This window comes from Marispirochaeta aestuarii (assembly GCF_002087085.1).
GTDB lineage: Bacteria > Spirochaetota > Spirochaetia > JC444 > Marispirochaetaceae > Marispirochaeta > Marispirochaeta aestuarii.
Window position 1 is genome coordinate 57,672 of the sequence record NZ_MWQY01000003.1, and the last position, 55,998, is coordinate 113,669.

Consider the following 55,998-nt stretch of genomic DNA (forward strand, 5'->3'; position numbering starts at 1 on the left):
CGGAGGCCCGCACATTCTGTCCAAGGGAGGTATCGTCATAAAGATCCCGCAAGAATTGAATATCCCCGGGATCCCCCAGTCTGCCGATCCCCTCCACGGCCTTCATTGCAACGGCAGTCTGTTGAGAACTGGTAAAATCCTTGAGTATCTCCACACCTTCCCTGTGATCAAGTTCAATAAAGTACTCAATTCCTGCAATTATGAGTTCTTCCTTGTCAGGATAGTCGAGGAGTATTTTCTCTACCTGCTCAAGAGCGGGCCTGTATTCCACGGAACTGAAAATTCTGACAGCCGCTGCCTTCAGCTCCTGATTTCGTGAATTGACAAGAAGATCCATGATTTCTTCGGTGAAATCATCAATATCTTCATCATCTTCGAGATCCTTCAACAGAGAGATAACCTCGCTGTCGATACCGTATCGCAGGATATCCCTGCGCTGATCATCATCCCGGTTTTCTTCCGGATTCCCGGTCGTCTGCCCCTCCATCGGCAAAGTGAAAAAGGGTTGAGAAAGAAGGAGGAAAACAAGGATTCCCATCCGCATCATTTTATTCAATCCGAACCCTCCGTCTTCGAAACAGGATATCGATGGCTTCTACTTTGAGAATCTTGTACATACCGAGGCTGATTAAGGTAAAAATGATCGCCGGTAGAATAAGCCGCAGCAGATTGATTACAGTAGCGCCCTGTTGCCACCAGTTCCCAGTGTAATGCCTGAACAGGACAAAAACAATGATCCCGGGAAACATGGAAAAAACAATCTTTCCAAGGGTTTTCAGGTTACGCTGAAGCAGGCCGTACTCGCTGTGCCAAAGACACGGCATATACAGTACCAGAAGCCCGAGACTGAAAGCAGCAGTATTCGCATACGCCAGACCTGCAACCCCCAGGCTCGTCTCCTTCCACCACAGGGACAATGCTATGTCCGCCAGGGCCACGATACAGGCTGTAAGTGTAACCCGGCGGTAGTTTCCCGCGGAAAAATAATACCTCTGGAGAAAGTTGAAAGCCCCGACCGGAAAAAGTCCCCAGGTGTAGGCTTTCAGAATCTGATATGTGTATATCGTATCTTCTGCAGCGAATTTATTTCTCTGATATGCAACCGCAATAATCTCCTTTCCAAGGAAAAGAAGTACCAGCATTGAAGGAACGAGCAGTATTAGAAGCAGGTCGATCCCAAGCCGAATGGAATCATCCAGGGCCTCATTATTACCCTCTGCAAACTGTCTGCTCATGCGGGGAAACATGACCGTTGTTACGGAGGCGGAGAAAATCCCCATGGGCAGCTGCCAGAAGATAATCGCATTCTGGAGCCCCGCTACTCCTTTGTCATCTATTCCGGATGCAAAGCGGATTGCTATTATCTGAATTATCGAAAAAATGGATGAGGCAGCGACAACGGGTCCCCATCTGTGCATAACACGCTTGAAACCCGGACTCCTGAACCTGAAGGAGGGCTTCATGCTGTAGCCCTGTTTAAGGAAAAAAGGCAGCTGAAACAGTATCTGTCCCAGTCCGCCGAGAAGGACTCCCACCGCCATGGCAAATACTCCGAGGCGGGTATAAAAGAGGATAAGACTGCTTATTACGGCAATGGAAAAAAGAACCGGAGTGAAGGCCGGGACAAAAAAGCGACCATGGCTGTTGAGAACGGCCATGATGGTGGCATTGATACTGATGAGGAGTATATAGAATATGAACCAGCGGAACAGGTCTACCGCGAGCTTTATCTGCGCTGGATCGGACAGCTCCGAAAGAACATAACGAATCAGCACTTCAGCGAAAATAACAGCCAGAATACAGAATGGAACCAGTACCGTTATCTGGAACCCCATCAGAAGACTCGTAAGCTGCCGGGCCTTTCCTCCCGCGGGTTCATCTACGAGGGATGCCGATATTTCGGGAATAAACGCCGAAGACAGGGCTCCTTCGGCCATAAGTTTACGCAGGTTGTTGGGAACGGCAAAGGTAAGATGCAGAACGCTGGCCTCACCTCCGGCACCGAAAAGCGATGCAATCAGGGCATTGCGTACAAAGCCCAGCAGCCGGGAGAGAAAGGTACACCCCATGACGATGAAGGCAGCCAGGGTGCTTCGCGTATTGCTCTTATGTGTGTTTTCCTCGGTACTCATCAAGAAAAGCCTCTTTATATTCTCGGAATGCGGAGTTTCGAATTGCAGTTCTAATATTCCGGGTCATTCTCATAAGAAAATGTATGTTGTGTTCAGTTGCGAGCATTGGTCCAAGGATCTCTTTGGCTTTGAAAAGATGCCGAATATAAGCACGACTGTATCGCCGGCAGGCAGTGCAGTCGCATTCGGAATCGATCGGGCCTGTATCCTTTTCAAATCTGGCATTCTTTAAGGCCATAACACCCCGGGGAGTAAAAACAGAACCGTTTCTGGCGATGCGTGTAGGAAAAACGCAGTCAAAAAGATCAATACCGTTCTCGACAGCGGCCAGTATATACTCGGGGGTGCCGATTCCCATAAGGTAATGGGGTTTTTCGGGGGGAAGCAGTTCTCCTGTATGGTGCAGCATCTCAAGAAAAAGAGGAAAAGGTTCTCCCACGGACAGCCCCCCTACGGCCACCCCTGGAAAATCCAGCGGCAGCAGCTCCTCAGCGCTCCGTTGTCTCAGATCCTTGTAGAAATTCCCCTGAAGAATCGGAAAAAGGGCTCTGCCCGGGGCGGGATCATGGAGTTGCCACTCCTTCAGGCTCCTTTTGGCCCAGGCCGTTGTAATCTCCAGAGCCTTCAGGGCCTCCCGGTATTCAATATCCGGCGGCGTACAGACATCGAGAACCATGGCTATATCGCTGTTCAGAGAATTCTGTATGCCCACAACCTTCTCCGGGGTCAGTTCATGATAACTTCCGTCGATGTGGCTTCGAAAACGTACACCTTCCTCCGTGATTTTTCGAAAAGTCGCGAGAGAAAAAACCTGAAAGCCTCCCGAATCGGTCAGGATATTACCCTTCCAGCTGGAAAACTGATGCAGACCGCCATAGGCGTCGATAACCTCTGTCCCCGGACGCAGATAGAGATGATAGGTGTTTCCCAGAATCAGGGGCACTCCCATCTCTTCAAGCTTCTGATGAGAGATAGCTTTAACGCTTCCATTGGTCCCCACCGGCATGAAAGCAGGGGTTTCCATACTCCCATGGGCAAGTTCCAGAATGCCGTTTCGGGCCAGGCTGGTTCCGTCCCTTTCGGTAACAGTAAATTTAATGCTCATAGAACCTCATGTCCGGATAAATTTTAACATTGCAGTCCCGATGGTCAGAAAAATAATAACCGGGATAAATGAACCGGCCACCGGAGAAAGATAACCGATTACTGCAAATAGACTTGTCAACATCTGAAAAACATAGAAAACAACAGATAAAGACAGACTTAACAGCAGACTCATAAGAAGCACATTTTTCTTGAATCTGCTTCCTATTGCAGAAGAAAGCATGGCGACGATTATTGGCGTAAAAGCAAAGGCTATCCTTTTATAATAATCCGTCCGCTCCGCGCGGCTCTCCTGGCCGGATCGTCTGAGTTCCTCGATATAGACCTGAGCTTCCGACAGGGTCATTTCTTCAATATCCTTCTGTTTGCGCTGAAAATTGGCGGGATCATCCGTCAGGAGCGGATCAGTGTATTCGGCATATCTATCTTCTGCAAGTCCTGAATCAGAAAAAGAATAAACCCTGGCATCCCGCATAATCCAGATGGATCCGTTATACTCAGCCCAGGCAGCGTCTATACGCTTTTTGAATCTTCCATCATCCGTCAACATGAGAACCACAAGATTGGAGATGGTTCTGTCTGCGTTGTTATAGTATTCCGCTGAGTAAATGACTCCGCCGGCATCTCCACGAATTGTAACATTCGAATTGTTCAGGTTCTCCCGCTGTCCCAGTACCTGCTGCATCAGGGCATTCTTTTTGCTGTAACTTTCTATTACCACGGCATCTTCGAAACCCAAGAGGCCCAGACCGAGAAAGGCTCCCAGAACAAGCAGGGGACTTACCGCGTAGCGAAGGGAAACTCCTGAACCGAGCAGGGCAATCAGTTCATTATTACCGTAAAGCTGGCCCAGGGTGTAGGAGATGGAAAATAATAGAGATATGGGAACAGCATAGGATATACATTTGGGAATATAGAGCAGTTGAAGTTGAAGGATAACGGCGACCGGAACATCCTGGTTCAGGTAGCGCCAGAGGTTACCGAAAAGATCCACCATCTGAAGCATGAGAACAAAGAAAAACAGGGCTGTAAAAAAAACCGGTATACAGTCCAGGAGGAGCATCCGTCTCAGCAACTTCATCGACGGCTCCGGATAATAAGCAGGCCTGTTCCTGCGGCAAGAATAACCAGATTACCCGTCCATATTGCAATCCAGGGCGACAAGTCGGAACGGATTCCCAGGGTTTGTCCGGCAAAAAGAAGGCCCCAGTACATCATACACACAAAGAGCCCGATTCCGAAACCGATTGATCTTCCTCCCTTCCGGGTCAATACTCCGGCGGGGAAGGCGAAGAGCAGAAAAATAACACAGGCCGCCGGCAGGGCAATCTTCTTGTGGTATTCCAGAAGGTGCATCTGGAGGGAGCGATCCCGAATATCCCGTTCCCTGGCGGTCCGAAGCTGTTCCTGTCTGGCAGCGATCTTCGTGCCGGGCAGCTTTTTTCCTGATAGAAAGGTCTCCAGATAGAGAGCCGCAAGGTCTGTCTCAAGCTGATCGACCTGCATCTGATTATGCATTGTCCTTTGGGATAATTGTTCCCTTTTTTCTTTAATAACAGCGAGAATATCCCTGATGCTTTTTTCCCGGGGAGTCAGACTATGGACCGCAAGACTGATATCCTTCAGCAGGATATTGTACTCCATGATATCGGCGCTGGAATATTCATAGAATCCCCGTCGTTTCTGATCGCTCACGATGCTGACCACATCGTACAAACGGAGACTTATTACGCCCCCGCTTCCGTAATTCTTATCCAGGACTCCCCTGGAGGCATTGATTGTTCGACGGTTTTTTTTCTCGTCCCGGTCAAAGATCACGATATCTTCGATACTCCCCGATTCTACCTTGCCCGTTGCTATAACCCTGTCGCGGTAGCGTTTAATCGAATAAGCTTCAAGCTCCAGCGCCGGATTGCTGTAGAGAATTTCCCGGTACAGGGTGTTGAACCTCATGGTTCCGGCGGGAAGAAGTACATCGTTGGAAAAATAGGCAAGGACGCCAAAGATCAGTCCCAGGGTAAAAATGGGCAGTGCGATTGTTTTCAGGGGTATCCCCGCCGACTGCATGGCAAGAATCTCGTTATCCCCCACCAGCCTGCCGACCGCCATCAGACCCCCTACCAGGGCGGAAAAGGGAAAACTGTAGGAGATAATATTAGGTACAGCGTATACTATGAGCCGCAGGACATCCCCCGGAGCGACGTTCTTTGACAGGATCTCTTCCGCCATAAGCAGAATCTGATTTATGAAGAAGATAAAAAAGAAGAACAGAAAAACAACAGCGAAGGAAAGGATAAACTCCCCCGCCACATATCTGAATAGTATTGTTTTTCTCCGTATTACAGCTAAATCAGACACCGGTCGATCCGAAACCTCCTGTTCCCCGCTCAGTACCTGGCAGTCGGCTCTTCTCCTCAAAAACTGCCTGTATTACCGGAGCAAAGACTATCTGAGCGATCCTCTCTCCCGGCAGGATAGTCACCTCTTCGGCGGAGAGATTAACCATGATGACCTTGATTTCTCCGCGGTAATCGGCATCGATAGTACCGGGGCTGTTGAGCACCGTCAGCCCCCGTCTGAGGGCGAGGCCTGATCGGGGACGGACCTGGGCTTCGAATCCAGGGGGAATCTCCAGAAAAAGACCAGTGGGGATCAGCGCTCGTTCCAGACTTTTAAGAACGACTGCACCATCAAGAGCCGCTTTCAGGTCTGCGCCGGAGGATACCTCTGTCGAGTATACAGGAGCCCCAGATTCAGGAAGAATCGCTGGTACCCGAATCGAGCCTGTTGAATCCATTGCCAGTCTCCTTGTAAAAAAGCGGATTGCCCCGGTAAGACAGGACAATCCGCTGAATCTTTTTCTGATCCATGGGGATCATACGGGGGTCAGGCTATCGCCTTTTCTGCCCCTGATTACCGCTGTTGCTTTTATCGGGATCGATGGCATCGATATAACTTAAGTTTATTCTTCCCATCCTGTCGATCTCTATCAGCTTGACCGGGATTTCCTGATCAACCTTAAGTACATCAGAGACAGAATTAACCCGTTCCCGGGAAAGCTTTGAAATGTGAACAAGCCCCTCTTTACCGGGAAGTATTTCGACAAAAGCACCGAAATCCATGATTCTCTTTACCGTGCCCTGGTAGATAGTCCCGATTTCCGGCTCCTCAACGATTCCGCGAACCATCGCTTCACCGGCCTCGGCGCTTGCCTGATCCCTGCCAAAGATGGTGACGAGACCGCTGTCGTCGATGTTGATGCTTGCACCGGAGCGCTCGCTTATGCCTTTGATCACCTTGCCGCCGGGTCCGATAACAGCGCCGATCTTGTCCTCGTCAACCTTGAGAGTAATAATCTTCGGTGCATATTCGGACATGTTGCCCTGATGAGAACTGATTGTTTCGTTCATTATACCGAGGATATGCATCCGGCCCTTTTTAGCCTGACTGAGAGCAGTGGCCATGATCTCCTGGGATACCCCGGAAATCTTGATATCCATCTGAAAAGCAGTAATCCCGTCTTCAGTTCCTGCGACTTTAAAATCCATGTCGCCCAGATGGTCTTCTTCACCAAGAATATCCGAAAGAACCACCGTTTTTTCCGGAGAGCTTATCAGGCCCATGGCAATACCAGCTACGGGTTTCTTTATCGGAACCCCGGCGCTCTGCAATGAAAGGGAGCTGCCGCATACGGTAGCCATGGATGAAGAACCGTTGGACTCAAGTATCTCAGATACTACCCGTACGGTATAGGGAAAATCCTCTTTTTTGGGAAGGACCCCTTCAATGGCACGCTGCGCAAGATGTCCATGCCCGATTTCCCGTCGCCCGGTACCCATACGTCCCGTTTCCCCTACTGAAAAGGGAGGGAAGTTATAGTGAAGCATGAAGTTTTCATAGCTTTTGTCGCCGTCTATGTCGTCTACGATTTTTTCATCAGAAACAGTCCCCAGGGTCGTTACAGCCAGAGCCTGTGTTTCTCCCCGGGTAAAAAGGGCGCTTCCGTGGGTACGGGGCAGAACCCGTATTTCACAGCTGATAGGCCGGATATCTTCAACACTCCGCCCGTCAGTACGTTTACCGTTTTTCAGGATGGAGGATCGAACAATGGTGTACTCCAGTTCCTCAAAGATCTTGTCTACCTTTCCGTAGTCCTCTTCTTCAAGTTTTTCCTCGAAGGCCTTGAGGGTCTCTTCCTTGACAGCTTTAATGGCTGCATAACGCTCAAATTTCCCCAGTACGAAGCAGGCTTCCTCGAGTTTCGGTGTGGCAAATGATTTAATCTCGTCTTCCAGAGCAAAGACCTCTTCAACCTCCACCAGGGGAAGTTTCTCTTTGCCGGCCTTTTCCCGGAGTTCGAGCTGTGCGGCACAAATCTTCTTGATTTCTACTTCCGCCAGCGCGATAGCCTCCAGCATTCTTTCCTCGGCAACCTCTTTGGCTCCGCCCTCCACCATGGTTATACCTTCACTGGTACCCGCAACAACGATGTCCAGTTCGCTTCGTGCAATCTGATCGAAGGTGGGATTTACGATAAGCTCACCGTCGACGGAACTGATCCGCACGGCAGCCACCGGTCCCTCGAAGGGAATATCGGAGATAACAACCGCCGCGGATGCAGCGACCATGGCGATAATATCAGGAGGATTGATCTGGTCGGCGGAAACCACCGTGGGAACAACCTGAATGTCACGTTTAAAGGCCTTATGAAAAAGGGGACGCATCGGCCGGTCAATCAGGCGGCAGACAAGAATCTCCTTATCCTTGGGACGTCCCTCTCTCTTGAGAAAGCCCCCGGGAATCTTACCTGCGGCATAGTACTTTTCGTTATATTCAACTTGCAGGGGAACGTAATCCAATCCTTCCACCGGCTTGTCACTGCAGCATACCGTCGCAAGAACAGCACTGCCTTCGTAGCGCGCAAAAACGGCACCATTAGCCTGTTTGGCCATTTTGCCGGTTTCGAGGATTAGTTCGCCACTCCCCATGGGAATGGTAACTGAATGAATCATTATACTGTATCCTTATTATTTTCTGAGGTTCAATCGGCCGAGCAGAGAACGATAGGTATCAAGATCCTTTCTCTGCAGATATTTAAGCAGCTTGCGCCTCTGTCCGACCATCTTCAGCAACCCCCGGCGTGAAGCATGGTCCTTCTTATTCGTCTTAAAGTGTTCGGTAAGGTCTTCTATTCTTTTAGTAAGCAGCGCGATCTGCACCTCGGTGGCTCCGCTGTCTTTATCGTTTTTTCCAAACTCTTTAATGACATCCTGTTTCGCTTCCTTAGCTAACATCATTTTCTCCTTTAACTCTCTTAAGTCCTTTGCTTTCTCATTTATGAGCGAAACCTGCTCTTAATTTTCATCCGTGTTTACGGTATTTTCCTAATTCACTAAGCTAAAAGAATTAGCAGTAAATTTTCTCCCTTAGAGTGTACTGAAAATCCTTAAAAAGTCAATCTCTCAAAGCACCGTTGACCATTCCATACACCCAGCGCCCTTCCTTCTTTTTGAGGAGTCCCAGGAATCGTCCATCACTGTCAAAACAGACCAGGGGTGTTGCGGCTTCAATTTCCGCAAGAAAACCGGCATCCTTCAGGGACCTTCCAAGAAGAAAACTCTCCACTTCGGCATCAGGGATACGTATCCCCGTTATTCCAAGGAGAGCTTCCATTGAATTCCGGTCGTCCAGTACCGGTGTATCCTCATCTATCTCATCCACCCCGATGGCATCTTCAATCCGGGCCCTTCCAACCTGCAGACGCCTCAGACTTTTTACATACGCCACGGTTCCCAGGGAATATGCGATATCCCGTGCCAGAGAGCGGATGTAGGTTCCTTTGGAACAGGCCACCCGCACCGAAAGGAAAGGTGCTGTATAGCCTGTAATCTCCAGGGAGTCAATAAAAATGCGTCGGAAAGGCATATCCGGCACCTCTCCCTTCAAAGCACGCTTATATGCCCGGGTACCATCTATATGCACAGCCGAGTACAGAGGCGGCTTCTGCAGTATTTCGCCCCTGAATCCGACAAGTGCTGATTCCAGATCCTCCAGAACAGGGATTCCTCCCTCGGCACACACCGCCCCCTCGGGATCGAGGGTTTCCGTTTCCCGGCCGAACTCGAAAACAGCCTCGTAAACCTTGTCCTGCTCGGTCAGATATGATGACAGCCGGGTAAAAGAGCCTGCAAGACAGACCAGAAGCCCGGAGGCAAATTTGTCGAGGGTACCGGTATGACCCGCTTTTCCGGCTTTAAGTCTGCGACCGGCAAAGCGGACAGTATCGCTTGAAGTAAACCCTTCGTTTTTGTCTATCAGGATAATGCCGTTTTTCCCGCTCATTTATCCTCGAGTTCATCCAGCTTATGGACCATCCTGACCCCCCGTTCAATGGAGCCATCCTGGTAAAACGTCAGTTTCGGAGTATTCCGCAACCTCAGCTTCTTGCCCAAACGTGCCTGGATAAACCCGGCAGCATGATTAAGTGCCTTAACCGCGTTCTCTACGGATTGAGGATTTTCAAAACTTGATACGTAGACCTTTGCATAACCGGTATCCTTGGACACTACAACCTCGGTCACGGATATAAAGCTGGATACCCTGTGGTCCTTTACAATTCCAGTAAGGATCATCTCGCTTATCGCATGCTGGATAAGCGAGGCAACCCGTTTCAGTCGATATTCTGACATTACTTCTCGTTTGTGCTCAGCTTCTTGGCGATCTCTTTGACCTCGATGACCTCAAACTGGTCGCCCACCTGAACGTCAAGGTAGTTTTCGATTCCAATACCGCATTCATATCCGGCAGCTACCTCTTTGGCATCATCCTTGAAGCGCCTGAGAGAGGTAATCTTTCCGGTGTGTATTTCTATACCGTCCCGGACCACATGCACGGTAGCACCCCGTATTACCTTTCCGCTGGTGACGTAACAACCGGCGATAAGTCCGATCTTCGGTACCTTGAAGGTTTCCCGGACTTCCACGGTACCGATGGTCTCTTCCCTGAGCTCGGGGGCCAGCATACCTTCCATTGCATCCCGTATATCATCTACGGCATCGTAGATAATGGTGTACTTCCGGATCTCCACCTTCTCCTGTTCGGCCAGGGCCTGAGCCTTCGGTGTAGGCCGCACATGGAAAGCGATTATGATCGCGTCTGAGGCGGCGGCAAGACTTACATTGGATTCGGTAACCGCACCTGCGGATGCATCGATTACATTGAGTCGTATTTCCGGCGTACTCAGGCGCTCAAGAGCCATCTGCAGGGCTTCCACGGAACCGTGTACGTCGCCCTTGATAATTACCTTGAGTTCCTGAACCTCACCCTGCTGTATGGAGTCATACAGGTTGTCCAGGGTTACCTTCTTGACATTCTTGGCTTCACCGGCTTTTTCAAGTTCCTGGCGCTTGGCACCGACCTGCCGGGCGATCTTCTCGGATTCGGTAACCTGGAAGGGATCGCCTGCGCTGGGTGTTCCGGTAAAACCAAGGACCTCCACCGGTGTTGCCGGCGTGGCCTTGTCCAGTTTATTCCCCTTGTCGTCGAACATGGCCCGGACCTTTCCGGGAAAAACTCCGGCTACAAAAGCATCGCCTACAGAAAGAGTACCGCGTTCGACGATAACTGTACCGACAATACCGCGTCCATGATCAACCTTGGACTCTATGATCCGACCTTCCGCACGGCAGTCATAATTTGCCTTAAGCTCCATCAGCTCGGCCTGAAGGTTTATCGTCTCCAGCAGCTCCGGTATCCCGTCTCGCGTCATGGCGGATACCTCGCAGAAGAGGGTTGTTCCGCCCCAGGACTCCGGCATCAAACCGTGCTCTGAAAGCTGCTGTTTAACCCGGTCGGGATTGGCCTCGGGGAGATCTATCTTGTTTATGGCAACAATGATTGGCACCTCAGCCGCTTTTGCATGATTGATGGCTTCCACCGTCTGCGGCATTACGCCGTCATTGGCAGCAACGACCAGAACAACAATATCGGTAACCTGTGCACCCCTGGCCCTCATCTGAGTAAAGGCTTCATGACCCGGGGTATCGAGGAATACAACCTCTCCGGCCCCGTCTGCAAGGGTAACCTTGTAGGCACCTATATGCTGTGTTATACCGCCGAACTCTCCGCCGACAACGTCGGTGGTCCGTATGCTGTCCAGAAGTTTGGTCTTACCGTGATCGACATGCCCCATAATGGTGACGATGGGCGGACGGGCTTTCAGATCATCCTCTCCACTCTTATCACTCTCGATGAGGGTCTCGTCGTAGAGACTCACGATTTTTACCCTGGCCCCGTATTCTTCTGCCAGAAGCTGGGCTGTTTCGGAATCGATCTGCTGGTTTATGGTAACCATCATTCCCATTCCCATGAGCTTGGAGATTAATTCACCTGCCTTGAGGTTCATCTTCCTGGCCAGTTCGGAAACGGTAATGACTTCCATAATATCTATCTCTTTGGGTACCGGATTAACCTTCTTGATGGGACGTTTCTTTATATGAAAATCCCTCTCCTCGACCTCTTCCTTCCGGCTCTTCTGGTAGGCCGCCTTCTTCTTGGCCTTGAAGAATTTCTTCCCGCTTTTTCCTTTTCCTTCTTCCTGAGTCGGAGCAGGCGGTGCTCCGCCTCCGGCAGGCGGTCCGGGGCGTCTGAAACCGCCGCCCGGGCGTGACGGTCCACCGGGCCTTCCCTGTCCGGGACCGGAAGGGCCTCTTCTGGGAGGACGATCGTTGCTCCGTTCCCGTCGATCCTGGGTCTGCGGACGGGATTCCCTCTGGAATCGGGTTTCCCCCGAGCGCATACGGGTGTACCCGCCGGTACGTCCCTTCTGGGTGGGCCGGATCTCTTCGGTTTTGGAAGCGGCAGTCTCTTTTCTTACCGGTTTGTCAGTTTTTTCCTGCCCGGTCTCCCTGGGAGGAGCCTTTGTTTCTGCCTTTTCCTCGGTTTTTTGCGGAGGAGCCGCTGCGGCTTCTTCAGGTTTTTTCTGCAGAGACGGCTCAGGGGCGGCACTCTTCAGCGTCTCGTCCTGAACTGCCTGCTTCTCTTCCTGACCTGACTCCACGGCAGACGCATCTTCTTTTTTTGCGACCACACGAGGAACGGGCTTCTTCTTTTTCTTTACGACTACAACCCGCTTTTTTTCATGTTTCTCGTCGGATGAAATTTCCTCTGGTTTCTTGTGCTTTATAAGGGTTGCCTTCGGTTTCTTCTTGTTTTCCTGTTCTTCAGCCATAGTTCCTCGGTTGATCTTATGGATTCCGTATCAAGAATCCATTACTCTTCTTCCTCTGATATTTCAAAGCTCAAACCAACACCGCAATTAGGACACGTTGTCATGTCGACGCTTATCGGATGTCCGCACTCAGGACACTCATAGGACTCATCCTCTTCAGATTCGAAGAAGTCTTCTGTATCGTCATTTTCTTCTTCTTCCTCGATAATGTCAACATTGTCATTAATAATAGCAGTAATGGTTTCCACATCTTTCGAGTCAAGCCCCTCAATTTCAGCCATTTCTTCGGGACTGAGATTGATAAGGTCCTCAATCAACTCGATCTTATTATCCTTCAGGGTTTCCACTATGTGTTCCGGAATATCCGGAAGTTCAGCAATGCTGGTTATCTCTTCCTCTTCTTCCACGTCACTGAAAAGGGCTTCCATTGCCTTCTTGCTCTCCGCGGCAATATCCATCTCTTCGAACTGGGCTATTGTCTTGACATCGATATTCCAGTCAACAAGACGGTTTGCAAGCCGCACATTCAGGCCCTGCTTGCCGATCGCCAGAGAAAGCTGGTTCTCTTCAACAACCGCAAGGGCCTGTCTTTTTGCCTCGTCCAGAACAACAACGGTGTCGACTTCAGCGGGAGAAAGGGCGTTCTTGATGAAATCCCGGGGATTATTGTCATACTTCAGGATGTCGATTTTTTCCCCTTCGAGTTCTCTGACGATTGCCTGGATACGAACGCCCTTCATCCCAACGCAGGCCCCCACGGGATCGACATCTTCACGGTTTGAATAGACCGCGAGCTTTGTCCGATAGCCGGGTTCCCGGACGATCTTGAAGATCTCCACGGTTTTATCATAAACCTCGGGCACCTCCAGCTCAAAAATTCGCCGGACAAAATCGGTATGGGTTCTGGACAGCACGATCTGCAGGCCGGAGGTTGTTTTATTCACCTCGTAAATCAGGGCTTTGATTCTGTCGTTGGGGCGGTAAATCTCCCGGGGAGACTGATATCGTTTGGGAAGAATACCCTCAACCCGTCCAAGATCCACAAAGATATTCCCGTTCCGTTCCCTCTGATAGTAGCCGATGATCATTTCGCCTACCTTCTCCTGGAATTCGGAATAGAGGGTATCCTTCTGGATATCCCTGAGGGTCTGCTTGGCCTTCTGTTTGGCACTCTGCACTGCAACACGATCAAATTCCTGAGGATTTATCTCGATCAGCAGCTCGTCTCCGAGCTCACACTCTTCGTTAAGTTCCAGAGCCTCTTCCAGGGCAATCTCGGTCACCTCGTCATAGACGTCTTCAACAATCTGTTTACGGGCGAATAAGGCCACCTCATCGCCTTCTTCATCAAAACGCACAACCGCATTGTCGCACTGTCCGAATTTCTTCTTGTAGGCCGCCAGCAGGAAGTCTTCTATTGTCTTTTTAACCAGGTCTTCCGATATTCCCCGATCCTGTACTATCGATCGTATCGCGTCTGCTAATCCAGAGGCCATGTATGATACCCCCTACCCTTCAGATATTTTCGCTTTAACAATTTCTGCTCTCCCGTATCGTCTCTCTCCGTCACCGACAGTGAGAACTATTTCATCATCGTCCGCATGGATCAGATCACCCTGCACCCATTCGCTTGAATCTTCCGTCAGCACGCGTATTCTTCGGCCGGTAAAAATGGCGAATTCACGAAAGAATTTTATATTCCTGCTGATACCCGGAGAAGATATCTCCAGGCTTATATCCCGTGAATCAAGAGCCACCTCAAGACGGGGCATAACGGTCCTGTATACCTTGGTACAGTCATCCAGAGAAACACCTTCCGAGCTGTAGATGTAAATAACAACCTGAACGGAACCTTTCACAGGGCGGCACTGGGCCTCCACAACCGAAAAACCCATCCCCTGGATTATATCCACCGTCGATTCAAGTTCAGGACTTATTCCTGTTCCTTCCTTCATACAATCAGGCGAAGAATCCGCCATTTCCTTTTATATAGAGTAGGGGTCTGCCGGCATACACCCTGGCAGAACAAGGTGCAGCTGCAAGGTCCCCTGTATAAAAAAAAGAGTCGCCGGGGACTCTTTTCTGTTCCGCTGCAATTCAACTGTCGTAAATAAATAGTATCAAGCTTGGAAAGACTAGTCAATAGCAAAGACGATCCAGACCATCACGCGGGAACCTCCCCCCTCGATGGCTGCAGAAGCTGCACGAATGCTGGCGCCGGTGGTCCGGATATCATCAAGAAGGACAATACTTTGACAAGTCTTTTTTCCTGTATAGTGGAATACGCTTCGGCTGTTCGCCTCCCTCGCCTTCCTGTTGAGTTTTTTCTGTTCCTTTCCTGCGCTTCGTACAAGTAGTTGCGGACAAACCGCAAGCCCCTGGTCCCTGAGCCTGGCAGTCACCTGCTCCATATGCCCCCATCCGTTTCGCCGGCGGGATTTCCGTCCGGAAGGCACAGGGACAATCAAAGCCTGCTTCTCTTCTGCTGTCAGATCCCTAAGAATTTCTTCCGCCAGGATCCCCGAAAGGGACTTTATTCCATCGAATTTGTAGCGCTGGAGAAGGACCCGTGCAGCTCCGCGGTAATAAAAGATTCCCCGTCCGGGGGGACCGGGATTTTCCTGCTCCCTGCAGTTCATACACACGCGATTCTCACTTGTCAGGGTAAGACCGCACTGAAGACATCGCCGCCCCCGTATTCTTCCAGACCGGAGTTCAGTATGACAGGAAGCACAGAGCAGGTTCTCGCAGTTCAAGGGCAATTGCCGTCCGCATATTGCACATATCCGGGGAAACAGAAAATCCAGCATCGGAGGGATTACGCTGCGTTTCACATGAGTATAAACCGGAGCACCAGTCCGACGCTTCAGATTTTCAGGGTTTTTTGTAAACGGGCCAGAAAGTTGAGGGCCTCCAGAGGTGTAGTGGAATCAATCTTCAGATTCTTTATTTCCTGGATCACCATATCGTCAGCACCGAACAGGTCATGCTGAATCTCCCCCGCCCCGGGAGGGAGTACGGTGAGTTGAGCACCGTCGTCGAGTCCTCCCAGGATTTCCGCCGCCCTGCGAATGACCTGGTCGGGGATACCCGCCAGACGGGCTACATGAATACCGTAGGAACCGGCTGCAGCCCCCTCTTTCAAGCGTTTGAGGAAGATGATCTCCCCTTCTTTTTCCAGAACCTCCATATGAAGATTCCGGAGCCCCGGATTTTCAATGGAGGTAAGTTCATGATAGTGGGTGGCAAAGAGGGTGTTCACCTTTTTTTCCAGAATATACTCGGAAACAGCCCAGGCTATGGAGAGACCGTCGTTGGTACTGGTCCCCCTCCCTACTTCGTCCATTATAACCAGGCTCGAATTACTCATGTAGCGCAGGATGTTGGCCGTCTCATTCATTTCCACCAGGAAGGTGGATTCTCCCCGGGCCAGGTTATCCGAAGCGCCGACCCGGCAGAAGATCCTGTCCACAAGGCCGATCTCCGCACGGGCCGCCGGAACGAAGGAACCGATCTGAGCCATGAGAACAATCAGAGCGGTCTGACGCAGCACCGTTGATTTACCCGCCATATTGGGTCCGGTAATCAGAGCGAAAGGAGGATCCTCCCCCCCGAGGCGCAGGGAGTTGGGGATGAAATCCCCCGGAGGCAGATGCTTTTCCACTACCGGATGCCTGCCCTCTTCAATGATGATTCCCCCGGAGCCACCTACCTGGGGCCGGATAAAACCGTGCACCGTGGCTGCATAGGCGAAACTGGCGAGGGCATCCATCTCGGCAAGATATTCTGCGCAGGCGTAGAGTTCATCCAGAGAGGTGCGCACCTTTTCCCGGAGTTCCAGAAAGACCTCGCGCTCCAGTTCTATCGCCCTCTCGGCGGCACTGTTTACCTCGGTCTCGATGTGAATAAGCTCATCCGTGGTAAAACGTTCGCTTCCCACCAGAGACTGGCGGCGGATAAAATGCTCCGGGACGGCTTTCAGGTTAGATTTCGTTATTTCAAAAAAATATCCGATAATCTTGTTGTATTTTATCCTGAGATTCGCAATCCCCGAGGATGCTCTCTCCCGTTCAAGATACTCGTCCAGAACCCGTTTCCGATCCCTGCGGGCGTTTCGCAGCCTGTCGAGTTCTTTGTGGTAACCCGGGGCGATCAGGCGCCCCTCGGTGAGCAGAATGGAAGGATCTTCATGGAGGGACTCGGACAGAAGCTCCGTCAGCCGGTCGAGCGTCATTTCCTGCTCAGGCGACAGTGCGGGGAGGGCCTCTTTATTACCGCAGCCCTGCAGGAGTCCGGGAATTCGCCTGGCACTGCTCAGGGTATTCCGGATGGATAGAAGGTCCTTGGCGTGGGCCTTCTGCAGAGCGACCCGGGTGGCAAGGCGCTGGAGGTCAAGAACGCCGCCGAGCTCGTCCCGGATTGATCCCAGGAGAATCTGGTTGCGATACAGGGCCTCCAGGGCATCGAGCCTGCTGTTTATCTGCTCCATGTTCCGGAGGGGATGAAGCAGACGGCTCCTGATTCTCCTTGCCCCCAGGGAGGTACGACTGTAATCCAGGACCTCCAGCAGGGTATACTGCTCGCTGCCGTCGTTCAGGTTGCGTACCAGCTCCAGATTGCGCTGGGTGGCGGTATCGAGTCCAACGTAGGTTTCATCGGTATAACGTTCCATGGAACGTATGTGATCGAGCAGAGTTTTAGAGGTCTCCCCCACATACTCGAGGACCGCAGCCGTGGTCATGACAAGGGGATCATCCTGGTCTATACCGAAACCCTTCAGATTGGCAGTGCCGAACTGGCGGCAGAGACGCTGAAAAGCGTCGGTCTGATCGAAATGCCAGTCGGGAATCCGGTTTATTACCATGGATTTTCTGTCGCCGATAATCTGCCGCAGGACCTGGTCTTCATCGTAGAGAGACTCCTGCAGCAGGACCTCCTTGGGATCCAGACGGTTCAATTCCAGGGAAAGGTATTCGTGAAACCGCTCCTTTTTAACAGACGTCGCTTTGAAATCCCCGGTGGAGAGGTCCAGGTAGGCGAAACAGGCGGTACTTCCGTAGATTCCGAAGGAGAAGAGATAATTATTCCGGCGATTGTCCAGATAATCCTCTTCCAGAACTGTTCCGGGGGTAATGATCTCCACAACTTCCCGCTCGGCAATCCCTTTTCCTTTTGGGGGAAGGGCCGTCTGCTCACAGACAGCGATCTTCTTTCCCGCCTTCAGAAGCCGTCCGATGTAGGCGGAAGCGGCATGATAGGGAATGCCGCACATGGGTATGTTGTGCCGTTTGGTCAAGGTAATATTGAGGATCCCGGAGACTTCCCTGGCGTCCTGTTCGAACATTTCATAGAAGTCCCCGAGGCGAAAGAAGAGAATGGCGTCGCGGTTTTCCTGTTTGATGCGCCTGTATTGGCGCATCATGGGGGTTGTATCTGACATCGAAAGGCCGGATCAGCCTCCGGCGTTTCTCATGAGCCGCTGTATGACAAGATCGGTAATATCAGCGTCCTTGGAAAAAAAGAGGATATTGGGATCCTGCGCCTTGTAGATTACCGCGTAGCCTTCCTGCTCCGCCACATAACCGATGGCCTGCAGGATCTCCGAAGAGAGAGATGATGATGCCTGCATGCTCTCCTTCAGACGGTTGATGCGGTTTGTCATTACACTGTGATAGTCCTTCAGGTATTCCTGTTTTTCATCGATCTGCTTTTCAATCCTCAAAACCAGAGACTCGTTGCTGTTTCGCTGGGCGTCCAGCTTGTCTTCCTTGAGCTTGTCAATCTGATTGATGATGTTACGCCGTTCTTCCTCGTAGGTGGTCTGAAGTTCTTCGATTTTCCTGAAGGAGACGGACTCCCGGAAGTACTGACTGAAAATCTTTGAAAGATCGACAACCCCGACCCGGGATATAACCTGGCTGTACCCTGAACTGAGAACAAGGGTCAGCAGAAGCGCAGAAATAATTCGTTTCATCTATCCTTTCCTTTGCCTGGATAAATTGTAATGTTCCCTTCCAGCGATTACTACTATACCCGTTCTACATGGTCATGGTAAAGGCAATTATGAAATCAAGACCTGAATCGGGATCATCCTCATCCTTGAAAAGAGGTCCCGGCTGCCATTCGATTCCGTCATCAAGGATCTTGAAGCGTTTGGCAAAATAGAATCCCAGGGGAATACCGGGGATGGTAAGCTTCAAACCGCTTCCCAGGGTAAACTTGAAATCTTCGAGCTGCATGTCCCGGAACTCCTCCAGCCCCAGGTGGGGATCATTTTCGTCCCGGAGATACATCACTGTTGCACTCGCGAAGTTATCGAACCAGAGGAACTGCTCAAATATGGGAAAGGTCAGATTGAGCCTGCTGTCCCATCTGCTCTGCCCCCCCAGGACCCTGGGCCATCCGAGGGCGACGGTCATGCCGTCGATATAGAGCAGGTCGGCGTCTGTTGCCGCCAGATCACCGTTGAACTGGGGCAGAATAAAGGCGAATTCGGTATGAAAACCGAGGATCGAACGAAAGCGATAACTCTTGCCGATTATTGTATCCAGCAGGGTAAAATAGATATCCCCGGTGGTGGTGGAGCGCAGGTAATCCCGGGTCGACGGAAGAAAACCTCCGGTATAGGTAAACCGCTGGTTCAGATAGTAACCCTTTGAGGGATTATAGATGAGGTCTCTGGTATCGAAGGAGAGGGAGGTCCACAAACGGGTAATGGGAAGCCAGGTTTCCAGGTTATCCCGGACGTCGGAGCTATAGGGACGGTATACCTCGTCGTCGTACCAGATATAGTTCAGGGATGTGGAAAGTCCGGTACCGAGACCGATCCGTCCGAGCCAGGTATTCCAGGTATAGCCGGTGCTGACCCCCAGAGAGGCTTCGTAGGAATCATATTCCATAAGATAGTCTGAGTTGACCCCCTCACCATTCTCGATGGCCCACTCGTACTCTTCATAACTGTCGTAGGGATCCGGTGCACCGATGTTGTTCGGCGCTATCAGATCCTGATAGGCACCGTCGATCAGGAGGTGTTCAAAACCGAAGTTGATGCCTCCGTACCAGCGATGGCCAAAAAGCCAATTTTCCTTGAATGCAAGGTCGATGCTCTGGCTCTGGGTCGAAACTTCAGCCCCGATGGAGATCTCCTGGCCCCGGCCGAGGAAGTTTTTGTCCGCCAGATTGATAAAGCCCACCATGGGAAACCCGGTAATACCCCCGGTAAAGGAGATACCGAAGTTGAGATCGATGGTTTTACCCTCTTCCACGTTGATAACCAGGTCCATGAGGTTATCCACACTGCCGGCAGGGGTTTCGGGATTAACGGCTGAGAAATACTGGGTGTTGTAAAGATTCTGCAGCCCCTGGACAATCTTTTCCCTGGAAAAAACGTCCCCCACTTCAAGGGGAATTTCCCGCTCGATTACATGGTCTTTTGTTTTTGTGTTTCCCTTTATGATGATATTCTCAATGTGGGCCCGTCCTCTTTCGACGATTTCCACCACATAGGAGATACTGCGTTCCTGCTCGTTACGGATTTCCCGCCGGTCTATCTGGTTGAATATGTAACCGTCGTCAAAGTAGAGGTTCGCCACGCGGGTAAAGTCGGCCTGCAGGGCAGTCCGGTTCAAAACCGCACCCTTTTCCTGGCGAATGAGCTCCTGAAGTTCTTCGTCGGTGAACAGGGTATTTCCCTGAAACTCCACACCTCCGTAGGTGTACTGGGAGCCCTCTTCTATATAGAAGGTGATGTCCACATAGTTTCTGTCCTCGTCCTCCTGTTCGGGGGTGGGAGTCTGCCGTACTTCGACAATCTGGGCGTCCACGTAGCCCCGTTCCCAGTAGTAGGAGAGAATAATGCGCTTGTCCTGTTCAATGGTGCTTTCCTGGTATATACCGCTGGAGAAGAGTCCCTGTTCCTTGGTCTCGAGGCGCCGTTTAAGGGTGCTGTCGGAGACGAAACTGTTTCCGGAAAAGTAGATATTTTTAATACGGGTCTGAGCACCTTCGTTTACGTCGAAATAGACGACAGCCCGACCCTCCTGGTTTTTTTCAAAACGTCCGCTTACCTCGGCATCGGGGTAGCCTTTTTCGATATAGAGGGTACGAATGGCCTCGGCATCAAGACGGACCTTGTTGCGGGTTACCATATCGTCCCGTTTGAGAAGTACGGTATCGAGGATCTCAGAATCCCGCAGGTTTTTATTACCGTTTATGATAATCTCATCAACCAGGGGTCGTTCCTTTACGGTGAACTCGATTACAACGGAATCCGTACCCTGACTGCCTTCCACCGCATCGATGGAATAGCTTTCAAAATAGTCCAGGGCAAAAATCTTGCTTTGGAGCTCCCAGGAAAGGGTATCGGTAAAGGGTTCGCCGATATACTGGTTGGTTATACCTTCAAGATCATATTCACTGACGGACAAAAGACCCTCGAAGCGGATATCCTCGATGGGTTTCCCTACCCACCAGTTATCTTCCTGGGTCCACGCGCTAAGACAGAGTATTAATAGTACAAAAACAAGCAGCGTCTTACGCATACCGGCTCCTTTAGAATGATAACGACCACGAGAGCCCCACCTTCGCAGTGGTAATACTGGAAACTATATCACGAAAATCCGGATACACCGCCACATCGAGCAGGAAAAATGGTGTTTTCCATTCCAACGATATTTCCGTTTCCAGAGAATAGATATCCTCTCCGCTATAAGTGGAAAAAAACTGCTCGTTCGACTGAACCTGAAGCATGGCTTCAAGAAAAACATCGTCGCCAAAGTACTTTCCCAAAAATAGGGTTGTGTTGTCAAGATAGCGTCCCAACTGATTCGATGGTATGCTTCCGTGCTGGGTACTCTGCTCCTCCACAACCATCCGGTCCAACAGAATATTCTGCAGAATCTGAGTTCGTATACTGAAAAGATCGAGATTGAATATCTCTTTCATGGACTGTTCAAAGGACCGCACAATTCCCAGCTGGCCGATTAATAAATCGCTGGTCTGAATAAGGGCATCCGAAGGGGTAATCGGTTCGCCCGTACTGCCGCCGAAAATCGAGTACCCCAGCAGGGCTGCTATTTCGGCATCTGTTTTACTCGGCGTCGCTTCAAAACGGGGTGAAAACTGACTGAAAGGCCGCTCATCCACAACCAGAAAGATCTGTACACTCTTCCCTTCCTCGTCGATCTCCCGCAGTTCCGCCCGGGCGGAGAGCAGCGGATCAAACTTGATTTCGTTTTCATTGAACCTGACCGCTCCTTCGGTAATAAAGAAGTTCCGCTGAAAATAGAGGATAATCCCTCCCTGGATTTCCACGTCCCCCAGCACCGCCAGGGTTTCACTGCCGCTGTCGTATTTCACCGTCATCTCCTGACCTGTTTTCGCAAAACTGCGCAGGATCGGAAGATTTGCCGACGGCCAGAGAAACTCCACGCTGCGACCCGTTATAAAGGTAAAATCGGTGCGCAGGGTGTGGGGCGAAGACGGAGGCGGAGTGGGCAGTTCTTCATTGGTAAGGGTGAGTACCGCAGAACTCAGTGTCAGTCGTCCGCCCAGTTCCGTACCGCTCCGGTCTCCCAGGATATTGAAACTGCCGATGGCATAGCCGTCCAGCTTGAGCTGGCCGATATCGGTTTTTACATGTACCCCGCGGTTTGGTCCTGTCCTTATGCGTATGTCGTAGGTTGCCGGTACCCAGTGCTCCATGGCAAAGGACAGATCGGCGTTGACGCTTCCGGTTCCCACCGGAAGAGAAAGATTGTTTATCGACAAGGTCTTCTCTTCAAGCCGAAGCTGACCGTCAAAGGGTCCGACTGCCTCGGGAATTACCGGTGATTCAGCGGATATATCCCGGGCAAAGAGAAGACCGTCAAAATCCGGATCGTTCATGGGGCCGCTGACCTTTATGTTTTCCCCGCTGACGGTTCCGCTGTTCAGGTAAAAATACGGAAAGCGGAAGCCTCCCTGCAAAGGCTCGACATCAAGGGTGATTTGTTCCAGTTCGGCATTGATGTTTCCCTCTTCCAGGCTTCCATTCAAACGAAGCTGAAGAGGCAGGGGTTCAACCAGGGCCAGGGAGAACTCCCTGTTTTTATCAAGGGTACCAGACACCGAATTCCCGGGACCGCCGTAAAAAGCAAACAGTTCTCCGTCATACCCGAAACTTATTTCCCAGGGCTCTTTTTGATCGTTTCCCAGCTGGATGTCCCGCACCGAAAGTCTGCCGTCGAAGGGATTTCTGATAATCTCGTCCAGACCCAGACGCTGCGGGATTGCGGCAGTATCCATGCTCAGTTCCACGGTACTTCTGAGCATGTCCTCCTGGAAGGGCAAACGCAACTCTCCGCGAAACTCCACATCCCCTTCCTGAAAACGGAGGGCGCCCCTTCCCTGCTGCAGGTTCATTCCGAGATATTCCAGTTCGAATTCCCGAATATCCATACGCTCGGAATCAAGGGTGAATACCGTTCTGAAGTTGAAGGGATCCTGATTCAGCTCCCCTTCTTCGAGTTCAAAACGTGCATAAATATCCGGCTGTTCCAGGGCACCGGTCAGGGTAACATCCCCGGAGAAGTTCCCCTGTACCGGGGACTCGCCAAAGCGGCGCAGGGGTGCGTTCCTGACGGAGAAATCGGACTCCAGCTGACCGTCCTCCAGGGAGAGGACTGCCTGATACTGCTCTTCACTGTCCCTGGAAAAAAGCTGAAGCCAGCCATCACCCCGGAGGGAAAGAAAATCCCCGGGTATGAAGCTGTCCAGGGCAAAATACCCGTTTCCCCTGACAGCGGAAATATCATCAGAATATTCAATATTGTAGATATTTATCCGGTTGGGGTCGGCTACCATGGAGAGACTCAGCGAGTCGTCCCCCCGGGTGAAGGGGAAATTCCGCAGGGAAGAATTCTCGAACCTGACCAGCCAGTATCCGAAATCCCTGTAGTATCCCCGGGAGGTAAGATCAAGGTGAGAGGTTTCACGGGTGAAGGGTATGGGGAAATCCCGGGTTTTAATGTAAAATCGCCTGGTATCTCCAAGATCGATCAGGAATGTTTCTATGTAATCTCCCTGCAGGACCAGACGTCCGTCTCCGTAGCTTCCACGGACCTGGTAGGGAATATCCTGAAGAGTGGCCGTCGCGGCAAATCGGATACCTTCGTCCGGGTCGGACTGCAGATTTACTGCGCCTTTTGCCTGGTACTGATTATACAGCAGCGAATCCACGTTCAAATCAAAACCTTCGTTGCTCCCGCTGAACTGAAAGGTAATCCTCCGGTTGGGATCCTGCGGATGATCCACCAGGGCATTGGGAAGATAAAATGCGTAATTGTCCCCCTCCTGGTAATGGAAAAAAGAACTGCTCCATCGCAGATTCTGCCGATTCAGCAGTTCGGGGGTCTGCCGGCCGGAGAAAAGCCTGACACTGGCATCAAGGGGAATGTCCTGGATTCGTCCGGTGTTCTGCAGAAAACCCGTGTCGGCATAAAAACCGCCTTCAAGACTGACATAGCCGCGGCCGGTATCGGCTGATTCCACAGGGACCAGGAAATCATACTCCCAATCATCTCCGTTCCGACCGATATTCCCGCTCAGGCCCGGAAAAAGCACATCCCCCACTCTGAGTCCCCCGCCTGCTGTTACGGTGGATCCTGAACGCCGGAAGTCAAGATCGCCGTTCAGGAAAGCCCCGGTGGGAAGAATCACGTCCCGCAGCCTCAAGCCCCCCGAAGGAAGGAGTGAATCCATCAGGATGTCCCCCTGAAAGGTCAGTCTTCCCCTGTCAGATTCTATATAGAGCGGATTCATCGCAATGCGCCGGGTATTTCCCTCAAAATTAATCCGCCCGTCAAACAGAACGGGAAGTTCACTCCGGGACAGGTCGAAAAGCAGATCCCCCCGGTAATCCAGATCAGACAAATCGAGGTTAAAGGCTGCTTCCGCATTTCCGCTCAGAACAGCGTCGAACCAGGGTCTGTAATCTGTAAGAGCTCCCCGGGGAAGGAAAAAACCTGAAGGACGGAAATCCTCACCCAGGAAGCTGAGTCTGAGTCTCCGTCCGGCCGCTTCGTACGCCAGCTCAAGATCAAAGGGTTCCCGATCCTGGATTTTTCGTACCTGAACCCGGGAGGGAGAATATTCAACGAAGAAGGTAATTCGAGGCAGATCAAAGAGACTGCTCTGGATATCCCGCATCATAAGGGAAAAATCACCCCGCCGTCCCGACAGATCCATCCCCCCGGACGCAGACAGATAGGACTGAAATTCGCTGAACAGGGTATCGGAGCGGCTGTCGGAATACCCGGCGTCTCCCCGGACCTCAAAGCTGAACCTTTTTTCTTCGCGGTGTATATCGAAGAAAAGCCGATCGATACGGGCTATCCTCCCACCGTCGACAAAGGAGAATGAGAGGTTTCGCCCGCTGATGACCAGGCCTTTATTGAGTTTTTCTCCAAACAACTCCCCCGCCGGGCCTGGTGTGGGGGAAGTCGTCAGGTCCCGGACAAGACGGAGGAGGTCCTGATCCTGCTGCAAATTAAAACCCAGGGCGGTATTTTCCAAGCGGATCTCCCGCACTGCCTGCAGAGGTTCCCCGGAAAAGAGATCAAACAGATTATAGGTGATCCTCAGTTTACGGATGACTAGCAGCGCTTCATCCGGAGATCCGGGATCGAATATTTTCAGATCCCGTATTTCCAGGTGCCGGAATACCGCCGGAGAAATACTGCTGTAGGTAATGTTTCTGCCTGTTCTTCCTTCCAGATATTCAATCAGCTGATGCCGGAACTCAAGCATGCTCCGGTCCAGGGCCTTCTGAAAGGGCCAGAGAATGACAACGGTAAGACCGATGAGCAAGAGAAGCAACAGAACCTGTATTATATGTATATTCCGCCGTGACAATGCCATTATATAATCCGGGCCATCCGGGTCTGGACTGAACTCACCATACTATTGTACCAATATACTACACTATTGATGGGGATCGCTGCCATGCCGCGGAGGAACTGATGGAAAAAATCAACAACTTCTTTGTTATTGAAGGACTGGACGGATCCGGAACTACAACCCAGCTTCATCGCATCGGCCGAAGAAGCGAGGGCCTTTCTCCGGTGCTTTTTCCAACCTTTGAACCGACGGACAACCCCATTGGACAACTGATACGAAAAATCCTCCATAAGGAAGTGACGGTTCCCCATGATACCCTGATGCGCCTTTTTTCCGCGGACCGCTCCCTTCATCTCTTCGAAAAAAACCATGGGATTCTGGACCGTATAGCCTCGGGAGAAACAGTCCTCTCGGATCGTTATCTTTTTTCCAGTGTTGCCTATCAGTCCCTCTATGCCTCCCTGGATGATGTCCTTCAGCTTAACCACTTTCCTCTTCCCCAGCGGGTTTTTTTTATTGAACTGTCGCCGGAACTCTGTGCTTCCCGCCGAAAAACCCGCTCCAAAGAGGAACTCTTTGACGAAACGGAGATGCAGCGAAAGATCCGGGACAACTATTACCGTGCCTTCGAATGTTTCCCGGACCTTGATATTCAGATTATCGACGGGAGCGCCTCCATAGATGAGATAACACGGATTATCTGGAGATCCCTGCCGTATCCGCCGATAGAATAAATGTGAGGACTCTGGTAATTCTTCTTTTATCAATACTTGTTTTCCCACAGGTGGCGTCCGCCTACCCGGTACAATATGCGGAGCAATTCTACAAGCTGTTCCATACCCAGTTGTACCGGTATCCGGAGAATTACGAGGAAAACATCTGGTACCTAGAACGGGCCCTCACGTCCGATTTCTGCAACCCTCTGTATGCCCTTGGCCGCCCCATCAACGATTCCACGGACTGGGCAAAGTACCGGGCACTTTTCAAAATGCACGTCAATCTGAAAATAATCGAACAGTATCGTGGGCTTGCAGCCAAGTTCAATCGGGAGAAGGCCTACTTTTTTAATGCTCCCTGGAAAGAGGAAAACCTGGAAAGCCTTAAAATCGCTGAGCACTTTTTCAGGGCAGCCCTCTATTACTGGCCCGAGGCCCGTCGATGGGCCCGGAATGCTTCCACAAAACCCTGGGATCATTACGAGGGGATTGAGGCCTGGGAAGATGAACGCTACAGGATAATGCAGGGTGAGCTGGATTACGGTGAAATAATCCGTATGGACCTGGAACACCTTGGCAGAGTCAGGGCCGAGTTTGAGGCCATGGATGAAAACACCTACTGAATGAACATGGCATCTCCATAGGAGAAAAAACGATACTCCTTCCGTACGGCCTCTGCATATGCCTCCAGAATGACTTCTCTCCCTGCAAAGGCTGACACCATCACCAGCAGGCTGGAACCGGGGGTGTGAAAGTTGGTAAACATATGATCCACTATTTTGAATCTGTAACCCGGTGAAATAAAAAGATCCGTCGAATTCCTGCCCGCAGCCAGTTTTCCTTCAGAAAAAGCGGATTCCAGGGTCCGAACCGTGGTCGTACCCACCGCAACGACAGGGCGCTTCTCTCTTCGTGCCCGGTTCACCGCATCCGCTGTTTCGACGGATACCTCGTACTCCTCCGTATGCATACGGTGGTCAGACAGGTGCTCAGTACGGATAGGCGCAAAGGTCCCTATTCCCACATGCAGGGTAACGTAGCGTATCTCTGCCCGTTCCCGAATACGGTGGAGAATTGCCGGGGTAAAATGAAGACCCGCGGTGGGTGCGGCGACTGAGCCTTCCTCCCGGGAATAGACGGTCTGGTAGCGTTCGCTGTCGCTTTCGTCCGCAGAACGCCGAATATACGGAGGAAGAGGAATGGCTCCATTGCGTTCCAGGTAGGCCTTATCCAGGGGAGGATCAAAACGCAGGATGCCCCGATCTCCGGGTTTATCCACAAGAACAGCCTCCACCCCTTCGGGAAAACTGTAGCGACGGCCGATCTTCTGCCGCTTGCGCCTCTGAACCACGGCATCCCACAGCCCGGGCTCCCTCTCTTTCAGCAGCAGGAACTCCACGCTGCCGCCGTTTTCGGTTCTGCCGAAGATCCTGGATTTTCTTACCCGGGTATTGTTGAATACAACAAGACTGTTCTCCGGGAGGAGTTCAGGAAATTCCGCCATAACATGGTCGGAGCTTGTGCCTGTTTTTCTGTCCAGCAGCAGTAATCTGGATTCTCCCCGGTGCTCCGGAGGAAACTGGGCAATCAGATGTTCCGGTAAATCAAAAGAGAAATCCCTGGTCAGCACTCCGCTCTCCCGCTTCAATTTTCAGGTGTTCATAAGCCAGGTCGGTTACCATCCTACCCCGGGGAGTCCGCTGAAGGAAACCCCGCTGAATCAGGTAGGGTTCATAAAAATCTTCAAGAGATTCAATGGCCTCCCCCACGGATATGGCGAGAGTTTCGGCACCCACGGGACCTCCGTTATAGCGGCTGATGATGGTAGCGAGGATCTGCCTGTCCAGGCGTTCAAGACCGTACTCGTCGATCTCCAGCCGCCCCAGCCCCTCCTCCACTATCTTCTCCGTTACAGTTCCGTCACCGGATTTTCCCAGAATCTGCGCAAAATCCCGCATCCTTTTCAGCAGCCTGTTTGCGACCCGCGGGGTTCCTCTGGCACTCATAGCCAGCCTGGCCACAGCGCCGGGGGTTACGGAGGTTTCCAGAATACCGGCTGTACGCCTGATTATCTTTTCCAGGTCAGCGGTCTCGTAGAAGTTCATACGGAAGGAGATTCCAAAACGGCTGTACAGGGGACCCGCCACCTGACCTGCCTTTGTGGTTGCCCCTATCAGGGTAAAATGGGGAATCTGGATTCGGATTGTCCTGGCAGCCGGCCCCTGTCCGATAACCCAGTCTATCTCGTTGTCTTCCATGGCGATGTAGAGCATCTCCTCCACAACCGGCTTAAGACGGTGGATTTCGTCGATGAAAAAGACCGAGTTCTCCGTAAGAGAAGTCAAAATCCCCGCCAGGTCCTTCGGTTTGTCCAGGGCAGGAGCAGAGGTCGCTTTGAACTCCGCCTTCATTTCGGCAGCCACGATTCCCGCCAGGGTTGTCTTGCCCAGCCCCGGAGGTCCGGCCAGAAAGAGGTGATCCAGAGCCTCGCCTCGCTCCCGGGCGGCGCGGATAAAGACCGACAGGTTCTCCTTAAGTGAAGGCTGACCCAGGAATTCTCCCAGGGTGGCAGGCCGCAGGGAGAGCTCTTTTTCGTCCTCCGCAGTAAAATCGCCCCGCAGGAAGCTGTCATTCTCCATGCTATGCTCCTGCGCCCCGGCTCAACAGGACGATGGCTTCCCGCATGAGGCGCCCTTCGGCTTCTTCTTTGTCGATATCCTCGGGAAGCTTATTAATCAGGGACCGGACCGCTTCGGCGGCGGCGTTCCGGTCAAAGCCCATATCCGCAAGGGCCGATATTATATCTCCGTGGGGGCCGCCGGCTGCAGCATCGGCAGAGACAATGGTACCCTGCAGGGCAAGGATGATCTTCTGGGCAGTCTTTTTTCCGAGCCCCGGAATTGAGCTCAAAGATGCAATATCTCCCTCCTCAATGGCACTCGCCAGACGACGGGAAGGAAGACCGGAAAGGATCTTTACTGCCAGACTGGGGCCTACACCGGAAACCTTCAGAAGTTTCGTGAAAACCGTCCTCTCGGTCTCGTCGGCAAAGCCGTAGAGTTTCATGGCATCTTCTTTATGGTGAAGATATACAAGAAGACGCTGACGGGAGCCGGGCTGCAGAGATTGAAGTGCGCCGCTTGTTACAGACAGGATATATTCGACCCCGCCCACATCAATGCAGCATTCGGAGCTGCGTATCTCGGTTATTGTTCCAGTAAGACTGTTGTACATTAATCTTCTTTCCCCTCTGCCGTCTGTTCCGGAGACAGGTAGTTGTACCGGCAAACCGCAGCTGCAAGAGCATCAGCGGCATGATCCGGCCTGGGAGGATCCTTTAAACCGAGGATGAGCCGGAGGAGCTCCTGCATCTGCTCCTTGTCAGCCCTGCCGACCCCTGCAACTGCCTGTTTAATCATGGGGGGAGAGAATGCCTCCACCCTCAGGTCCAGCTCTTCGCAGGTAACAAGGACCACCCCCATAGCCTGGGCGACGGGTATCGCGGAGGTCTGGTTCTTGGCAAAATAGATGCTCTCTATTCCGACGATCTCCGGTTTATATTTTCGGATAATATCTATGAGCTCCCGCCGAATAGTCAAAAGACGACGCCCGTTCAACTCCCTGGCCGAAGTAGTGATACTCCCGTGGGAAACATGCCGCAGTCTGCTGCCTCTGGCGTCGATTATACCCCAGCCCGTATTGGCCAATCCCGGATCAATCCCGAGGACCCTCATTAATCTTCAGGCATCTCGAAGTCATCGGGGATATCGATATTCGTTGAAACCGACTGAACGTCATCATGATCGTCAATACGCTCGATGAGCCGCATGACCTTGGCGGTGGATTCGGTGTCCAGACTTACATAGGCTTCCGGAACCAGGCTTACCTCGGCCATCTCTTCGGTGAATCCTGCGCCCTGCAGGGCTGTAAGGACCTCTTCGAAGCTTTCAGGCTCGGTGGTGACCTCGATACTGTCTCCCTCGTGACTGACATCTTCGGCGCCTGCCTCGAGGGCTGCTTCAAAAATGGCTTCTTCAGAATACTCGGCCGCATTGTAGGCAATAATGCCCTTGCGCTTGAAAAGGTAGGAGACACATCCTGTTTCTCCGAGGCTGCCGCCTCCCTTGGTGAGGATACTCCGGATATCCGCGGCGGTTCTGTTTTTGTTATCCGTAAGAGCCTCGATCATGATGGCGACCCCGCCGGGTCCATAGGCTTCATAGGTAAGTTCGATATAATCGACCCCTTCTATTTCACCTGTTCCCTTTTTTATAGCCCGGGCGATATTATCCTTGGGCATATTGGCCGCCTTGGCCTTGAGCACCGCAGTCCTCAGCCGAGGATTGGCTTCTTCGTCTCCACCGCCCATTCTGGCTGCAACGGTAATCTCCTTTATAATCTTGGAGAAAATCTTTCCCCGTTTGGCGTCCGCAGCGCCCTTTTTATGCTTAATAGATGCCCATTTACTGTGACCGGACATACTGTCTCCTTGTTTATTCTCGAGTGGGATAATTGTAACACAGAACAGTAGCATAGACAAAAAATTGCTGTCAAGCAAAGGGATTAAGGGATTCCAGCTCCTTCCAGGCATCGAGAAAGAACCTGTCCTGAATCCAGAAGGCTTCCGGACCAAGAGCAAGCCTGCCCGCTTCAGTATCGATGGAAAGACTGTCCGCCCAGACACCCAGGGTTCGGGGGATAATGTCCCGGAGGCTGTGTCCGAAGCGTCTTTCGATCTTTTCCAGGGAAATTCCGCGCACCTGCCGAAACCCCATAAAGAGGTGTTCGATAAAAAATTCTACAGCGGAAGGGTATTCTATCTCCGTGTAATCCTCCGGTTTTCCCCTCAGATAAAGATTCAGGTCAGGTCGGACACTCTGATGCATCCAGCTATCATTCCCGTATAAAAGTGAAACCGCCCCGGGGCCAATACCCAGGTATGGTTCCATCTCCCAGTATGACCGGTTGTGCAGGCTCTCATTTCCAGGCTTTGCATAGTTGCTTACCTCGTAATGCAGGAAACCCCTGGACTCAATATCCCGGGGCAGACTGTCATTCCGCGCTCCGATCTTCCCGGTGCGAAGAGCAAGGGGAGTACCCTCCTCGAGGCTGAGATCGTAGAGAGATATATGCTCAATTCCCGAAAGGGGCAGCATGGCCAGCTCCTCCTCCAGGAGCAGGGACGCACTTTCCGGGAGTCCGCGAATCAGGTCGATACTGAGCTTCCCCTTCCAGTTTTTCCCGAGCAGATCGAAAGCGGCGTACACCGATTTCAGACTGCCCCGTCTTCCCAGGAACTTCCTGGAGGGCCCGTGAATGCTCTGTACCCCCATACTTAACCGGGTTACCGGATAAGCGGAAAAGAGGTCCAGATGATCCCTGCTCAGGGATTCAGGATTAACTTCAACGGTCCACTCAAGGGGAAGCTTCCCCCCTGCCCTGGCTATGGCGGAGAAAATCATCTCCAGAGATTCCGGTGTCAGACTTGTGGGAGTGCCTCCGCCGATATAGACCGTGGGAAACTCATCAATCTTCAGCCTGTCACAAAAAAAGCTCAGCTGCCTGACAAGCGCCCTGGTAAAGGCTTCTTTATCCTCTCTGCTTCGGCAGTCCAGGGAAAAAAAATCGCAGTAATCGCACTTTGCACTGCAAAAAGGTATGTGAACATACAGAGCCGGTTTCATGCCGGTGTTCAGAAAAAAGGAAGAGGCCAATAGGTGAACAGGATCTTCCCCAGGACCGCCCTCAGGGGAACCGGTCCCCACAGGCGGGAATCGTCCATTACTCCACGGTTGTCGCAGAGCAGAAAATACTCATTCTCCCGGAGCACTATCCGGGAGAAATCGGAGTTTCCAGGGTAAGCTGATTCCCAGCCGGGGATTCCTTCAGGAAGCGTGAGAGAGTATTCTTCCTTTGTCAGCCTATCCTCCCTCAGAAACTCATCCTCCCCGGAGGGCCTGCAAAACACCCTCCCGTCTTTCATATAGAGGGTGTCGCCGGGGATCCCGATGATCCTGCGGACAATCAGGGAATCGCCGCGGTGTGCGCCAAGGATGGACTCCATGTTGATCTTCTGAAAACTGATTATTCCAAGAACCCTGTCCAGAGCGATGAACCAGGGGGAAGGAGAAGAATCGTATCCAGGCCGGGCGAGGACAAGATCTCCCCTTTCCGGCCTTCCGGCGGCAAAATAACGTTTCTGAGAAAGGCCGAAACTCAAACCATAGGGGAGCGCCGCACCAAGCAGGCGGTCACCGTTATGGAGAGCAGGCTCCATTGCCTCTCCGCGCATCTCCAGGCTGCTTATACCGGCAATCGATAGAAGGCCGACAAAAATAAAAAACCCGGCCGCTGTAATAAGGATTTTTTTTATCCGGGTCCGCTGTTTTTTGCCCCGCACATAAGCTGAATAGCGGGAGAAGCCGCCGTTTTGCTGAAACATGATAGAAGACGCTATCAGAAAAATCCTCTCCCTTCAACTGCTGCACAGGCCATGTACTTGCGTAAACCCGGGAATTTACCGTAGACTCACAGACCTGTATGGAAGGCAAAAAGATCCTGGCGGACAACAGAAAGGCCCGCTTCAACTACATGGTCCTCGATTCTCTCGAATGCGGTATAGCCCTGCAGGGTACCGAGGTAAAATCCATGCGGGCCGGAAAATTCTCTTTTACAGACGCCTACGCCCGCATACGCAACGGTGAACTGTGGCTGGTTGGATTTCATATCACCCCCTATGAGTTCGGGAATATTTTCAACCATGAACCGGTACGGGAACGCCGGCTTCTGGCGCACAAAGACGAAATCAAGCGTCTGCAGCGCAAGGTTGACGAGAAAGGTCTGACTCTGGTACCCCTGAAGTTCTATCTGAAGGGGGGTATTGTAAAACTTGAACTGGGAGTCTGCCAGGGAAAGAAACTCCATGACAAGCGGCAGTCCATCAAGGAACGGGATGACAAGCGCGCCGCGGACAGGGAGTTCAAGCAGCGGCTGTAAACTACTTGATGATTCAGTATCATTTGCGTATATTATGGAAGATCCCTGACGTGCAGAACAGTCATCAGATGGGGGGTGTCAAGGTTTCGACTGCGAGATGCAGAGTCATGGGTTGCAGGTGGAGCGGTTAACTCCTTAAACTGCCACAAACAATAACTGCTGACAATTACGAAGCAGACTACGCAATCGCGGCTTAATTAAGCCTCGTCGGGTACCCGGGATGCCGCCTTGAAGCCCGGTGTGCTTGTAATAAACCAGGGCTTACCTGAGCAGAGGCCTGTGCTGCCCGGGGACATTCAAGCAGGCTCTGGAATCGGGAAGGGCTGCCGGCTCTCCTCACCCGGTCCGAGATTAAAGAGACGGCTAAACCTGTAGAGATCTATGGCATGCCTTGTAGGACGCGGGTTCGACTCCCGCCACCTCCATTAGATAAATGTTGACGTATTAACAACTTAGGGTTATACTTATCTTGTACGTATCAGTTATGCTATCATTATATGCACTGATACGCGCAGGAGGGTATATCATGAAAAACAAAATGTTGCTTACTTTGCTGATCTTAGTACTTTTTGTCGCTTGCTCCGGCGGTGGTGCCGGTAGCGAAAGGGCCCCGCTTGTGAGCGTAAACCTTGCCGGGGCTGACGGGTATCTCCGGGTCTGGAATAGTCCCGCTGTCCTGAACGCCGTGAAAGACGCGGAAGTCAAAGAGGTGGTCTGGACTGACGAGAAAGGTGTCGAGGTCAGTGTCCCGGTCACTGAGTCAAAGCTGCTGTCTACCGATTACATGGTCTTACAGTACAGCTATGATGATTCCACCACGTCAGCGGTAGCTGACATTGTAACAGGTGAGCTGGTTGAAATCCCGGCCCCTGGTAACTGGTCGGAGATTAAATACCGTAATAACCGCATGTACTACGTCAGCGGAGGGGCGGTCCTGAACGTTGACCCGGCTACAGGGGAATCGTTCAAACTGAATGACAGCGATACCGTACCCGCCGGATACATGGTTCTAAGCGAGACGGAAACGCCCTTTATCCTGACCGGCAGCTTTAAGCGGTCATACCCCGGCGGCGTCTCACGTGAGCTTTCCGGCAGTCCTGCGGCCCTGCGACTGTATGAAGGTCTTTCCGGTGCTGAATCCGGGGGCTTGAAATCTCACTCCCTGATCTATGACGAGACCGCCGATACCTATTATATGATCCATTGGGGTGGCAATGCGTATTGGGAACAGATCATCGCTGACAACGGAAGCGTCACCGAGGGGCCGTCAACCGCCCTTTCTCACCCCTTCGCAACCGGAGCCCGGCGGGTAGGCTACGGAACGCCGACCGCTGACAATTCAGTATTTGCCGATTATGAGCATGTTTACACCCTGTCGGTTTCCGGCGGATCAATCACACTAAATGAAGCATACACCGCGACAAACTCCGGCCTGTCGGTTACAGAATCAAAATACGTGGATGGCCTCTACTATTACCAGTCAAACACAATCAATAATATGGTCTACCAGATCAGGGAATCAAATCTGGTTGACACCGACAGGGTGCTTGTCGAGGCCGGGATTTATGACCTCGAAGATTGGGACGTTGTGGCCGGGGAGCTCTTCTGGATTGACGATACGGGCTCATGGGTTATGGATTTAGCCACCGGGGATGTATCGGCGTATCAGGCGAGTGCAGTTGAGGCGGTGACGGAATGAGAGAGATTAAGTTTCGGGCATGGACTGGTAAGAAGTTCGTATACGGCTCGCGTGATGATGAAGTGAATCCTTCATGGGTGCTGGCTATGTGCAATGCGAACGGCATTGAGCCAGAACAATTCACCGGTCTCAAGGACAAGAACGGCAAAGAGATTTATGAGGGTGATATTATAGAGCATTATTCTGGTTTAGTTCCAAAAGGCGCTGATCCATACGTGAAGCAAATCGTAAGATGGAATCGATACCGTTGGGACGGCATAAACAATTTCAATGTATCAAAGATCATCGGCAACATCCACGAAAACCCGGAGCTATTGGAGAAGGCCGTCTAAATGCCCCGATACCGCGATTCAGACTATACAATTTACCCGCGGAAATTCAAAGACAAAACCGTATGGTACTACTACGCCTATGTCGACGGGGTGCGGCAACCTGGAAAATCAACCAGCATAGGCTACACGCGGGAACGTGATAGGGCGAAAACCAGAAAGCAGGCAGAGGGGAAAGTCCGGGAATTGCTGGAATACGGGAAAGGGCTTTCCGGGCCTACCCTGCGCCAGTGGGTCGAACAGCGCAATTTCTGGGACTGGCACAGGTCGGATTATATCCGGGGAATACTGGCCCGGTCGCCGAAAGATAAACCGGGGATCACACAAAGTTATTGCCGTGATGCTCAGCGGGTGACGGAAAGCAAAATCCTGCCCTACCACGGCGATAAACAGATTGACAGAATCACCGCGATGGACTGCGAGGATTTGCTTTTCGAGTGGCAGGCAACCGGGCGGGCGAATAAGACGGTAAATAACTGGAAATCGGTCTATTCAACAATCCTGGGTGAATACGAAAGGGTCCAGTTAATGAAGGACGCGCGCTCCCTGTACCGCAACCCGTGGCGGCAGGTTCGCCCGTTGGCCGTGGAAAAAAATAAGCGTGGGGGGCTCTCGCTCGATGAGGCCCGCCGGCTACTTGAGGTACCTGTTGACGATAAGTACAGCGCGGTATATTACCCCGCCATGAAGCTTGCTTTTATGACGGGGCTCCGTATTTCCGAGGTCTGCGGCATTGTCTCCGGGGACGTTAAGGATGTCGAGGTCAAACGTGGGGATCGGGTGCTTACGATGAGTTACCTGGAAATTGACCAGCAGTACAACCAAAAAATGAAGCGCCGTACACTGGTAAAAGACAAAGAGGTCCGGCAGATACCTATCACCCCGGGGATGCGCAAAGAGTTGCAGCCGTTCATGGGGAAAAAAGATCAGTACCTTTTCAGCTTCCATCCGCGCCGGGAAATTCCGATTACTGCTAACCGTCTGCGGGACTGGTTTTATAAGCGCCTTGAATCGGTCGGGATAGGCGAGGAAGAACGAAAGAAGCGGAATATCGTTTTCCATTCTACCCGCCGGTTCTTTAATACGCTTTTACGCCGTGCCCATGTTGACGATACAATCATCAGGCGGTTTACCGGTCACGATTCAGAGGCAATGACAGAGCACTATACGGATTACATTGTCCAGGATTTGCCGCTCATTGAACAAGCCCAGCGGAAATTCTTGGAAGGAAAAATCAAGGAGTGAACCTTTCCGGTACTATTTCTGAAATGGAAACGGTTTAGTTCGTGAGCGAAATTTATATACTTTTTTCGCTCAAATAAAAAAAGCCGGGACAAGCCCGGCAGTGATCAAAAGCGCGGAGAAGGACGCTTTTAATCGGGATAGTCTTTTGTTAATTTAAGATACCGTTCCCGTGCTGTGGTCTCGGAAACGCCGATTACTTTTGACAATTGTGATTTGTTTTTCACTTTCCAGTATTTCAAAAGGATCGCGTCTTCTTCGGCCGACCATATCTTATGCTGAAACTTTGACGTGTCCTCAATCTCTGCAATCTTCGCCATCATGTCTTCTGATATTTCCAGCGTATCAGGCATTGTTATTTCTGCTCTTCCGTCAGACATAGATATTCTCTCCTTGCATAGTGTTTAATCGGCATCAGAAAAGGCCGGATAAATGCTTCCCTGGATTTCTGGTCAATTTCAATTAGGCTGATACCGAAATCATATTTCCACGTTCTAAGCTTCCGGGTAAAGCTGGACTGCCGCGGGCCTCTCATTTGCAGAGCGGGGGCAATGTAGACGATACGCATAAAGCCGCGCCTGGAGTCTGCTGTCTCGACTTTAAAACAATAATGATCGTGAGCTCTGAGCAGGATGTCAGCTGACTGGTAATCTTCGAATTCAGCCTGCAAAATATCGTTTATCAATTCTTTCTGCATTTGCGTTTGCTGGCCGTAGGGGATATCGCTTCTCCCGACTACATGCCGGACGTGGATCTTTCTGCCATAGACTTCAAGCCTCAATTCGTCGTGGGCCTTGAGTCCGAAAGCGCCAGCTAAAATGTCCTCATACGCTGTATCACCGTCAGTGTGGAAACCGGTTCCCTTGACGATATGTATGCGGTCAGCTTTCGGCAGGCTGATTATCTGCTCAGCCATCCGGCACTGTTCGCCGATATCTGTTGTCAGGTGTGATGTGGTTTCTTTTTTTCCGGGGCCGTCGATTGCGTCGCCGTTGACAATTAAATCATCAACTGGGCCTATCTGCTCGACAATTGACTGGTAAAAATGCCATGCGGGAATTTGCCAACTGGTGCAATCGTTCCTGTGCCAATCCGGAGGCGTTAATCCGAGCAAGTGCCCGCAGTGCATATCGTTGATCAAAAGAGTCCTGTGGTATCTCGGCATAGGCTACTTTTTAAGCGCATTCCTCAGATCGCGCATTTCGGTTGTAAAGTGTTCAAACTGGCTTGACCACATCTGGAAAAGTTTCGTCTGTTCTTTCTCAAAGGCGGCTTTCCATTCGATATGATTATCCCTGAGACTGCCAAGCGACTGCGCAAAGGTGTCCATATATTTTGACAGGTTATCGACGTTGCGGGTAAGGTCCGTTATCTTGGCGCCTAATTCATCTTTCAGGACGTCAACTTTCCCGTCAATCTCGGATATGTCGTTTTCAATTTCAACGCGATTTTCCTCCAAGTTGCGGATCCGTGGCTCAAGGCCGGCTACGACCTTTTCGATTGTCGAGAGCATCAGCCAGGATTTGATTATCAACGCGATTGAGGCTATAAGCGTAACGGGTATTCCGATAGCAACAAGTTGATCGATAAATTCCATTCTTCTTTACCCCCTACACTGCAACAATTTTATAAACAAAAAAGATCAGCTCCATGGTGGTTGGCCGATTGTTTCCGAGCGTGGTATCTATCTCGCCGCGAATCGAAAGACGCCTTTCCGCTTTGGCAATTTTTACGCCCTGCTCAATGGTAAAAACATCAGCATCCTCTGCGGTCAAATCGTCTCCTTCGAGATTAACAATAACCGGGTTGGCAGAATCTACGGCCACATCTTCCCGACTGTTTTTCACATTCCCGTTTTTGTCGGTCAGCGTCCATGTGACAGTGCCAGCATTCGGGGTTGTTGCCGCCTTCGCTTCATCCCTGAAAGTAAACTCAGGCGAATAGCTACTCCCTGCCGGGACTGACACACGGTCTATCTGGTAGGCGTTCGGCATTTAGTCCTCCGTGATATCCAGTTCACCAGCTCCGAATTCGGGTGTTATGCCGTTTGATACATTCAGGGTTGCCGAAAGAGCGCCAGAGTATAGGAGCTTGCCGGTTCCGGTTTCGGAAGTCCCGATGCCGAAGTATGTAATCGCGTTTGTTCCTCCGGTACACGCCCCGAAAGTTATAGCCGCAGCATTGGCCGCAGCGTTCCCGGTAACGGTCCAGCCGCCGGAAGTACGAGCAACCGAGACGCGACCATATCCGGTATAGTCCGCTTCCGACGTTGACTGGTTCCCCGCCTCTCCTGGGTCCGCAGTATGCAGACTGACGTAAAGCACCCCGGCAGCAGATGATCCACGCAGTCCGGTAGCATCGCCGACGTTTGCAATATTCGTATTGTTAAGCAGCAGCAGTAAAAGCTCATTCTCAAAGGTATTGGATTTGCTCATTTCATCCCCTCACTTAATTCAAGTTGCGGCCCCGTACGGATGCCGTTATTCCTGTTCGCAAAACAGAGCAAGCAATACCGGTGCCCTGCCGCGTAAACTCAATTGTGATTTCCCCTATCGGGATATTTGCCCCGTCGCGGAGTGTACCGGTTAATGTTGCGACGCCTGCCGCCTGCCCTGATAAAGCGCCGACACCGGAAAGCGTACCGGTGATGGTAACCGTACCGGCTGACAGGCCAGATAATGCGCCTTTTGCTTGTAAAGTCCCGGTGACGACCGAAGAACCGGCCGCAACTCCTTGTAGGTTTCCGGTCGGTGCCGCGTTGTGGAGAGTACCGGAGGCAATACACGACCCCTCGGATAACCCGTTCAGTGATCCGACGCCGAAAAGGAGCGCTGTAATATCGCACGTACCGGCCGCAGAACCGGAGAGAGATCCAGTACCAGAGAGAATTGCCGAGACGGTCGCAAGCCCGTAAGCTGATCCAGACAAACTACCAGTGCCGGTCAGGACGCCGGAAAGAACGGATGCCCCTTCGGAGGCCCCGGACAATGCACCTGTGCCGGTAAGAGTACCCGATGCCGTGGACGTGCCCTCCGATGTGCCAGAGATTGCGCCTGATCCTCCGCCCTCGGTGCGATAGATAAAATCAACGTATGTTGTGTAGGTAGAATCCCCGTCGTCCTCAGTGTAAAGCACCGGAAAATAGTCAGCGTTGGATGGGAGGACCGGAGCTACATTCGGGTGTCCGCTGGGTGCAGAGTCATTGACAATTACCTCAGCGCTCCATCCAGCATCATACGATCTGCGGCATATATCGCCGTCACTGTTGACATATAGACAGTAGACAACCCCGTCATCCTGGTAGCCGATTGCGGGTTCAGAATTAAACGTACCGGGAGTTGCGAGCGTAACCGGACTACTCCACGAGTTCCCCCATGTTTTATGAGCATGCCGGATAACGTACGTTCCATCGACCTGATCTGCCCAGACTACATGTATAGTGCCGTCACTATCGATAGTAGCTCCGAACTGCCGGGTGAGAGCGTCACTTGACGCAGTTGTAATGTAATCAGTGTCAGCGTCAAAACTGTCTACGCCGTCCCAACGATACAGATAAAATCTACATCCGCCCGTCCTCTGCTCATAGACAACAAGCGCGGGCCTGCCGTCTGCAACGACCATCCCCACGCGATGCTCAGTATCAAACGTGTCTCCGGTGTTATAGGTAGCTGTAAACGTCTCACCGTTATCGCCGGAATAGTGCACATAGATAAGGTCTGCTCCGGACTGCGAAACAACCCGATCTGATATCCATAGATTTGTACCGTCTGCGACCATGCCTCCGCACGACCCAGTATTACCTGCCCCCCATGGATTAAGAGCGGCGTCGTCGGCACTGACATGGTGCGCTCCGAGGTAGACTGAGGCAAAAAACTTGCGGTATGTAATTCCACCGGCACCGTTACGATCAGCTGTATGCAAATATCCGGCAGAATCAATCCATACTGTAGTATGATAGTTAAAATCAAAATCGCCGACCGGGTGCCATGTCGCGCCCCAGTCGTTGGAGAAAAAAATGTCGTTGCCGGTCGCCTGCACCACTGCCCAGATATTCCAGGGGTACGTCTGATGAGGGATTATTTTGTATCGTGGAAGGGCCAGCGTCGCATCGTCTGTTACATCAGTCGCAAGAGGTACGCGTCCTGTCGGTGTTGCCGGCTCTGTTGTTTTAAGGGCATCGTCAGGAGTTCCACTTGTCGGGTTATCTCCGCTGTTGAGCGTATATGTGCCACTGAGCGTGATCCCGCCCTCGTCATCGATAATGTCGCCTGCGAATGGACAGTGTACGATCAGATCAGTAGTCGAGATATTCTGAGGATCAACACCGGCAAGGTATGCATCCGCCTCAGCTGGAGTTAAAACTCTGTCCCAGATAGCAAGCTGTGCAAGCGATCCGTCAAAATATGATCCGGGAGAAGAGTCGTTAAAACGCCCAAGAGCTAATTGATTAACGTTATCAGGCGTTAGTCCGTTGCTACCAGAGACAACTTCAATTTCACCGTCTGTCCCCATTAAACGGAGTGTCGTGTCATCGGCCTCGAAAATTATGACTACCCTGCGCCATACGCCGGTAGCTATTGTGCCGGTACTACGGACATTATTTATCACACTATCACGGGCGCCAGCTTCGATTACATTGCCCTCACCGTGATTAAAGTAGATGTACCCCAACCAGTCTGCTGATTGACTCGTATTTGCGATGCAAAATAGTGTCCCGTCTGATAGACTGTCAAGTTTAAATGACAGTGCGACGGTAAAAGGGTAACCAGTTACCGGAGTTGAGCTATCTATGTATTGTGAGCTGCCAGCGTCAAACTGTATACCCATAAGTTCCTCAGGTTCCTCCTGCCCTACATCCCCGAATCCCGCAAGCCCTGTATTTTCTTTAAGTCCGTCTCCTCTTGCCACGGGAAATACCCGAAAGGGCCGTCTTGAGTGACGGGTACCTCCTCGGTAGAATATGCGAGCGATGAATAGGTTACATTCCCGCCGCCATCGGTGTGTTTGTATCTCAGGGCGACATACCAAGGGACTCTCGGATAGAGTGCAATCTGCATTTGTGTTGCTGTGGTTATGCCGAAGAAAGTCAGGTTTTCAATCGGCTGAACTTCAATGTCGCTTCCGGGATATCCGTAGACTTCATATTCAATCATATCCCCCGGGAGGAATGGATTTCCGTCTGCGTCCTCAATTATCGCGTTCCATTCCAATGTCGGATGTGAATTGTAAAATACCTGCTCCTGCGAAAAAGCGAAAAATAAAAGAAGCGTAAAAATCAAAACGAATAAAATCTTTTTCATGACATAATCTCCCTAATTAAAATCAATCCAGCGGTTGCCATAGATGCGGCAATACCGACGGTGTTCCCAATGCTTCCCGGATCGCCTCCGGTCAGCACAAAAACAATCACGCAAACAATCGCACAAGCAAGCGCGCTCCTATTCACTATCTTTTTTATTTTCATATTCTCCTCGTATGCGAAAATATTTTTCTTCCGTTGCTCGAACATCCAGGTAATATTCGGCAATCTGAATCCACAGCTCAGATGGTATTGTCACCGTCTGGCCGTCCTCTGAATATTTGACCCCGAAAGGATCAGGCGGCCTGGGAAAATCAATCTCCGGCGGGAGTATCGTTTCCGTCACTGTCTGCGGCGAGCTTATGCATGATGTCAGTAGCAGACCGAGCAGGATGATCGCTATTGCGAATCTTCCGCTTTTTTTTAGCAGTGTCACGGTTTACCTCCTCAATTGCGTGTATTATGTGATCCCTACGCCTCACCTCTTCGGTTAGCCTGTGGACTTCCTTCCGGTGTTCCCGGCGCTCAATGTCGCGCTCTTTGACTATTCCGGCGGTATGTTTAAGCTGTTTTATCCAGAGGAAAAATCCGCCCCCTGAAAGCAAGGTTGCAATTAAAGCCCATGTCAACACTTTATGCCTCCCATGTGCATTGACCCGCTACCGCTCGCCACGTATCGCCGTATTCGCGGTTGTGAAGAGTTACAGTTAATTTGACATTTCGTAGCAGCAGGTGGTAATGGTCATAATCAAAGGTCTCAAACTCGCGGACCATTTCGTCAGCCTCGAAGATATAAAGCATGTTGTCGGCTGGTTGCCAGATAGGGACAACTGGTTCCGGCTCAGGCTCAGGGATAATTTCTGGCTCATCGATTGCCACTGGAGCAGTTTCCAACTCCATCGGCTGTGCGCAAGCTGACAGGATCAGCGCAAGGCTAATCAATTTTAACAATGTGGTCATAACCGGTTTCCCGCTTGAGGATTATCGCCCTGAGTTTTACGTTCTTCAAAATCAAGTCTCTGTTTTCCTCGGTCACTTCGACGGACTTCACCTCTTCTAAGATTTCACGTTGCTGGTCAACCGTCTCGCCTTCTACGTCGACCGGCACCGTTTCATATTCGCCGGTTTTTTTCAAAATCTTCGCTATCATAAAATCTCCTTATGCTACGTATGAGCGGCCCCACAGATACATGTAGGCTGCTATGTTTCTGGGCCTGGTCTCACCGTCGGTTGTTGCCGAGGTGCGGGCGTTGGGCGACCCTGAAGAATCTAAAGAAACCAAGAATCTATTATAGCTACCTGAAGTAGCAGCAACCCCATCTGCAATGGCTGTCTGGTAAAAAGCGCCAGTAGCGGGTGCAATAGCTGATCCAGACGCTACAATAACGTCTCCCGTTATCCTCTGCATCTGATCGAGCTTCCGAAAACCGCTTACCCTGTCCGACCCCTCTGACATGATTGCGTATCCGTCAACGGGGAAAAGTCTCGCCGTGGTTGTCGACCCTGCGACCCGGTGCCGGTAGAACGAGGCGACGGCTGTCACTCCGCCGGAATTGTCGGATGCTGCATAGGCGAAAGATATCGTTCTGGATGCTGCGTCAACGTCGGTAATGGCGTAATCCCCCGCGGCAATGTCTCCAATAGCCGATGCAAGCGTGATGGTCTGCCAGTTTCCATATCCGCCATGTGCCACGGTGTCTTCCGACAGGACTCCAAGGATTGCGAGCTCGGCGGTAGTGTTGGCAAAGGTCAGTGTTGCAACGTTCGAGACTATCGCCCAATTGGTGACGTCAAACTGGTATTTCTCCCCCGTTTTGTTGTGCATGTAATAAGCGGGTCGCGCCCTAAGTACCGGCACAAGGTCGGGCCAGTTGGTCGCGGAAATATCAAGATGGTCTTCGATACTGGACAGGCACACCGCAGGGTTGAAATCTTCAGGGTTGTCTTTATCGAAGGCGGCCGGGGCTTCGTATTCCTCGGAGAAAAAAACCTCTCCAAGCTTTTTACCGTATTTAATCGCCATTCCTTTTATTGCCGATAGAATGTATGTATTCGATCCGTCGGCCTCGGCAATTGAAAATTCATCTTGAACGCCGATAAGCTCCCGCTGTACGTCGTTCGCCCATTGAGCGGTGACAACCGTTCCGTCGGGGTTTGTTATCGGGTCGTAGTCTGCAAACTCATTTGATACATGCCCTGGTCCTGCTATTTTTCTCATTGTCTACTCCTTGCCTACTTCTGCAAGCCCGGTCACACCGAGCCCTACCATGGCGGTGTCGGTGATACCAAGTACCGTCACGTCATAGACCGCCGTATGTGTCAGCGGTGCTATCCTATCTAAGATATTTTGAATTCCGTTAAGGTCATACGGTGTTGAGATTTCGCCGGTGACGCGGTAATAATAGACGGGATATGTCCCGTCCATAGCTCCGGCAGGTACCCAAGATTGATAATCGGTCGTTACCATCTTGCCGATCATGCCGATACCTACCTGGTTAATCGGTTCTATTTCCACCTCTTCGATGGTTACGTTCGGATACGCAACCTGTAAGACAGCCTCGATGTATTCTTTCGATTGGCCACCGATCGCAGTAAATGCCTGCTTTGCCCGCTTCCGTAGTGTCGCCGTCGATTGTGTCGGGTCATAGGTAATTCCGAGCTGTGCATACCATTGCTGTAGCGTATCGGTGGCGGTGCCTGGGTTGCTCTCGGTGATAACGTCCATTAGGAATTCCCGGAGGCGTTCCAAGGAAAGCGCGAGGGCGTCAACCAACTGTCCGATATTTCCGAACAGTTGCCACGGGTGGCCAGGTGGGAAAAGGCTTCTCAATGTCGAGCGCATTATACCCATGATAATGTCCTCAAAACGGCAAGTTCTGAATCATCCAGTTCATACGATGCGATAGAAGAGCCTCCCGCATTCTTCAGTACCACCGTGGCGACCAGGGCCCCGGCGTCGGCGGTGATTTTTGCGATCTCAACTTGACTGACGGTGTGTAGGTCGTTCGGCTGATCGTCGTACTGCAATGGACGGCGGCTGTACATATAATTTTCAATTGCCGTTTCAATCGCCGCTTTTACTGCTGCGGTGTTCGGTGATAAATTGCTGATGTCAACGTCAAAGTTTAATTCACTAAACGCCACTGCAGACACTTGAGCATTAAGCGGTTTTCGTTCCGGGTCGCTGACGTAGTTTTCTACCTCGGTCAATTTCGTCGAGTCCGGGATTCTGTCTGCTGGGTCATCAACGTCCAGGAGCGGATAAATATTTACAAAACCGGCCGACGGCTGAAAAGCGAAAGCCTCGGCGATGCCGGAAACCTCAGTTGCCCATAGAACATAGTCCGCAACGGATCCGCCCTGTGGTATGTTCTGCTGACGGTAAAGGATGCGGGAACGAAAAGCCGAAAGCGTTTCCTGATCTGCGCCGGACTGCGTGACCGAGGCAACGGTAATTGTATTATCAACTCCTGCCTGCGGGGTGACGATTGAAAGGGTGTCGGCAACATCAAGGTGTACCGCTTCTCCGCCTTCGAGTGATTCAAGTTTTAGCGTGCCGGTGGTGGTAAAGGTGAGCGCATCTGTGACCTGATAAACATTTCCGCTATCCTGGAAAAGTGTTCCTATTGCAATGGTTGCCCCTGATCCTGTGACGGTCGCAGTGCCTATCCATTTTTGAGCCGGCGTCCTTGTTAGTCCGTATTCTTGCCCCCGGAGTGATAGGGCGTCATCGTCCATCGTTGCTGTAAAAATCTGGTCGTATAACCATGCCCCGACCCGGTAGAGAAGATGAAGCGCCCCGGCTAATGCGGCAGCGAGTACACGCCAGACAGCGCGGGGAAGCAGTGGGGCTTCCTGCCCGGTTTGCGTTTCAATGTCTGATAATATCTGGTCTCTGATTTCCGCGATGGTAGGAATCGTTATCATGCTATTTCAACCTCCTGGGCGTTCCAGTTCAAGGCGTATGCGTATGTTTCAATGTTCTCCGGCTTGACAATTTTCACGCGTAAATCCAGCCGCCCGCCCGGTTCGATTTCAGCCTCTACTATCACCTCATCCGCAATCCCTGAATCAGTCAGCCATGCGATGGCAGAGCGTACCGATTCGATTACATCGTTCCGGGTGTTGACCGTGACAGGGCCATTCATCGCCTGCGGCAGTGTTGACGTGTAGCGTTCGTCTTTCGGCGTTGCGAGATTTCCCCACCATGGCCCGGTAAAGATTGACAGGTAAACTGCGTTAAAAAGTCCGTCCGTCATTTCCGGCTTGCCATTTACTATGGTTATTTCACCGCCGTCACGGGTCGGTGTAATTTTCAGGTCTGCCATTATCCCCCCGTCTTGACCGTTGTGGTCTCTGCTGCTGAGATATCCAGCGTGATGCTTCCGGGAGTGCCGGAGCCGTCAAGTTTTGTTCCGAGTACCGTATTAAGCGCGGTAATCATTCCATGTACTGCGGTGTCGAGTTCATCGAAAGTGACCAGCCGTTTATCTGATCCGTTAATTTCAATCGTGCCGTCAGCCTTGAGATGTATCCGCGCCGCCTCAGTATCGCCTGCGGTGTTGGTTGAGTAGACAACCGTCTCCCCTGCCGCCGGGTTAATCTCGACCCTGTAATTATGCGCGGCTACTACAATGCGCCGGTTGCCTAATGGAATTTCGATAACCTGATCATTAACCGTCGGCGCTGATGCAATCCCCGGATTATGGTACATCTCAAGTTCTCGTTCAGCGATTGCCGTCTGCGTTTTAATGAGTACCGCTTTTCCCGGAGCAGTTCCCCGGCGGGCGTACCGGATGCCGGTTACTTTGCTTAATCCTCCCACGGCATATCCTCCGGGTATGTGTTCGAGTAGGTACCGGGAAGCGTCAGATCAAGCGTAGTTATCCTGCCTGATGATTCGTCCATCGAAAATGTGGCCTGCTTAATTAAAAAGAGGGATGGCTTAATGATAAAAGCGCCGGGGGCCTTGAGCCTGATTACTTCCCCTGCCCGCCAGAATGCGCCGTCATGTTTCCATCCTTTGACGATTACCTGTGGGGTGTAACTTGATATCCACGCGCGGGATCGTGCGAGTTTCGCCGCTGCCGAATAGTCCGCGCTCTCCTGCTCCGGCTGTATAATTTTCTTCCCACGGATTGCCGGGGCCATGCGCCGATCCGTGACGGTTGCCGATATGTCGGGATTTCCGTCAGATGAGGCGACAATGATGTATTCGTGATGCAGGGTGGTAACGTCATGACCGGCTGAAACAGATACAACATTCTTTTCCCCCTCGATGATGTCGGCCACCGGTGCACTGTCTGCGATGTTGACAAACTCAAGGCGGCCGGTTGCGGTCGGTCGGCCGAATAAACCATTAGCCGCAGCGAGTTGAGATAAGAATTCATAAACCGTTTGCCCCGGTGTAATCTGCACATCGGCAAGCGGGGCGGTATCGGGGATGGCCTTCACTGTGTAGGGGTGCGCGATTTTTGCGGCTATCTGATTAAAGGTGAGCCCGGTAAACTGAAAAGGCGGGCCTGCTGACCAGTCGATAAGTACGCCGGTGATTGACCGGCCCTGAATATTCATTGACCGATTCTCAGGGTCTGTCACAAGAGACAGCGCTTCAAGGTAGCCGGTAATCAATTTTTCATCGTCCGCCCAGACTACAACCTGCTGAGACTGATACGGGCGAAAGCGCCGTATATTATCTGGCGTTGGATTCCAGGGAACGGAAAATGAAAAAGCATCTGCGCCTGAGTCAATCGAGCGGATAACTGACAAGCCAGACCAGCCGGTTATCCTTTCGCCACGGTTTACCTGCCCTACCTGATCGCCTCCGATTTCAATTATGATCCGGGGGTCACTCATACCAGCGGACCTCCCGGCCATTCGGAATAGTTAGAATTTCATTTCCGGTCAGGCGGTTATAGGCGATAAACTCAGACAGGGTATCTTCGAGATTGTCTATATCGGAATATAATTCGTAGACCAGCGCCAGGGGGTTTATCGACCGGTCAAGGGTTCGACGCTTTTCAGTCGGCAGGTTAAGCGCCCGGTCAACAAGGTTTGAAATTGCGCGGGCTGATGCCTGTTCTGCTGCGGCCCTTGATGCATAATCCGATTTGAAATTTCCCGCTGCTTCTATCGCTTCAACTGCTGTGGAGATATTGGCATTGAGCGCGTTCAGCGTGTCGATAATATCGGCCGCTTGAGAGCGTGTTGTTATCGTGCCGTCAATCGTCGCCTCGGCTGCGGCTGCCTGTATCGCATTTGCTTGAGCGGTATTGATAAGGCCGACCATTTCGCCGTATGCAAGCGTCTGGCTTTCAAAACCTGCGATTATAGTTGAATAGGTCGCGCTGTAGCCTTCAATCTTCGATTGTACATTTGTCACCGTTCGGGCCGGGAGACGATAGAGCGTCAACAACTCCTGCATCAGATCAGCGGGGGCAGTTACAAGATCGTCAATATTATTTGTGACCGAAGTGATAACCGCTTCTATGTCTGCCTGCAATCCATCGACCGCCGCAGAGACAGAAGCAAAAGCCGTTTTGAACCGGGCCATGTTTCTGACAACGGCATCCTTTAGTCCGGCTATGCCTTTCGGGTCGGTCAGTTCTTCGCCGTCAAGTCCGTCGGTGATTGCGGATGCGGCAGTATCGGCATCGGCGGTAATCTGTAAATCGGGGGCAGCTTCGATTGTCGGGTATTCATCGGCGTCCTCGGGTGCGGTAATAAAATCAACTTCAAAAACCGCCCGTCCTGCGCCGTTGACAAATTCTTCTGTCTGCGTTCTGGGATTAGGGAGTACGCGGACATTTCCCCACCGCGGATGATTCAGAAATCCAGGGCCGGTTTCAAGGAGTGCGTCCCAGAAGCGATCACCTTCGAGATCGTAATCTTGCCCGGTAATGTAGCAGCGTACCGGATAGGTAATTGTCCGCTGTCCTAGGTCCTGGACGGTTCCACCTTTCGCGCCGGGGCTCTCTGTTACCGGTGCTTTCTTCCCGCCGCTTCGTGACAGGTCGTCAAATTGCAGGGTAAAAGATTTACCGGAAGGTGAGGTATAAACCATGTCGCGGAGGCGGTCATTAAAACTCATCTGCCCCCCAGGTAGCCATAGTTAAGATTAACCCCAGGAGCAATCCCACGCTGTCGTACCGTCGACCCGTTCGGGAGTCCGCCTATATTGACGTCAACCGTGGATTTCGATTCCGAGTAAGACCGGGATTCTGCCATGCCCTGATTTGCAGAGAGTAAGCCCCGCATTTCGGGACGGCTCCCGCCACGGTTCCCGAAGTATTCCCGGCTCTCCGGAGTAGAGTCAGCACCGAGCCCGCCGATAAAATCGCCGACCGCCCGAACAGGTGTCATGATGGCATCCACGATAGCAAGGATCCGGCGCTTTGCATCCTCAAAAGATTGCAGGACGCCGCCCCAGAGGGCCTGGAAGAATGCTTTTATCGGCTCCCAATATTTGATAATGAGGACGGCCGCTCCACCGATAGCCGCAGCGAGTAATCCCCATGGCGTTGTCAGCGATAAGAGCCGCCCGGCAGCCATGGCCTTTTTTACCGCCTTGATCGCTTCGATCAGACCACGGGTTCCGACGATAGCCGAGGTCACAAGCTTGAACGCGCCGGCTCCAGCCAGGACTGCGGGAATAACCCCGCTCCTCCAGTTCTGAGCCAGCCAGCGGCCGGCGTTCGCAATCCTGGTTATGGTCTCCTGGATCCTCTGGTTTATAAGATCCTGGTTCAGGGCGACAAAATCGGCCATGCGTTGAATGAACGGCTGCATAGCATTTACCAGCGGGGCGATTGCGTTATTTTTTACGGCAGTCATAGAGTTTTTTAAATTCGTCATCGAGTCAATAAATCTCTCGGACGATTTTGCCGCGTTTGTGGAAATAACGTTTCCATATTTCCGCGCCTCTTCCCGGAGGGCTTCAATCCCGGCGGTTCCATTTTCGGCCATGACAATGAGTTCTTGACCGGCCCGACCGAAAGCCGCTTGAGCCAGGGCCGCCCGATCCATCGGGTTTTCAATCGCGGCCATCTGTTCTACCAGTATGGAGAACGCCTGTTCATTCGATTCTGCAAGTTTCAGCTGTTTAGCCAGTGCGGGATTCTGTTTATTAAGTAGCGTGGTCAAGGTTCCCGTACCGGCTCGGAGGTCGCCGACATTCTTATTCAGCCGTTCCATGGCGGTAGTAAAGGATTCAGCGGATACCCCGGAGCGGTCGGCGGCAAACCGGAGTTCCTGGAATGATTCAGCCGATAGACCGAGACGCCGGGAGGTCTTGGCGATTTCGTCCCCGGCTTCTGCGAATTTCATAGTAGACCGGGCCACGGCAAAGGTGGCCGCCGCCATCCCTGCCCCGGCTGCGAGTGCAAACCGTTTGACGTTCTGCTGCATCCTGCGGATAGGACCAGAGAGACGGTCAACTGCATTAAATGTCGTCGAGACTGTCGGCTTAGGCACTGAGTCCCCTCCTGCGTAAGCGTCTGACTGCTACCTGGTTAAACTTCGCCCGGATATATTGCGGTGTGCCATATCGCTTAATCGCGTCGTCGTGAAAATTAGTGTCTTTTAGTTTCACCTCTTCGTGTTCCAGGGTTCTCAGCATCGTAAGCCGTTTGTTTTTATTTTTCCGTTCGTACAGACCACGTGGACGGCCGTCGCCTTTCGGGGTGCCGATGAAGAATTTCCCGGTATCGCCGTACTCGCCATCTTTGAGACTGTCGCCGCCGCCGATGCGGTAACGCTTGGCGATTGCCTTTAGAATGTCCTGCGACGTACGGGCCTTGCTGGTAGGAATCGGGAGGGCCCCATCTTTCCCCTTGATCGTCTGTCCGCCTTCCTGCGTCCAGAGATAAGACGAAAAGGTTCCGGTCCTGGAAAACATGCGGTCAATGTTCCTGCCACGTGCTTTATTAAGTGCTTGATATGGCCGCGCCCTGCTGGATTTCATCGAGTTAATCGTGTATTTCGTCCGTACACGTAACCGGCGCTTGACGTTTTTTATCTGCTGCTTTGTTGAGGCGTCGGCAACGATATTCAAGGTTTCTGCGATGGCTTCCGGGAGTACAGTTTTCCCGGCCATGTCGAGCGCGAGCATAGCGGAACGAGTATCTATGTCTGTCGGGAATGCTACGCCCTTACTTGCCATACGCCTTTGCGTCCCTCTCGTAGAGCTTGACCGCTCCGTCATACCATCCGATAAGTTCGGATACTTTGAGCCGCCCGATTTCCGACGGCTGGAACTTGAATCTGTCGGCGACCGTAAGGGATGCGTCCCAAAGGTCAGCCGCCGACATCATGAGAAAAAACCCATTACCGCCGCAGCAAGGTTCATATCCCGCGCTTTCATGCGCCCGAGTACACCTTCCGGTTGCCCGACCATCTGCGATAAAAGGCGGAGGCTCATTGCGAATTCGTCTTTGATCTTTTGCGCCTGCCTGAGCTGTTCGACGGTAGGTTCCGAGACTTCCAGCATGGTGAGGGTGTCGCCGTTCTCAAGATTGATAGGTTTTACCAGTTCGATAATGAAAGTCTCTGATCCTTCGGAATATGTAATTCTGCCCGCTTCGATTGCCCGGATAAGCCTGTCCCTGTCTGCGGTTATTACGGTGTCAAATTTCTCTTCCCAACTTTCAAGCAGCGCGATGGCCTTCTCCTGATCTGCCATTTTGCTAACTCCTAAATCTGTTCAAACTTCGGGCCGGATGCGGTAATTTCTACCTGCCCGGTTCCGGTGTTGGCGTCCAGCACATCGACAATTACCAAGTCGCCCCGGTAGGTTGTCCCGTCCACAAGGGTCAGATAGCAGGGCACCTTGTCCCCGCTGTCCGCCGCTGCCTGCAAGAATTCCAGGTCTCCCCGGTCATGATCGAGCAGAACCGGTAGTCCGTCGAAGCCTCCAAGTTTCCGCCGCTGGGTTACGTGGATCCCGCCGTTCCCGGTTGCCTCGGTTTCGTTTTGGTAGCCAGAAGTCCTGAACGTTACGTCCGACCCGGTCACAACATCGAAGAGGCGGTTATTGATCGAACACTCTCGTATATCTCCGCTTTTCATTTTTTACTCCTTAATTGAGATAGCCCCATTCGAGCTTGACGGCGACGATACGGAGACCTGCGCTTGCAATGTCGGGAATTAGAAGGTCAATCCGTCCAGGGTTGTCACCGTTAATTACTGCGGTTGTTCCAGCCTTGATTGTGTCAAGGTCGGTGGAAAGTCCACGGGCTCCCCAATCTTCGATGAGGCCGAAAGCGCGAGCTTTAACCATGTTCGGGGTGACAGCGTAAGAAGGAGCCGCCCCGCCACCATTTGCAACCACTACGCCGCGATCAAAGGGCGATACAAGGAACGCCTGCTCGAGTGCGTAGATTTTGAATTGCAAGTTCGGGATGATGATGGTAAAGCGCCAGTCTTCCGTGTCCGCTCCGGCTGCCGTGGTAGTCCGCGTAGTGCAAAGGTCGCCGAAAGTAACGGTTCCGTCTTCCTGGTTGAAAGTGTGAGACCCACCCGCCTTTACTGCGGTGTCCCGCTCGGTGTAGGTCAGATCGTCATTGCCAGCGAGTACTCCGGGGATGGTCAGCGTTTTGACCGGTCGTCCTGGGGTCGCCTGCTGATACCTGGCAAAGGTAGCGGTTGCGGAAGCGGCAATCATATACGCCGGGGTGCTGGATCCGTGGACGGGGACGAAGGAAGTCCATTCGGAATTCCGATCATCTAGGGCGGTGATAAAGTTCGCATAAGTATCGGTGTATCCCACAATCCCGACAAAAGGCCGTTTGACACCGGGTGCTACCCGTGCGGCTCCTGCGGTTTCGAGTTCGCCGAGGGAAGTGTCATTGTTGTACGGACAGGCGATATCCGTATACCACGTGTTACCAAGGGCCGAGAGTGCGGTTGTCATTGCCGGGTCGGTCGCTCCTGCTACAACGTCGCCGATGTCGGTTACTGTCGCAGTCACGCCGCCGGGGGTCTCGTCAGTGTCAAGCCGGTTGATTTCGAGCTTGATCTGATTTCCGCTTTCGCCTTTCCAGCGGACGGTAAAGGTCACGGTGCCGGTCACATTGGCCGCGGTCACGGGAAGGTCAAGTTTTGCATTGACCGCCGCAGCGATGGCGGACCCGATATCATCGGCGCTATCACCGGCTGCAACTGCGACGGGTACACGTACGCCGCCGACATAGACGGCAAGGGTCCCGGCTTCTGCGGTCGTAACTGAAATTGCAATAGTCCCGGTGGCCGCTACCGCTCCGCCTGCGTCCGCAAGGGGAAGGGCATACACGGGAACGCCGCCGCCGTTGTCGAGAGCTGAGCCAATCATATTGGCAAGCATGGAGCCGCGCCCGTAGCGATCCCACGCATCTGATTTCGATAGGATCAACTGCGGGGTATTTACGGTCGGGGATTTCCCGGAGTTGTACTGTCCGGGTACAAGAATCTTTCGGGGGATAACGGCTGAACCGGTTCCCCTTTTGACGGCTTCCTGTTCGACGAAAACGGCCGAGGCTGCTGCCGTCGGGGAAACCAGATTAAAAGTGATAGACATACGCTATCCTCCTACGGTTCTAATAGCGCAGACCATTTGTCTGCGGTTACAGATATCGCTTCGAGGTCAGTACCGGTTCGCGCAGTCGGCGTCCATTCGGTAGTGACGGTCAATGTCAGTCGTCCGGCTGAGAGTCCTTTTTCTCCGAGGGCTTCGGGATGTAGCGCTATGATGCTTTCAAGTTCGCGCGTACCGATGGAATTAGCACCCATCGAGTAGTCAAGGTTATCCTGGGGGAAAAGAGCATTGAGAAGTTGATTACAGAGATACCGATATCGAACGCCGGCGGCCTCTGTTGCTTCGGTGTAGTCATCGCCTGATTTGTAGCCCTGCGCCTTGACCAGCATGTCAAAATGGTATGATGCTTTCATGTCGATCCGGCCGTTACTGGACTGTCTTTCCGGCCTTACGTCGCCCATGTGCATGATGACGTAAGCGATGGCTGAGCCGGTCGGTAAATCCCGAATACGGTCGGCGCAGACTACAAACTGATCAGTTGTCGGCTCTGCGGCTGAGTAGGTTTCGAGAATGGTTTTCAGGTTGTCGAAAAGTTTGTCAAAATCAGCTTTCGCCATAGGGCTCCACCTCGAAAATTACGAAACGCATCGTTCGGTCGTGGTGCGGTGACATAACGCGCCCAGAGACGGTTGCCCCGTTTGCGTCCACGAATTCGGCTGTCCAGGTTTCCGCTATGTCGCTTACGCTTTCAGCCGGTACGGTGATGGTTGTTTTTGGATCGTAAATCTTCGCTCCGGTGTCTGGGTCGCTCTGCATATCAGTACGGCGGACCCATCCCTTGACGGGATAGTTATTTCCATCCGCGTCAGTGAGTAGGACGTCGTCACCGTCTCTGGTTGTGTTGTATGCAAAGTCGGCCCGTGCCTGAGCGCTGATACTCACTTCTCAACCGTCTCCGCTTTCTTCTCTTTCTTCTCTTTAAGCAGTCCTGCGGCTTTGGCTTTTTCGTCGGGGATCTCCCCTGTGAATTTTTCCTTGCCGATGTAGACTACTTCGCCGGGCTTGAGTTTCATTTTTCAGCCTTTTTGTTTTCGCTCTTGCTTTCAGGCTTCGCAGTGGACAGGATTTTTACCTTTCCCTTCTTCTCGTAGATGGCCGCAGCCGCTTCATTCATCACAGATTCAAAACCGTTCTTCTCGAAACGGACTTTTACGCTTTTCATTCTTCACTCCTTAAAATGGGGGCCGACAATGCGGCCCCCGGTTGTTTAGGCGTTAACAGTCTTAACTGCCAGAGTCGGGATTCCGTAACCGCCATTGCCGCGATAATCAGCGGAGTAGACCCACGTCTTGGTGTGAGGTGTCTTTTCAAGGCGGGGCCGTCCTTCCTGCCGTTTCTGATAAATCAAAGGCTTCACGATTTCACGGGAGGAAAGCAGGTACCAATCGGTTGAATCGTCAGCGTCAAGGCGGGGGTCGCCGATAACGGTGAACTTATTTGCAAACGGGTTGTAAGTGTCCACGCCGCCGGTGGCTGTCGGATCTGCCGGGCTGTAGACCAGAGACTCGAAATTGAACTGAAGAGCGACGGGGCAAACAATCATGTTCCCGCGAGCGTTCAGCTTTTCGCCCTGGTCATCCGCAAATTTCGCCATAGCGACGAGGGCGGATATCAGGTCGGTTTTGAGGGCGGACAGGGTGACGCCGGTTCCGGCCAAGAGGTTGTCATTCGGTGCGGTACGGTCGGCGAAAAATGCGCTTCCGTCATAGGCAAGATCAGAATCCCCATTGATGAGGAGGTCGAACATCATCTTTTCGGGATGTACCATTATGCGCTGAGCGAGGGCTGCGGAGAACATGGACAGCGCTCCGGTCTGGTCATCATCAATGTCGTTCTCGTTAATCGGTACGCCGGTCGCCCAATCAAGGTTTTTGATTGTGTAGTCATAGGAGTTGAACTCTTTCGCATTCAGCTCCCCGACCCACTGTTTAACTGATGGCAATGCTCCAAGCCAACCAAGCTTTTCATAAGCCCCGTTAGACTGTATTTCCATAGCAGCGGCCATGATCCCGGGGTTTATGGCACGTGCCTTGTTGTACTCCAGCATGGAGCGGGTAAACCCTGGGTAAAGCCCTTTTTCAATTACAATAGGATTAAAACTCATATTATCCTCCTTCCCTTACGCTGCCGGGTTGTCGATGGCTACGGGGCACCGGAGGTCAAAGAGCAGATAGCCGCTCTTGTAATCCAGAGCCATATAGGCGAAGTACTGATTTGTTGCGGTGGCCGGAGCGTCTGCCATCGCGTCATCAGACGAATTGACGAAGAGAGCGCCAACGTCGGACTGAGCCGCGCCGCTGTGGGGTAGCCATACTTTCCCGCGCTTGACAACGCCCTTGATGGTGTTCGAGGTGCTGATTACTTTTGCGTCCACGCGGTCGCCATCGTCACACTCGCCGGTAAAAATCCCAGCTATCGCCTGAGATTCTGCGGTTGCGGCAACTGTCAGTTTTCCGCTCGAAAATGCCAGGATCGCCCCGGCATAGTAGGTGTCGGAATCGGCGAAAACGCCGGATATCTCATCCTGTGCGCCCACGAATTCGCGGGCTACTCTTGCGCTAAGTGCCATCGCTTACGCCTCCTTGCTGTACTTGCGATATTCGTCGAGGGTCATGCCTGCCAGCTTGGCGGCCTGGATGTCCTCTTCGGTCAAAGCTTCGAGCCCTTCTGCGGTCTGCAGGTCCGGGGGATTTTCGCCGCTCAGTTTTCCGTCACGGACTGCAACGATTATCTGAGTCTGGACGTCGGCGAGTGCCTTACCGTCTGCTTTGGCTTTGGCGATTACCTCGGCCAGTTTCGGATTGCCG

62 protein-coding genes, 1 other RNA gene and 1 pseudogene (2 of these 64 running past the window's edge) are annotated in these 55,998 nt (G+C 52.1%); 7 read left to right on the plus strand and 57 right to left on the minus strand.

Going from position 1 to position 55,998, the window contains the following annotated elements:
• The 19 genes and pseudogenes from B4O97_RS03215 to B4O97_RS03300 all read right to left on the minus strand — a co-directional run.
• Positions 1-547, minus strand: the 5' end (the start) of a protein-coding gene (locus B4O97_RS03215) for a HEAT repeat domain-containing protein (RefSeq protein ID WP_083048269.1). Its footprint begins 797 nt before the window's first position; only the first 547 of its 1,344 coding nucleotides appear in the window; the start codon lies at positions 545-547; its stop codon lies off the left edge, out of view.
• 1 nt (position 548) lies between these two features.
• On the minus strand, positions 549-2,132 hold the full coding sequence (gene murJ, locus B4O97_RS03220; RefSeq protein ID WP_083048271.1) for a murein biosynthesis integral membrane protein MurJ: 1,584 nt from the start codon (positions 2,130-2,132) through the stop codon (positions 549-551).
• Complete coding sequence (gene tgt / locus B4O97_RS03225; protein WP_083048272.1) at positions 2,107-3,237, minus strand: tRNA guanosine(34) transglycosylase Tgt; 1,131 nt, start codon at positions 3,235-3,237, stop codon at positions 2,107-2,109. Before tgt ends, murJ begins: the two co-directional genes overlap by 26 nt.
• 6 nt (positions 3,238-3,243) lie before the next feature.
• Entirely contained in the window at positions 3,244-4,317 is a 1,074-nt protein-coding gene (locus B4O97_RS03230) for an LptF/LptG family permease (protein ID WP_083048274.1), read from the minus strand.
• Positions 4,314-5,594 carry an LptF/LptG family permease gene (locus tag B4O97_RS03235; protein WP_158084129.1) on the minus strand — a complete coding sequence of 427 codons (1,281 nt, stop codon included), beginning with the start codon at positions 5,592-5,594 and terminating at the stop codon, positions 4,314-4,316. The genes B4O97_RS03230 and B4O97_RS03235 overlap by 4 nt, the downstream gene beginning before the upstream one ends.
• Complete coding sequence (gene dut, locus B4O97_RS03240; protein WP_083048278.1) at positions 5,587-6,033, minus strand: dUTP diphosphatase; 447 nt, start codon at positions 6,031-6,033, stop codon at positions 5,587-5,589. The genes B4O97_RS03235 and dut overlap by 8 nt, the downstream gene beginning before the upstream one ends.
• A 94-nt stretch (positions 6,034-6,127) precedes the next feature.
• Complete coding sequence (pnp, locus tag B4O97_RS03245) at positions 6,128-8,248, minus strand: polyribonucleotide nucleotidyltransferase (protein WP_083048280.1); 2,121 nt, start codon at positions 8,246-8,248, stop codon at positions 6,128-6,130.
• Positions 8,249-8,263: 15 nt separating this feature from the next.
• A complete protein-coding gene (gene rpsO / locus B4O97_RS03250) occupies positions 8,264-8,530 on the minus strand; it encodes a 30S ribosomal protein S15 (protein ID WP_083048282.1) in 267 nt (88 codons plus the stop codon).
• Positions 8,531-8,690: 160 nt separating this feature from the next.
• The gene (gene truB, locus B4O97_RS03255) at positions 8,691-9,578 is read right to left on the minus strand and encodes a tRNA pseudouridine(55) synthase TruB (RefSeq protein WP_083048284.1); all 888 of its coding nucleotides are present in this window, start codon (positions 9,576-9,578) and stop codon (positions 8,691-8,693) included.
• Positions 9,575-9,925, minus strand: a complete 351-nt coding sequence (rbfA, locus tag B4O97_RS03260; protein ID WP_083048286.1) for a 30S ribosome-binding factor RbfA — start codon at positions 9,923-9,925, stop codon at positions 9,575-9,577. The genes truB and rbfA overlap by 4 nt, the downstream gene beginning before the upstream one ends.
• Positions 9,925-12,465: a translation initiation factor IF-2 gene (infB, locus tag B4O97_RS03265; RefSeq protein WP_083048288.1), complete on the minus strand. Its 2,541-nt coding sequence runs from the start codon at positions 12,463-12,465 to the stop codon at positions 9,925-9,927. Before infB ends, rbfA begins: the two co-directional genes overlap by 1 nt.
• A 41-nt stretch (positions 12,466-12,506) precedes the next feature.
• Positions 12,507-13,961, minus strand: a complete 1,455-nt coding sequence (nusA, locus tag B4O97_RS03270) for a transcription termination factor NusA (protein ID WP_083048290.1) — start codon at positions 13,959-13,961, stop codon at positions 12,507-12,509.
• 12 nt (positions 13,962-13,973) lie between these two features.
• Positions 13,974-14,420 (minus strand): LSm family protein, encoded by a 447-nt coding sequence (locus B4O97_RS03275; RefSeq protein WP_158084130.1) that lies wholly within the window; start codon positions 14,418-14,420, stop codon positions 13,974-13,976.
• Between the two features lie 180 nt (positions 14,421-14,600).
• Positions 14,601-15,104, minus strand: coding sequence for a ComF family protein (locus B4O97_RS03280; RefSeq protein ID WP_083048294.1), 504 nt, complete (start codon positions 15,102-15,104; stop codon positions 14,601-14,603).
• Positions 15,105-15,275 (minus strand): annotated as a pseudogene (locus tag B4O97_RS19790) (double zinc ribbon domain-containing protein); the annotation flags it as partial.
• Positions 15,276-15,331: 56 nt separating this feature from the next.
• Positions 15,332-17,905, minus strand: a complete 2,574-nt coding sequence (gene mutS / locus B4O97_RS03285) for a DNA mismatch repair protein MutS (protein ID WP_083048296.1) — start codon at positions 17,903-17,905, stop codon at positions 15,332-15,334.
• Positions 17,906-17,917: 12 nt separating this feature from the next.
• Positions 17,918-18,439, minus strand: coding sequence for an OmpH family outer membrane protein (locus B4O97_RS03290; protein WP_083048298.1), 522 nt, complete (start codon positions 18,437-18,439; stop codon positions 17,918-17,920).
• Positions 18,440-18,503: 64 nt separating this feature from the next.
• Positions 18,504-21,005 carry an outer membrane protein assembly factor BamA gene (bamA, locus tag B4O97_RS03295; protein ID WP_083048300.1) on the minus strand — a complete coding sequence of 834 codons (2,502 nt, stop codon included), beginning with the start codon at positions 21,003-21,005 and terminating at the stop codon, positions 18,504-18,506.
• A gap of 10 nt (positions 21,006-21,015) precedes the next feature.
• On the minus strand, positions 21,016-25,362 hold the full coding sequence (locus B4O97_RS03300) for a translocation/assembly module TamB domain-containing protein (RefSeq protein ID WP_083048302.1): 4,347 nt from the start codon (positions 25,360-25,362) through the stop codon (positions 21,016-21,018).
• A gap of 101 nt (positions 25,363-25,463) precedes the next feature.
• Here B4O97_RS03300 and tmk point away from each other — a divergent pair, with 101 nt between their 5' ends.
• Both tmk and B4O97_RS03310 read left to right on the plus strand, forming a co-directional pair.
• Positions 25,464-26,075: a dTMP kinase gene (gene tmk / locus B4O97_RS03305; RefSeq protein ID WP_083048304.1), complete on the plus strand. Its 612-nt coding sequence runs from the start codon at positions 25,464-25,466 to the stop codon at positions 26,073-26,075.
• A gap of 2 nt (positions 26,076-26,077) precedes the next feature.
• Positions 26,078-26,680: a hypothetical protein gene (locus B4O97_RS03310; RefSeq protein WP_233142890.1), complete on the plus strand. Its 603-nt coding sequence runs from the start codon at positions 26,078-26,080 to the stop codon at positions 26,678-26,680.
• On the opposite strand, the gene queA is transcribed toward B4O97_RS03310, so the two are convergent.
• From queA to lepB, 7 genes are all read right to left on the minus strand, one after another.
• Positions 26,674-27,687, minus strand: coding sequence for a tRNA preQ1(34) S-adenosylmethionine ribosyltransferase-isomerase QueA (gene queA, locus B4O97_RS03315; RefSeq protein WP_083048308.1), 1,014 nt, complete (start codon positions 27,685-27,687; stop codon positions 26,674-26,676). The two genes, B4O97_RS03310 and queA, sit on opposite strands and share 7 nt — an antisense overlap.
• The gene (gene ruvB / locus B4O97_RS03320; protein WP_083048310.1) at positions 27,662-28,696 is read right to left on the minus strand and encodes a Holliday junction branch migration DNA helicase RuvB; all 1,035 of its coding nucleotides are present in this window, start codon (positions 28,694-28,696) and stop codon (positions 27,662-27,664) included. Before ruvB ends, queA begins: the two co-directional genes overlap by 26 nt.
• A gap of 1 nt (position 28,697) precedes the next feature.
• Positions 28,698-29,291: a Holliday junction branch migration protein RuvA gene (gene ruvA, locus B4O97_RS03325; protein WP_083048311.1), complete on the minus strand. Its 594-nt coding sequence runs from the start codon at positions 29,289-29,291 to the stop codon at positions 28,698-28,700.
• Positions 29,291-29,791, minus strand: coding sequence for a crossover junction endodeoxyribonuclease RuvC (ruvC, locus tag B4O97_RS03330; RefSeq protein ID WP_083048313.1), 501 nt, complete (start codon positions 29,789-29,791; stop codon positions 29,291-29,293). The genes ruvA and ruvC overlap by 1 nt, the downstream gene beginning before the upstream one ends.
• Positions 29,791-30,537, minus strand: a complete 747-nt coding sequence (locus B4O97_RS03335) for a YebC/PmpR family DNA-binding transcriptional regulator (protein ID WP_083048315.1) — start codon at positions 30,535-30,537, stop codon at positions 29,791-29,793. The genes ruvC and B4O97_RS03335 overlap by 1 nt, the downstream gene beginning before the upstream one ends.
• 70 nt (positions 30,538-30,607) lie before the next feature.
• Entirely contained in the window at positions 30,608-31,741 is a 1,134-nt protein-coding gene (gene hemW, locus B4O97_RS03340; protein ID WP_143305502.1) for a radical SAM family heme chaperone HemW, read from the minus strand.
• Between the two features lie 8 nt (positions 31,742-31,749).
• The gene (gene lepB / locus B4O97_RS03345) at positions 31,750-32,499 is read right to left on the minus strand and encodes a signal peptidase I (RefSeq protein ID WP_083048319.1); all 750 of its coding nucleotides are present in this window, start codon (positions 32,497-32,499) and stop codon (positions 31,750-31,752) included.
• A gap of 98 nt (positions 32,500-32,597) precedes the next feature.
• Between lepB and smpB the strand changes: the two genes are divergently transcribed.
• The 5 genes from smpB (at position 32,598) to B4O97_RS03370 (ending at position 36,326) form a co-directional block, all read left to right on the plus strand.
• Complete coding sequence (gene smpB, locus B4O97_RS03350) at positions 32,598-33,053, plus strand: SsrA-binding protein SmpB (protein WP_083048320.1); 456 nt, start codon at positions 32,598-32,600, stop codon at positions 33,051-33,053.
• A gap of 71 nt (positions 33,054-33,124) precedes the next feature.
• Positions 33,125-33,481, plus strand: a transfer-messenger RNA (tmRNA) gene (gene ssrA, locus B4O97_RS03355).
• Between the two features lie 98 nt (positions 33,482-33,579).
• Positions 33,580-34,752 (plus strand): hypothetical protein, encoded by a 1,173-nt coding sequence (locus B4O97_RS03360; RefSeq protein WP_083048323.1) that lies wholly within the window; start codon positions 33,580-33,582, stop codon positions 34,750-34,752.
• Positions 34,749-35,084 (plus strand): YopX family protein, encoded by a 336-nt coding sequence (locus tag B4O97_RS03365; RefSeq protein WP_083048326.1) that lies wholly within the window; start codon positions 34,749-34,751, stop codon positions 35,082-35,084. Before B4O97_RS03360 ends, B4O97_RS03365 begins: the two co-directional genes overlap by 4 nt.
• Entirely contained in the window at positions 35,085-36,326 is a 1,242-nt protein-coding gene (locus tag B4O97_RS03370) for a site-specific integrase (protein WP_083048328.1), read from the plus strand.
• Between the two features lie 128 nt (positions 36,327-36,454).
• On the opposite strand, the gene B4O97_RS03375 is transcribed toward B4O97_RS03370, so the two are convergent.
• The 31 genes from B4O97_RS03375 to B4O97_RS03510 form a co-directional block, all read right to left on the minus strand.
• Positions 36,455-36,703: a hypothetical protein gene (locus tag B4O97_RS03375; RefSeq protein ID WP_143305504.1), complete on the minus strand. Its 249-nt coding sequence runs from the start codon at positions 36,701-36,703 to the stop codon at positions 36,455-36,457.
• Positions 36,679-37,464: a hypothetical protein gene (locus B4O97_RS03380; RefSeq protein ID WP_143305506.1), complete on the minus strand. Its 786-nt coding sequence runs from the start codon at positions 37,462-37,464 to the stop codon at positions 36,679-36,681. Before B4O97_RS03380 ends, B4O97_RS03375 begins: the two co-directional genes overlap by 25 nt.
• Before the next feature lie 27 nt (positions 37,465-37,491).
• Positions 37,492-37,920, minus strand: coding sequence for a hypothetical protein (locus B4O97_RS03385; RefSeq protein ID WP_083048334.1), 429 nt, complete (start codon positions 37,918-37,920; stop codon positions 37,492-37,494).
• Positions 37,921-37,933: 13 nt separating this feature from the next.
• Positions 37,934-38,317 (minus strand): hypothetical protein, encoded by a 384-nt coding sequence (locus tag B4O97_RS03390; protein ID WP_083048336.1) that lies wholly within the window; start codon positions 38,315-38,317, stop codon positions 37,934-37,936.
• Positions 38,318-38,758 carry a phage tail fiber protein gene (locus B4O97_RS03395; RefSeq protein ID WP_083048338.1) on the minus strand — a complete coding sequence of 147 codons (441 nt, stop codon included), beginning with the start codon at positions 38,756-38,758 and terminating at the stop codon, positions 38,318-38,320. It abuts the gene before it with no gap.
• A 13-nt stretch (positions 38,759-38,771) separates the two neighbouring features.
• Positions 38,772-41,231: a LamG domain-containing protein gene (locus B4O97_RS03400; RefSeq protein ID WP_158084131.1), complete on the minus strand. Its 2,460-nt coding sequence runs from the start codon at positions 41,229-41,231 to the stop codon at positions 38,772-38,774.
• Positions 41,174-41,623, minus strand: a complete 450-nt coding sequence (locus B4O97_RS03405) for a hypothetical protein (RefSeq protein WP_083048341.1) — start codon at positions 41,621-41,623, stop codon at positions 41,174-41,176. The genes B4O97_RS03400 and B4O97_RS03405 overlap by 58 nt, the downstream gene beginning before the upstream one ends.
• Positions 41,620-41,787, minus strand: a complete 168-nt coding sequence (locus B4O97_RS19425) for a hypothetical protein (protein ID WP_158084132.1) — start codon at positions 41,785-41,787, stop codon at positions 41,620-41,622. The genes B4O97_RS03405 and B4O97_RS19425 overlap by 4 nt, the downstream gene beginning before the upstream one ends.
• 149 nt (positions 41,788-41,936) lie before the next feature.
• Positions 41,937-42,254 carry a hypothetical protein gene (locus B4O97_RS03415; protein WP_083048345.1) on the minus strand — a complete coding sequence of 106 codons (318 nt, stop codon included), beginning with the start codon at positions 42,252-42,254 and terminating at the stop codon, positions 41,937-41,939.
• 1 nt (position 42,255) lies between these two features.
• Positions 42,256-42,582 (minus strand): hypothetical protein, encoded by a 327-nt coding sequence (locus B4O97_RS03420; RefSeq protein ID WP_083048347.1) that lies wholly within the window; start codon positions 42,580-42,582, stop codon positions 42,256-42,258.
• Entirely contained in the window at positions 42,557-42,772 is a 216-nt protein-coding gene (locus B4O97_RS03425; protein ID WP_083048349.1) for a hypothetical protein, read from the minus strand. The genes B4O97_RS03420 and B4O97_RS03425 overlap by 26 nt, the downstream gene beginning before the upstream one ends.
• Positions 42,773-42,781: 9 nt before the next feature.
• Positions 42,782-43,840: a hypothetical protein gene (locus B4O97_RS03430; protein ID WP_083048351.1), complete on the minus strand. Its 1,059-nt coding sequence runs from the start codon at positions 43,838-43,840 to the stop codon at positions 42,782-42,784.
• A 3-nt stretch (positions 43,841-43,843) separates the two neighbouring features.
• Positions 43,844-44,473, minus strand: coding sequence for a putative phage tail protein (locus tag B4O97_RS03435; protein WP_083048353.1), 630 nt, complete (start codon positions 44,471-44,473; stop codon positions 43,844-43,846).
• Positions 44,464-45,549: a baseplate J/gp47 family protein gene (locus tag B4O97_RS03440; RefSeq protein WP_083048355.1), complete on the minus strand. Its 1,086-nt coding sequence runs from the start codon at positions 45,547-45,549 to the stop codon at positions 44,464-44,466. The genes B4O97_RS03435 and B4O97_RS03440 overlap by 10 nt, the downstream gene beginning before the upstream one ends.
• Positions 45,546-45,950 carry a GPW/gp25 family protein gene (locus tag B4O97_RS03445; RefSeq protein WP_083048356.1) on the minus strand — a complete coding sequence of 135 codons (405 nt, stop codon included), beginning with the start codon at positions 45,948-45,950 and terminating at the stop codon, positions 45,546-45,548. Before B4O97_RS03445 ends, B4O97_RS03440 begins: the two co-directional genes overlap by 4 nt.
• Entirely contained in the window at positions 45,950-46,447 is a 498-nt protein-coding gene (locus B4O97_RS03450; protein WP_083048357.1) for a hypothetical protein, read from the minus strand. The genes B4O97_RS03445 and B4O97_RS03450 overlap by 1 nt, the downstream gene beginning before the upstream one ends.
• Positions 46,435-47,478 (minus strand): phage baseplate assembly protein, encoded by a 1,044-nt coding sequence (locus B4O97_RS03455; RefSeq protein ID WP_143305508.1) that lies wholly within the window; start codon positions 47,476-47,478, stop codon positions 46,435-46,437. The genes B4O97_RS03450 and B4O97_RS03455 overlap by 13 nt, the downstream gene beginning before the upstream one ends.
• Positions 47,471-48,712, minus strand: coding sequence for a DNA circularization N-terminal domain-containing protein (locus B4O97_RS03460; protein WP_083048359.1), 1,242 nt, complete (start codon positions 48,710-48,712; stop codon positions 47,471-47,473). The genes B4O97_RS03455 and B4O97_RS03460 overlap by 8 nt, the downstream gene beginning before the upstream one ends.
• A complete protein-coding gene (locus tag B4O97_RS03465) occupies positions 48,709-50,094 on the minus strand; it encodes a phage tail tape measure protein (protein WP_083048360.1) in 1,386 nt (461 codons plus the stop codon). The genes B4O97_RS03460 and B4O97_RS03465 overlap by 4 nt, the downstream gene beginning before the upstream one ends.
• Positions 50,087-50,782, minus strand: coding sequence for a hypothetical protein (locus tag B4O97_RS03470; protein WP_083048361.1), 696 nt, complete (start codon positions 50,780-50,782; stop codon positions 50,087-50,089). The genes B4O97_RS03465 and B4O97_RS03470 overlap by 8 nt, the downstream gene beginning before the upstream one ends.
• Complete coding sequence (locus B4O97_RS19430) at positions 50,772-50,933, minus strand: hypothetical protein (protein ID WP_158084133.1); 162 nt, start codon at positions 50,931-50,933, stop codon at positions 50,772-50,774. The genes B4O97_RS03470 and B4O97_RS19430 overlap by 11 nt, the downstream gene beginning before the upstream one ends.
• Positions 50,930-51,301: a phage tail assembly protein gene (locus B4O97_RS03475; protein WP_083048362.1), complete on the minus strand. Its 372-nt coding sequence runs from the start codon at positions 51,299-51,301 to the stop codon at positions 50,930-50,932. Before B4O97_RS03475 ends, B4O97_RS19430 begins: the two co-directional genes overlap by 4 nt.
• Before the next feature lie 11 nt (positions 51,302-51,312).
• Positions 51,313-51,687 carry a hypothetical protein gene (locus B4O97_RS03480; protein ID WP_083048365.1) on the minus strand — a complete coding sequence of 125 codons (375 nt, stop codon included), beginning with the start codon at positions 51,685-51,687 and terminating at the stop codon, positions 51,313-51,315.
• Between the two features lie 10 nt (positions 51,688-51,697).
• Positions 51,698-53,173 carry a phage tail sheath subtilisin-like domain-containing protein gene (locus tag B4O97_RS03485; protein WP_083048367.1) on the minus strand — a complete coding sequence of 492 codons (1,476 nt, stop codon included), beginning with the start codon at positions 53,171-53,173 and terminating at the stop codon, positions 51,698-51,700.
• 11 nt (positions 53,174-53,184) lie between these two features.
• Positions 53,185-53,748, minus strand: coding sequence for a hypothetical protein (locus B4O97_RS03490; protein WP_083048369.1), 564 nt, complete (start codon positions 53,746-53,748; stop codon positions 53,185-53,187).
• Complete coding sequence (locus B4O97_RS03495) at positions 53,735-54,073, minus strand: hypothetical protein (protein ID WP_083048371.1); 339 nt, start codon at positions 54,071-54,073, stop codon at positions 53,735-53,737. Before B4O97_RS03495 ends, B4O97_RS03490 begins: the two co-directional genes overlap by 14 nt.
• Positions 54,070-54,204, minus strand: coding sequence for a hypothetical protein (locus tag B4O97_RS19735; protein ID WP_269844540.1), 135 nt, complete (start codon positions 54,202-54,204; stop codon positions 54,070-54,072). Before B4O97_RS19735 ends, B4O97_RS03495 begins: the two co-directional genes overlap by 4 nt.
• Entirely contained in the window at positions 54,201-54,353 is a 153-nt protein-coding gene (locus tag B4O97_RS19435) for a hypothetical protein (protein ID WP_158084134.1), read from the minus strand. The genes B4O97_RS19735 and B4O97_RS19435 overlap by 4 nt, the downstream gene beginning before the upstream one ends.
• Positions 54,354-54,398: 45 nt before the next feature.
• Complete coding sequence (locus B4O97_RS03500) at positions 54,399-55,295, minus strand: Mu-like prophage major head subunit gpT family protein (protein ID WP_083048373.1); 897 nt, start codon at positions 55,293-55,295, stop codon at positions 54,399-54,401.
• Between the two features lie 15 nt (positions 55,296-55,310).
• Complete coding sequence (locus B4O97_RS03505) at positions 55,311-55,760, minus strand: hypothetical protein (RefSeq protein ID WP_083048375.1); 450 nt, start codon at positions 55,758-55,760, stop codon at positions 55,311-55,313.
• Between the two features lie 3 nt (positions 55,761-55,763).
• Positions 55,764-55,998: the end of a head maturation protease, ClpP-related gene (locus tag B4O97_RS03510; RefSeq protein ID WP_083048377.1), read on the minus strand. Its footprint extends 815 nt past the window's final position; the window shows 235 of its 1,050 coding nt (coding positions 816-1,050); the start codon falls outside the window, past its right edge — the gene reads right to left on this strand; the stop codon is at positions 55,764-55,766.

Bases quoted from the DNA above. Each gene is read 5' to 3' on its own strand.
- B4O97_RS03455 (WP_143305508.1), bottom strand. From the start codon at position 47,478: ATGAGTGACCCCCGGATCATAATTGAAATCGGAGGCGATCAGGTAGGG.
- B4O97_RS03280 (WP_083048294.1), bottom strand. From the start codon at position 15,104: ATGAACTGCAGGGAGCAGGAAAATCCCGGTCCCCCCGGACGGGGAATC.
- nusA (WP_083048290.1), bottom strand. From the start codon at position 13,961: ATGGCCTCTGGATTAGCAGACGCGATACGATCGATAGTACAGGATCGG.
- B4O97_RS03475 (WP_083048362.1), bottom strand. From the start codon at position 51,301: ATGGCAGATCAGGAGAAGGCCATCGCGCTGCTTGAAAGTTGGGAAGAG.
- tgt (WP_083048272.1), bottom strand. From the start codon at position 3,237: ATGAGCATTAAATTTACTGTTACCGAAAGGGACGGAACCAGCCTGGCC.
- infB (WP_083048288.1), bottom strand. From the start codon at position 12,465: ATGGCTGAAGAACAGGAAAACAAGAAGAAACCGAAGGCAACCCTTATA.
- B4O97_RS03290 (WP_083048298.1), bottom strand. From the start codon at position 18,439: ATGAAACGAATTATTTCTGCGCTTCTGCTGACCCTTGTTCTCAGTTCA.
- dut (WP_083048278.1), bottom strand. From the start codon at position 6,033: ATGGATTCAACAGGCTCGATTCGGGTACCAGCGATTCTTCCTGAATCT.
- ruvA (WP_083048311.1), bottom strand. From the start codon at position 29,291: ATGTACAACAGTCTTACTGGAACAATAACCGAGATACGCAGCTCCGAA.
- rpsO (WP_083048282.1), bottom strand. From the start codon at position 8,530: ATGTTAGCTAAGGAAGCGAAACAGGATGTCATTAAAGAGTTTGGAAAA.
- B4O97_RS19735 (WP_269844540.1), bottom strand. From the start codon at position 54,204: ATGAAACTCAAGCCCGGCGAAGTAGTCTACATCGGCAAGGAAAAATTC.
- B4O97_RS03480 (WP_083048365.1), bottom strand. From the start codon at position 51,687: ATGAAAAGCGGAGATATACGAGAGTGTTCGATCAATAACCGCCTCTTC.
- murJ (WP_083048271.1), bottom strand. From the start codon at position 2,132: ATGAGTACCGAGGAAAACACACATAAGAGCAATACGCGAAGCACCCTG.
- B4O97_RS03420 (WP_083048347.1), bottom strand. From the start codon at position 42,582: ATGACCACATTGTTAAAATTGATTAGCCTTGCGCTGATCCTGTCAGCT.
- B4O97_RS03440 (WP_083048355.1), bottom strand. From the start codon at position 45,549: ATGATAACGATTCCTACCATCGCGGAAATCAGAGACCAGATATTATCA.
- B4O97_RS03395 (WP_083048338.1), bottom strand. From the start codon at position 38,758: ATGAGCAAATCCAATACCTTTGAGAATGAGCTTTTACTGCTGCTGCTT.
- B4O97_RS03470 (WP_083048361.1), bottom strand. From the start codon at position 50,782: ATGGCAAGTAAGGGCGTAGCATTCCCGACAGACATAGATACTCGTTCC.
- tmk (WP_083048304.1), top strand. From the start codon at position 25,464: ATGGAAAAAATCAACAACTTCTTTGTTATTGAAGGACTGGACGGATCC.
- B4O97_RS03505 (WP_083048375.1), bottom strand. From the start codon at position 55,760: ATGGCACTTAGCGCAAGAGTAGCCCGCGAATTCGTGGGCGCACAGGAT.
- B4O97_RS03490 (WP_083048369.1), bottom strand. From the start codon at position 53,748: ATGGCGAAAGCTGATTTTGACAAACTTTTCGACAACCTGAAAACCATT.
- B4O97_RS19435 (WP_158084134.1), bottom strand. From the start codon at position 54,353: ATGAAAAGCGTAAAAGTCCGTTTCGAGAAGAACGGTTTTGAATCTGTG.
- truB (WP_083048284.1), bottom strand. From the start codon at position 9,578: ATGAGCGGGAAAAACGGCATTATCCTGATAGACAAAAACGAAGGGTTT.
- hemW (WP_143305502.1), bottom strand. From the start codon at position 31,741: ATGAAACCGGCTCTGTATGTTCACATACCTTTTTGCAGTGCAAAGTGC.
- ruvC (WP_083048313.1), bottom strand. From the start codon at position 29,791: ATGAGGGTCCTCGGGATTGATCCGGGATTGGCCAATACGGGCTGGGGT.
- B4O97_RS03445 (WP_083048356.1), bottom strand. From the start codon at position 45,950: ATGGCAGACCTGAAAATTACACCGACCCGTGACGGCGGTGAAATAACC.
- B4O97_RS03460 (WP_083048359.1), bottom strand. From the start codon at position 48,712: ATGAGTTTTAATGACCGCCTCCGCGACATGGTTTATACCTCACCTTCC.
- B4O97_RS03430 (WP_083048351.1), bottom strand. From the start codon at position 43,840: ATGAGAAAAATAGCAGGACCAGGGCATGTATCAAATGAGTTTGCAGAC.
- B4O97_RS03335 (WP_083048315.1), bottom strand. From the start codon at position 30,537: ATGTCCGGTCACAGTAAATGGGCATCTATTAAGCATAAAAAGGGCGCT.
- pnp (WP_083048280.1), bottom strand. From the start codon at position 8,248: ATGATTCATTCAGTTACCATTCCCATGGGGAGTGGCGAACTAATCCTC.
- B4O97_RS03425 (WP_083048349.1), bottom strand. From the start codon at position 42,772: ATGATAGCGAAGATTTTGAAAAAAACCGGCGAATATGAAACGGTGCCG.
- B4O97_RS03390 (WP_083048336.1), bottom strand. From the start codon at position 38,317: ATGCCGAACGCCTACCAGATAGACCGTGTGTCAGTCCCGGCAGGGAGT.
- B4O97_RS03385 (WP_083048334.1), bottom strand. From the start codon at position 37,920: ATGGAATTTATCGATCAACTTGTTGCTATCGGAATACCCGTTACGCTT.
- B4O97_RS03360 (WP_083048323.1), top strand. From the start codon at position 33,580: ATGAAAAACAAAATGTTGCTTACTTTGCTGATCTTAGTACTTTTTGTC.
- B4O97_RS19425 (WP_158084132.1), bottom strand. From the start codon at position 41,787: ATGAAAATAAAAAAGATAGTGAATAGGAGCGCGCTTGCTTGTGCGATT.
- B4O97_RS03500 (WP_083048373.1), bottom strand. From the start codon at position 55,295: ATGAGTTTTAATCCTATTGTAATTGAAAAAGGGCTTTACCCAGGGTTT.
- bamA (WP_083048300.1), bottom strand. From the start codon at position 21,005: ATGCGTAAGACGCTGCTTGTTTTTGTACTATTAATACTCTGTCTTAGC.
- B4O97_RS03365 (WP_083048326.1), top strand. From the start codon at position 34,749: ATGAGAGAGATTAAGTTTCGGGCATGGACTGGTAAGAAGTTCGTATAC.
- B4O97_RS03375 (WP_143305504.1), bottom strand. From the start codon at position 36,703: ATGTCTGACGGAAGAGCAGAAATAACAATGCCTGATACGCTGGAAATA.
- lepB (WP_083048319.1), bottom strand. From the start codon at position 32,499: ATGTTTCAGCAAAACGGCGGCTTCTCCCGCTATTCAGCTTATGTGCGG.
- B4O97_RS19430 (WP_158084133.1), bottom strand. From the start codon at position 50,933: ATGATGTCGGCGGCTGACCTTTGGGACGCATCCCTTACGGTCGCCGAC.
- B4O97_RS03405 (WP_083048341.1), bottom strand. From the start codon at position 41,623: ATGAAAAAGATTTTATTCGTTTTGATTTTTACGCTTCTTTTATTTTTC.
- B4O97_RS03275 (WP_158084130.1), bottom strand. From the start codon at position 14,420: ATGAAGGAAGGAACAGGAATAAGTCCTGAACTTGAATCGACGGTGGAT.
- B4O97_RS03300 (WP_083048302.1), bottom strand. From the start codon at position 25,362: ATGGCATTGTCACGGCGGAATATACATATAATACAGGTTCTGTTGCTT.
- mutS (WP_083048296.1), bottom strand. From the start codon at position 17,905: ATGTCAGATACAACCCCCATGATGCGCCAATACAGGCGCATCAAACAG.
- B4O97_RS03435 (WP_083048353.1), bottom strand. From the start codon at position 44,473: ATGGGTATAATGCGCTCGACATTGAGAAGCCTTTTCCCACCTGGCCAC.
- B4O97_RS03485 (WP_083048367.1), bottom strand. From the start codon at position 53,173: ATGTCTATCACTTTTAATCTGGTTTCCCCGACGGCAGCAGCCTCGGCC.
- ruvB (WP_083048310.1), bottom strand. From the start codon at position 28,696: ATGGAGAATGACAGCTTCCTGCGGGGCGATTTTACTGCGGAGGACGAA.
- B4O97_RS03230 (WP_083048274.1), bottom strand. From the start codon at position 4,317: ATGAAGTTGCTGAGACGGATGCTCCTCCTGGACTGTATACCGGTTTTT.
- smpB (WP_083048320.1), top strand. From the start codon at position 32,598: ATGGAAGGCAAAAAGATCCTGGCGGACAACAGAAAGGCCCGCTTCAAC.
- rbfA (WP_083048286.1), bottom strand. From the start codon at position 9,925: ATGTCAGAATATCGACTGAAACGGGTTGCCTCGCTTATCCAGCATGCG.
- B4O97_RS03370 (WP_083048328.1), top strand. From the start codon at position 35,085: ATGCCCCGATACCGCGATTCAGACTATACAATTTACCCGCGGAAATTC.